The sequence below is a fragment of the Stenotrophomonas sp. 63632_Sma genome (assembly GCF_056482875.1).
The window spans coordinates 2,086,879-2,144,549 of the sequence record NZ_CM151220.1 but is presented as its reverse complement, the minus strand read 5'-3'; the positions used below and the strand labels follow the sequence as shown (position 1 = coordinate 2,144,549).

At 66.5% G+C, this 57,671-nt stretch carries 42 protein-coding genes (2 of these 42 only partly in view); 21 read left to right on the top strand and 21 right to left on the bottom strand.

Going from position 1 to position 57,671, the window contains the following annotated elements; genetic code table 11:
• From ACZK45_RS09910 to ACZK45_RS09870, 9 genes are all read left to right on the top strand, one after another.
• Nucleotides 1-551, top strand: partial view of a methyl-accepting chemotaxis protein gene (locus ACZK45_RS09910; RefSeq protein ID WP_125895426.1) — the 3' portion only. 1,699 nt of this gene lie to the left of the window's left edge; only the last 551 of its 2,250 coding nucleotides appear in the window; the start codon falls outside the window, past its left edge; its stop codon occupies nucleotides 549-551.
• Between the two features lie 158 nt (nucleotides 552-709).
• A complete protein-coding gene (locus ACZK45_RS09905) occupies nucleotides 710-1,483 on the top strand; it encodes a flagellar brake protein (protein ID WP_032129226.1) in 774 nt (257 codons plus the stop codon).
• A gap of 242 nt (nucleotides 1,484-1,725) precedes the next feature.
• Nucleotides 1,726-2,217, top strand: coding sequence for a chemotaxis protein CheW (locus tag ACZK45_RS09900; RefSeq protein ID WP_121503195.1), 492 nt, complete (start codon nucleotides 1,726-1,728; stop codon nucleotides 2,215-2,217).
• Nucleotides 2,218-2,353: 136 nt separating this feature from the next.
• The gene (locus ACZK45_RS09895; protein WP_010482470.1) at nucleotides 2,354-2,737 is read left to right on the top strand and encodes a hypothetical protein; all 384 of its coding nucleotides are present in this window, start codon (nucleotides 2,354-2,356) and stop codon (nucleotides 2,735-2,737) included.
• A gap of 101 nt (nucleotides 2,738-2,838) precedes the next feature.
• Nucleotides 2,839-5,217 (top strand): methyl-accepting chemotaxis protein, encoded by a 2,379-nt coding sequence (locus ACZK45_RS09890; protein ID WP_125895427.1) that lies wholly within the window; start codon nucleotides 2,839-2,841, stop codon nucleotides 5,215-5,217.
• Between the two features lie 737 nt (nucleotides 5,218-5,954).
• Nucleotides 5,955-8,228, top strand: coding sequence for a methyl-accepting chemotaxis protein (locus ACZK45_RS09885; protein ID WP_180837605.1), 2,274 nt, complete (start codon nucleotides 5,955-5,957; stop codon nucleotides 8,226-8,228).
• A gap of 37 nt (nucleotides 8,229-8,265) precedes the next feature.
• Entirely contained in the window at nucleotides 8,266-9,135 is an 870-nt protein-coding gene (locus tag ACZK45_RS09880; protein WP_050509861.1) for a CheR family methyltransferase, read from the top strand.
• Nucleotides 9,132-9,728 (top strand): chemoreceptor glutamine deamidase CheD, encoded by a 597-nt coding sequence (cheD, locus tag ACZK45_RS09875; RefSeq protein WP_008264676.1) that lies wholly within the window; start codon nucleotides 9,132-9,134, stop codon nucleotides 9,726-9,728. The genes ACZK45_RS09880 and cheD overlap by 4 nt, the downstream gene beginning before the upstream one ends.
• A complete protein-coding gene (locus ACZK45_RS09870) occupies nucleotides 9,725-10,798 on the top strand; it encodes a protein-glutamate methylesterase/protein-glutamine glutaminase (RefSeq protein ID WP_125895860.1) in 1,074 nt (357 codons plus the stop codon). Before cheD ends, ACZK45_RS09870 begins: the two co-directional genes overlap by 4 nt.
• 273 nt (nucleotides 10,799-11,071) lie before the next feature.
• On the opposite strand, the gene acnB is transcribed toward ACZK45_RS09870, so the two are convergent.
• Genes acnB through ACZK45_RS09855 form a run of 3 tightly spaced genes read right to left on the bottom strand, consistent with a single transcriptional unit; the run spans nucleotide 11,072 to nucleotide 14,336 of the window.
• Nucleotides 11,072-13,663 carry a bifunctional aconitate hydratase 2/2-methylisocitrate dehydratase gene (gene acnB / locus ACZK45_RS09865; RefSeq protein WP_032129839.1) on the bottom strand — a complete coding sequence of 864 codons (2,592 nt, stop codon included), beginning with the start codon at nucleotides 13,661-13,663 and terminating at the stop codon, nucleotides 11,072-11,074.
• 43 nt (nucleotides 13,664-13,706) lie between these two features.
• On the bottom strand, nucleotides 13,707-14,105 hold the full coding sequence (locus tag ACZK45_RS09860; protein ID WP_008267153.1) for a type II toxin-antitoxin system VapC family toxin: 399 nt from the start codon (nucleotides 14,103-14,105) through the stop codon (nucleotides 13,707-13,709).
• Between the two features lie 6 nt (nucleotides 14,106-14,111).
• Nucleotides 14,112-14,336 carry an AbrB/MazE/SpoVT family DNA-binding domain-containing protein gene (locus tag ACZK45_RS09855; RefSeq protein WP_005409505.1) on the bottom strand — a complete coding sequence of 75 codons (225 nt, stop codon included), beginning with the start codon at nucleotides 14,334-14,336 and terminating at the stop codon, nucleotides 14,112-14,114.
• A gap of 302 nt (nucleotides 14,337-14,638) precedes the next feature.
• On the opposite strand from ACZK45_RS09855, the gene acnA reads away from it, so the two are divergent.
• Nucleotides 14,639-17,392, top strand: a complete 2,754-nt coding sequence (acnA, locus tag ACZK45_RS09850) for an aconitate hydratase AcnA (protein WP_125895862.1) — start codon at nucleotides 14,639-14,641, stop codon at nucleotides 17,390-17,392.
• Nucleotides 17,393-17,580: 188 nt separating this feature from the next.
• Here the strand turns inward: acnA and ACZK45_RS09845 are convergent, their stop codons facing one another.
• Nucleotides 17,581-19,131, bottom strand: coding sequence for a BCCT family transporter (locus ACZK45_RS09845; protein ID WP_180837606.1), 1,551 nt, complete (start codon nucleotides 19,129-19,131; stop codon nucleotides 17,581-17,583).
• A 170-nt stretch (nucleotides 19,132-19,301) separates the two neighbouring features.
• Between ACZK45_RS09845 and betI the strand changes: the two genes are divergently transcribed.
• The 5 genes from betI to rpfF all read left to right on the top strand — a co-directional run bounded on the left by betI (nucleotide 19,302) and on the right by rpfF (nucleotide 26,155).
• Entirely contained in the window at nucleotides 19,302-19,892 is a 591-nt protein-coding gene (gene betI, locus ACZK45_RS09840; protein ID WP_005416394.1) for a transcriptional regulator BetI, read from the top strand.
• Nucleotides 19,893-19,930: 38 nt separating this feature from the next.
• Nucleotides 19,931-21,403, top strand: a complete 1,473-nt coding sequence (gene betB / locus ACZK45_RS09835; RefSeq protein ID WP_478445782.1) for a betaine-aldehyde dehydrogenase — start codon at nucleotides 19,931-19,933, stop codon at nucleotides 21,401-21,403.
• 101 nt (nucleotides 21,404-21,504) lie between these two features.
• Nucleotides 21,505-23,187, top strand: coding sequence for a choline dehydrogenase (betA, locus tag ACZK45_RS09830; protein ID WP_253144534.1), 1,683 nt, complete (start codon nucleotides 21,505-21,507; stop codon nucleotides 23,185-23,187).
• 222 nt (nucleotides 23,188-23,409) lie between these two features.
• The gene (locus tag ACZK45_RS09825; RefSeq protein WP_032129834.1) at nucleotides 23,410-25,086 is read left to right on the top strand and encodes a long-chain fatty acid--CoA ligase; all 1,677 of its coding nucleotides are present in this window, start codon (nucleotides 23,410-23,412) and stop codon (nucleotides 25,084-25,086) included.
• A gap of 199 nt (nucleotides 25,087-25,285) precedes the next feature.
• A complete protein-coding gene (gene rpfF, locus ACZK45_RS09820; protein ID WP_012480080.1) occupies nucleotides 25,286-26,155 on the top strand; it encodes a diffusible signal factor synthase RpfF in 870 nt (289 codons plus the stop codon).
• A gap of 12 nt (nucleotides 26,156-26,167) precedes the next feature.
• Here rpfF and ACZK45_RS09815 read toward each other — a convergent pair whose 3' ends face one another.
• From ACZK45_RS09815 to ACZK45_RS09780, 8 genes are all read right to left on the bottom strand, one after another.
• Nucleotides 26,168-28,891, bottom strand: a complete 2,724-nt coding sequence (locus ACZK45_RS09815) for a response regulator (RefSeq protein ID WP_478445781.1) — start codon at nucleotides 28,889-28,891, stop codon at nucleotides 26,168-26,170.
• Nucleotide 28,892: 1 nt separating this feature from the next.
• Entirely contained in the window at nucleotides 28,893-30,032 is a 1,140-nt protein-coding gene (rpfG, locus tag ACZK45_RS09810; RefSeq protein ID WP_006364528.1) for a cyclic di-GMP phosphodiesterase response regulator RpfG, read from the bottom strand.
• 205 nt (nucleotides 30,033-30,237) lie between these two features.
• Complete coding sequence (lysS, locus tag ACZK45_RS09805; RefSeq protein ID WP_049424637.1) at nucleotides 30,238-31,749, bottom strand: lysine--tRNA ligase; 1,512 nt, start codon at nucleotides 31,747-31,749, stop codon at nucleotides 30,238-30,240.
• Nucleotides 31,750-32,176: 427 nt separating this feature from the next.
• The gene (locus ACZK45_RS09800; RefSeq protein WP_197585335.1) at nucleotides 32,177-33,817 is read right to left on the bottom strand and encodes an acetolactate synthase large subunit; all 1,641 of its coding nucleotides are present in this window, start codon (nucleotides 33,815-33,817) and stop codon (nucleotides 32,177-32,179) included.
• A gap of 63 nt (nucleotides 33,818-33,880) precedes the next feature.
• Nucleotides 33,881-35,266, bottom strand: a complete 1,386-nt coding sequence (locus tag ACZK45_RS09795; RefSeq protein ID WP_478445780.1) for an NAD-dependent succinate-semialdehyde dehydrogenase — start codon at nucleotides 35,264-35,266, stop codon at nucleotides 33,881-33,883.
• A 589-nt stretch (nucleotides 35,267-35,855) separates the two neighbouring features.
• Entirely contained in the window at nucleotides 35,856-36,638 is a 783-nt protein-coding gene (locus ACZK45_RS09790) for a helix-turn-helix transcriptional regulator (RefSeq protein WP_125895372.1), read from the bottom strand.
• Nucleotides 36,639-36,790: 152 nt separating this feature from the next.
• Nucleotides 36,791-37,916, bottom strand: a protein-coding gene (gene prfB / locus ACZK45_RS09785; RefSeq protein WP_097048047.1) for a peptide chain release factor 2 whose coding sequence is annotated in 2 segments (ribosomal slippage) — nucleotides 36,791-37,840 and nucleotides 37,842-37,916 — 1,125 coding nt in all. Because the reading frame shifts where the segments join, the coding sequence is not laid out codon by codon here.
• Between the two features lie 70 nt (nucleotides 37,917-37,986).
• Nucleotides 37,987-38,847: a LytTR family DNA-binding domain-containing protein gene (locus ACZK45_RS09780; RefSeq protein ID WP_134950753.1), complete on the bottom strand. Its 861-nt coding sequence runs from the start codon at nucleotides 38,845-38,847 to the stop codon at nucleotides 37,987-37,989.
• A 175-nt stretch (nucleotides 38,848-39,022) separates the two neighbouring features.
• Between ACZK45_RS09780 and ACZK45_RS09775 the strand changes: the two genes are divergently transcribed.
• Complete coding sequence (locus ACZK45_RS09775) at nucleotides 39,023-40,225, top strand: acyltransferase family protein (RefSeq protein ID WP_478445779.1); 1,203 nt, start codon at nucleotides 39,023-39,025, stop codon at nucleotides 40,223-40,225.
• Nucleotides 40,226-40,344: 119 nt separating this feature from the next.
• Here ACZK45_RS09775 and ACZK45_RS09770 read toward each other — a convergent pair whose 3' ends face one another.
• Nucleotides 40,345-43,254 (bottom strand): DUF2135 domain-containing protein, encoded by a 2,910-nt coding sequence (locus ACZK45_RS09770; protein ID WP_478445778.1) that lies wholly within the window; start codon nucleotides 43,252-43,254, stop codon nucleotides 40,345-40,347.
• Between the two features lie 131 nt (nucleotides 43,255-43,385).
• Between ACZK45_RS09770 and ACZK45_RS09765 the strand changes: the two genes are divergently transcribed.
• Nucleotides 43,386-44,435, top strand: a complete 1,050-nt coding sequence (locus ACZK45_RS09765) for a DUF1176 domain-containing protein (RefSeq protein ID WP_478445777.1) — start codon at nucleotides 43,386-43,388, stop codon at nucleotides 44,433-44,435.
• A gap of 85 nt (nucleotides 44,436-44,520) precedes the next feature.
• Here ACZK45_RS09765 and recJ read toward each other — a convergent pair whose 3' ends face one another.
• The 6 genes from recJ to ACZK45_RS09735 form a co-directional block, all read right to left on the bottom strand.
• The gene (gene recJ / locus ACZK45_RS09760) at nucleotides 44,521-46,278 is read right to left on the bottom strand and encodes a single-stranded-DNA-specific exonuclease RecJ (RefSeq protein ID WP_125895377.1); all 1,758 of its coding nucleotides are present in this window, start codon (nucleotides 46,276-46,278) and stop codon (nucleotides 44,521-44,523) included.
• A gap of 160 nt (nucleotides 46,279-46,438) precedes the next feature.
• Complete coding sequence (locus tag ACZK45_RS09755) at nucleotides 46,439-47,356, bottom strand: phosphoglycerate mutase (RefSeq protein ID WP_125895378.1); 918 nt, start codon at nucleotides 47,354-47,356, stop codon at nucleotides 46,439-46,441.
• A gap of 4 nt (nucleotides 47,357-47,360) precedes the next feature.
• Complete coding sequence (greA, locus tag ACZK45_RS09750; RefSeq protein WP_026347191.1) at nucleotides 47,361-47,825, bottom strand: transcription elongation factor GreA; 465 nt, start codon at nucleotides 47,823-47,825, stop codon at nucleotides 47,361-47,363.
• 8 nt (nucleotides 47,826-47,833) lie between these two features.
• Nucleotides 47,834-51,076 carry a carbamoyl-phosphate synthase large subunit gene (gene carB, locus ACZK45_RS09745; RefSeq protein WP_071229307.1) on the bottom strand — a complete coding sequence of 1,081 codons (3,243 nt, stop codon included), beginning with the start codon at nucleotides 51,074-51,076 and terminating at the stop codon, nucleotides 47,834-47,836.
• A 148-nt stretch (nucleotides 51,077-51,224) separates the two neighbouring features.
• Entirely contained in the window at nucleotides 51,225-52,352 is a 1,128-nt protein-coding gene (carA, locus tag ACZK45_RS09740; protein ID WP_478445776.1) for a glutamine-hydrolyzing carbamoyl-phosphate synthase small subunit, read from the bottom strand.
• A 355-nt stretch (nucleotides 52,353-52,707) separates the two neighbouring features.
• Nucleotides 52,708-53,379, bottom strand: a complete 672-nt coding sequence (locus ACZK45_RS09735; RefSeq protein WP_478445879.1) for a 4-hydroxy-tetrahydrodipicolinate reductase — start codon at nucleotides 53,377-53,379, stop codon at nucleotides 52,708-52,710.
• A 138-nt stretch (nucleotides 53,380-53,517) separates the two neighbouring features.
• On the opposite strand from ACZK45_RS09735, the gene ACZK45_RS09730 reads away from it, so the two are divergent.
• From ACZK45_RS09730 to ACZK45_RS09715, 4 genes are all read left to right on the top strand, one after another.
• Entirely contained in the window at nucleotides 53,518-54,279 is a 762-nt protein-coding gene (locus tag ACZK45_RS09730; protein ID WP_478445775.1) for a 3-oxoacyl-ACP reductase, read from the top strand.
• 4 nt (nucleotides 54,280-54,283) lie between these two features.
• Entirely contained in the window at nucleotides 54,284-54,679 is a 396-nt protein-coding gene (locus ACZK45_RS09725; protein ID WP_032128795.1) for a MerR family transcriptional regulator, read from the top strand.
• Between the two features lie 55 nt (nucleotides 54,680-54,734).
• Entirely contained in the window at nucleotides 54,735-55,316 is a 582-nt protein-coding gene (locus ACZK45_RS09720) for an NAD(P)H-dependent oxidoreductase (protein WP_478445774.1), read from the top strand.
• Nucleotides 55,317-55,432: 116 nt separating this feature from the next.
• Nucleotides 55,433-55,894, top strand: a complete 462-nt coding sequence (locus ACZK45_RS09715; protein ID WP_180837622.1) for a DUF4304 domain-containing protein — start codon at nucleotides 55,433-55,435, stop codon at nucleotides 55,892-55,894.
• Between the two features lie 69 nt (nucleotides 55,895-55,963).
• Here the strand turns inward: ACZK45_RS09715 and ACZK45_RS09710 are convergent, their stop codons facing one another.
• Together ACZK45_RS09710 and feoB are read right to left on the bottom strand one after the other, a co-directional pair.
• Complete coding sequence (locus tag ACZK45_RS09710) at nucleotides 55,964-56,218, bottom strand: DUF6587 family protein (RefSeq protein ID WP_049400125.1); 255 nt, start codon at nucleotides 56,216-56,218, stop codon at nucleotides 55,964-55,966.
• Nucleotides 56,218-57,671 carry the 3' portion of a ferrous iron transporter B gene (gene feoB / locus ACZK45_RS09705; RefSeq protein WP_180837624.1) on the bottom strand. The gene runs 412 nt beyond the window's last position, so only the last 1,454 of its 1,866 coding nucleotides appear in the window; its start codon lies beyond the right edge, outside the window; the stop codon is at nucleotides 56,218-56,220. The genes ACZK45_RS09710 and feoB overlap by 1 nt, the downstream gene beginning before the upstream one ends.

Genomic DNA, 57,671 nt, shown 5'->3' with positions numbered 1-57,671 from the left:
CCGGCGAACAGGGCCGTGGCTTCGCCGTGGTCGCCAGCGAAGTGCGTACCCTCGCCCAGCGCTCGGCTGCGGCCGCCAAGGAGATCAAGGGCCTGATCGATGATTCGGTCGGCAAGGTCGCCGAAGGCTCCAGCCTGGTGCACCAGGCCGGCAGCACCATGGGCGAGATCGTCGCCTCGGTGCAGCGCGTGACCGACATCATGGCCGAGATCTCTGCGGCTTCGCAGGAACAATCGGCCGGCATCGAGCAGGTCAACCAGACCGTGGTGCAGATGGACGAGACCACCCAGCAGAACGCCGCGCTGGTGGAAGAAGCCACCGCTGCCGCACGTGCAATGGAAGACCAGGCCGTGCAGCTGGGTGAAGCCGTGGCCCGCTTCCGGCTGGCATCACAGGGCACGACGGCCATCCCGGCACGCCCGCTGGCGGCACCGGTGCCGCGCCAGGTCGCAGCCGCCGCACCGGCCGCAAAGCCGGTCCCGGCGCGTACGCTGCGCACGGCGACGGCCCAGCCGGCGCTGGCCGCAGACGGCGACTGGCAGGAGTTCTGATGTACCCGGGGTCGGATCCCTTTCCTTCGGGAAAGGGATCCGACCCCTGACGCATGGAAAGTGATGCAATTCTCACTTCATAATCGGGCACAGTGGCCGATATCCCCATCGAGCCTCGCGCCAACGCGTGCTGGCGCCCGCCCCTGACCGTAGATTCCATGTCCGACGGCAACGACACTGCAGTGCATGATGTCCACGCGGCTGATGCCGCTGACGAACGTTTCCTGGTCCGTAATCCGCGCCAGCTGCGGCAGCTGCTGCGATCGTTGATCGACCAGCGATCACTGATCAATGCGCATATCGACGGCCGCGACCGCTCGTTCCCGACCGCGCTGCTTGAGCTCGACGAGGACGACGACACCCTGCTGCTCGATGGCAGCCCGCAGGAGGCGTCCAACCGCGCCGCCGAACAGGCCGACCATCTGCTGTGCTTTGCCCAGCTCGAACGCGTGCTGGTGCGGTTCCGCCTGCAGGCACTGCAACGTGTGGACAACGACGGCCACGTCGCCTTCCGTGCCCCTCTGCCGGACGAACTGGTCCATCTGCAGCGACGTGAGATGTACCGGCTGGAGACGCCAGTCACCGATTCACCCCAGCTGCTGATCCCCGCCGGCGAGAGCCGTGCCGAAGCGCTGTCGATGCGGGTGGTGGACATCAGTGGCGGCGGCCTGGCGGTGGCCGTGCCTACCGACTGCGCGGTGTTCAGCCTGCAGAAGCGCTACCCGGCGATGCTGTCGCTGCCCGACGGCCCCGACCTGGAGATCGAGCTGGTCGTCTGCAACCTGCTGCCGCAGCGCCAACCCAATGGCATCGAGATCAAGCGCGTGGGCATGCGCTTCGACATCCTGCCGCGTGGCGCCGACAGTGCCATCCAGCGCTACATCTTCCGCATCGACCGCCAGCGCAAGGCGCGCCGCAACGGCGAGCTGTAAGGCCTCCCGACCGGTAGTGCCGGCCGCTGGCCGGCAATGGCCGCATCCACATTGTTGCCAGGTTGCCGGCCAGCGGCCGGCACTAGCGCTTCCCGTGTAGATCCACGCCATGCGTGGATGCCCCCATCTTCCCCGGTAGATCCACGCCATGCGTGGATGTCTTCCCCGGCACCTAAAGTCCCCCGACGAGGGGCCGATATCGAGCCTGACACCGGGACTTCCGGCAGAACCAGGACCCCTCGATGAACGACAAGACCAGCTCCGCCGCCAGCGCCGGTGGCGAATTCCTCAGCTTCACCCTCGGTGCCGAGCACTACGGCGTGGACATCCTCAAGGTCCAGGAAATCCGCGGCTATGACGCGGTCACCCGGGTCCCGGATGCACCGGACTACATCAAGGGCGTGATCAACCTGCGCGGCACCATCGTGCCGGTCATCGACCTGCGGCTGAAGCTGCGCCTGGACAACGCCCGCTACGACGCCTTCACCGTGATGATCGTGCTGAACGTGGACGACCGCGTGGTCGGCATCGTCGTCGACAGCGTCTCGGACGTGATCCCGCTGTCGGCCGAGCAGATCCGCCCGACCCCTGAATTCGGCGCCGCCGTCGATACCCGCTTCATCTCCGGCATCGGCACGCAGGACGACCGCATGCTGATCCTGCTCGACATCGAGACTCTGCTGGACAGCGCCGACATGGGCCAGGCCAGCGTCGTTGAAGACGCCGCTGCCTGATCGAACGGACCTGCTTCACGTTCTGGTCACAAACCCCTTCAGTTCCCTCCGGCAGTGCCGATAGGGGGACAGAAGCCGGTCGCGCAGGAGCGCGCAGAACCGGAACGACCATCACCATCCCCGGAGATACACCTCGATGAAGTCCCTGCTTGCGTTCGTTTCGGCCGCTGTCCTGGCCACCACTGCTTCCGCCGCGTTCGCCCAGTCGGCCGACATGATCCCGCCGGAACTGGCACCGCGCTCGGTCGGCAAGGACGGCATGGTCTGCGGCAAGGTCGAGAAGGCCCGCTACGCAGAAGGTTCCGAAGGCCAGCCGACCTTCCTGTACATGGGCGGCGCCTTCCCGCGCCACACCTTCTCGGCCCGCATCGCTGGCGAGAACCGCGGCAAGTTCTCCTTCCCGCTGGAAACCCTGGAAGGCAAGACCGTCTGCGTGATCGGCAAGATCCAACGCGACGCCTCGCGCGCCGAAATCGAAGTCAGCTCGCCCGCCGGCTTGAAGCTGGCCAACATCAAGTAATCCGCTGTCCGTCGAACCACGCCGGACCTGGTGCCGGCGTGGTTTCTGCTGCAACCGGGCCCGATGCCCGGGCGCGTCTGCCTTAGGAGCTCGCAACGCCCATGCCGTGGATCAACAACCTGAAACTGATGCCGAAGCTGCTGCTGACCTTCGGTGTCCTCCTGCTGGTGATGCTGCTGCAGGGTATCGTCGCCTATCGCGGCCTGCACTCGCTGAACAACGTCACCACCGAGCTGGCGGGTTCTCGCATGGAGAGCATCCGCATGGCCGGCGAGATGCGCGGCATGCTGGGTGAATACCGCAACGCCGCCTACCAGCAGCTGATCCGCGCCAGTGACGACGTCAAGGCTGATGCACGCAAGCAGACCGTCGAGCTGCGTACCAGCATGGACAAGTCGATCAAGGACTATCCGAAGCTGGTCGACAACGCACAGCAGAAGAAGCTGTTCGACACCTTCGCCAAGGAGTGGAAGGACGCCCTGGCCTCCTATGACAGCGTCACCGAGATGCTGGAACTGGACCTGCCGGACGACGCCATCGATACCTTCGTCGGCGAGACCCGCACCAAGCACCGCAAGGCCGCTTCGGCGCTGGAAGCGCTGATCGCCGAAGACAACCGCCTCGCCCGCGCCTCGCGCGAAGAGGCCGAATCCACCTACTCCGCCTCGGCCGTGCTGACCGTGATCGCCCTGCTGGGCGGCGCCGCACTCGGCCTGGTGCTGGTCTGGCTGTTTGCCCGTGCCCTGGTCGGCAGCGTGCGCGGCGCCGTCTCGGTTGCCAACGATGTGGCCGGCGGCAAGCTCGATGGCCACATCGACGTCAGCCGCCAGGACGAAGTGGGCGAACTGATGCAGGCGATGCAGCGCATGCAGCGCGACCTGCGCGAGCGCACCGAAACCGACCAGGCCATCGCCCGCGAGAACCTGCGCATCCGCACCGCGCTGGACTACAGCTCCACCGGCGTGTACCTGACCGACACCAGCAATACCATCGTCTACACCAATCGCGCCCTGCAACAGACCCTGAGCCAGTACCAGGACGACGTGCGCCGCGACCTGCCGGACTTCGACGCGCAGGCCTCGCTGATCGGCAAGCCGGTCACCGTGCTGGAGCATCGCGGCGAGATGGACCAGACCCTGCTGGGCAACCTGAAGGCACACGGCGTCGCCCGTCGCCCGATGCAGTACGGCGATGCCCAGTTCGCCCAGGTGGTTTCCACCATCCGCAATGAAGGCGGCGACACCGTCGGCTACGTGGTGGAATGGCGCGACCGCACCCAGGAAGCGCAGGTGGAAGCCGAAGTGGCCCGCGTGATCGCCCAGGCCGCCGCTGGCGACCTGTCCGGCCGCATCGATGCCACCGACAAGGAAGGCTTCTTCCTGCAGCTGGCCCAGCAGATCAACGGCCTGCTGGATGCCAACGCCGGCAGCATCGAACAGATCTCCGGCCTGCTCGCCGCGCTGTCGCAGGGTGACCTGACCGTGCGCATGCACGGCGACTACCAGGGCGTGTTCGCCCGTATGCGCGACGACGCCAACGCGACCGCCGCGCAGCTGAGCGAGATCGTCACCCGCATCAAGCAGTCCAGCCGCGCGATCAGCTCGGCCGCCGGCGAGATCGCCTCGGGCAACAGTGACCTGTCGCGCCGCACCGAGCAGCAGGCCGCCAACCTGGAAGAAACCGCCGCCTCGATGGAGGAGCTGACCTCCACCGTGCGCCAGAACGCCGAACACGCCCGCCAGGCCAATCAGCTCGCCATCGGCGCGCATGGCGTCGCCTCGCAGGGCGGTGAAGTGGTCGGCCAGGTGGTCACCACCATGTCGGCCATCCAGGCTTCGTCGAAGAAGATCTCGGAGATCATTTCGGTCATCGACGGGATCGCCTTCCAGACCAACATCCTGGCGCTGAACGCCGCGGTGGAAGCCGCACGCGCCGGCGAACAGGGCCGTGGCTTTGCCGTGGTCGCCAGCGAAGTGCGTACCCTCGCCCAGCGCTCGGCCGCCGCGGCCAAGGAGATCAAGGGCCTGATCGATGATTCGGTCGGCAAGGTCAACGACGGCTCGGCACTGGTGCACAAGGCCGGCGCCACCATGGGCGAGATCGTCGCCTCGGTGCAGCGCGTGACTGACATCATGGCCGAGATCTCTGCGGCTTCGCAGGAACAGAGTGCTGGCATCGAGCAGGTCAACCAGACCGTGGTGCAGATGGACGAAACCACCCAGCAGAACGCCGCGCTGGTGGAAGAAGCCACCGCCGCCGCACGCGCAATGGAAGAACAGGCCGGTCACCTCAGCGAGGCCGTGTCGATCTTCGTGGTGGATGAAGCCGAGACCGTGGTTGCCCCGCGCATCGCCGCTGCCCCGGTCCCGCGTGCTGCCGCACCGGCCGCACCGGCCCCGGTCGCCCCGCCGGCCCGCCGCACCGCCGGTGGTCGCCCCATGGCCACCGAACTGGCCGATGGAGACTGGCAGGAATTCTGATGCGTGCCTGACCTGATGTACGAGAACGCCCTGGCCCTGCGCTGGGGCGTTTTTGTTTACGGGGTATCTGGATATCCAGCCAACGGCGAAGCCCCTCGGGGGGGTCGCGGTAGGCGCGTGGCTACTGAGGGTTGGCCGGGAGGGTGGGCTGCGCAGGGGCCGCTGCAAGTACGTCCATGTAAGCTCGGTCGCCGCATCCATGCGGCTCACGCCCCTGCGCAGCCCACCCTCCCGGCCACGGACAGTTTCCGTGCGCGTCCACCCCGGATTGAAGAAAGAAGAGCAAGAGCAACAGCACCGCTTCCGGGTTCAGATTCGCTTTCCGCAGGAAAACGGATCTGCCCCCTCTTCCCACTTGGAAAGCCAACGCTCTTGCCGTCCGTCACAGGAATGCCGAGAGGGCTGGGTCGGGGTGGGCTGGCGGGACCGTTGGCGCCATGGATGGCGCCATCGAGCCCCCAAGGACGGGTTTACGGCGTGTCCCGCCAGCCTACCCCGATCCAGCCACCCACTGAAAATTCAGAGCCGACCAACCGCCGTTGCTGTTGCTGTTGCTGTTGCTGTTGCTTCAAAAGCCTGCCGCAGGCAGCGCCGCAGCCGCCGCTGCAAGGAAACCTGAATACGTTCGGACACCGCACCTCAATCCCCCGCCCGCGCGGCCGATAACGGGGTTGTCACCGCTTGTCCCGCTGTGACCGGCACGGCGCCGCCCGCCCGCTTCGACCTGGTCCTGCTCGATGAATCTCATGCATCGCTGGCAACACTACTTCAGCAACCTCTCCGTCCGGCGCAAGCTCAACCTGCTGACGCTGCTCATCGCGCTTGGCGTGATCGCGCTCTCGGTGATCGCCGCCCGCATGCAGTACCTCGACCTGACCGAGACCCGCAAGACCGCGCTGAAGACCCAGGTCGAACTCAGCTACGGCATCCTCCAGCACTACCATCGCCTGGCCGGTACCGGCGAGCTCAGCGAAGACGCTGCCAAGGCCGCCGCCCTGCAGGCGCTGGAAGTGATGCGCGCCGATAACGATGCCTACTACTTCAACATCTACGACACCGGCTACCGCCTGCTGATGCACCCGTTCCGCAAGGACCTGGTCGGCAAGGACATGAAGGATTTCCGCACCGACGACGGCGTGCGCATCTACTACGACCAGGTGGAAGCAGCCAAGGCCGGTGGCGGCTTCGTCAACTACCGCTGGGCCAAGCCCGGCAGCAAGGGCGAGGTCGAGAAGGTGGCTTACGCCGGCCTGTTCGCGCCCTGGAACTGGGTGGTCAGCAGTGGCGTCTACATGGACGACGTGCAGAAGCAGGCACTGGTGTTCACCGCCATCATGGCCGTCTCCGGTGGCGTGCTGGTACTGATCGTGCTGGCCCTGAGCTGGCTCATCGGCAACCGCATCGCCGTACCGCTGAAGCAGGCAACGGCCGTCGCCGAGGGTATCGCCCGCGGCAAGCTGGACAGCCACATCGGCCCGCAGCCGCATGACGAGACCGGCCGCCTGCTGGACGCCATGTCGGGCATGCAGCAGCAGCTGCACGCGGTGATCAGCGGCCAGCGCGAGATGGCGCGTCGCCACGACGGCGGCGAACTGAGCTACCGCATCGATGCCAGCGCCTTCCCCGGCGAGTACGGGCTGATGGTGCAGGAAACCAATGCCCTGGTCGGCGGCCACGTGCAGACCCTGCACGATGTGCTGGACGTGGTGCAGCAGTACGCGGTGGGCGATCTGAGCCGCGACGTCGCGCGCTACCCCGGCGAGAAGGCCGCGATGACCACCACCGTCGACACGGTCAAGGCCAACCTCGGCCGCATCAACGCCGAGATCAAGCAGCTGGCCAGTGCCGCCGCCGCAGGCGACTTCAGCCGCCGTGGCGACGCGCAGCGCTTCGATCACGATTTCCGCCTGATGCTGGAAAACCTCAACGCGATGATGGCGGTCAGCGATGACAACCTCGGCAAGCTCTCGCAGCTGCTGTCGGCCATCGCCGAAGGCGACCTGACCGCGCGCATGCACGGCGACTACCAGGGCGTGTTCGCACGCATGCGGGACGACGCCAACACCACCGTCACCCAGCTGACCCAGATCGTCGGCCAGATCCAGGCCAGCGCCGGCAGCATCACCCTGGCCGCCGGTGAGATCGCCTCGGGCAACAGTGACCTGTCGCGCCGTACCGAGCAGCAGGCCGCCAATCTGGAAGAAACCGCCGCGTCAATGGAGGAACTGACCTCCACCGTGCGCCAGAATGCCGAGCACGCCCGCCAGGCCAATCAGCTGGCGATCGGCGCGCAGGGTGTTGCTTCCCAAGGCGGCAGCGTGGTCGGCCAGGTGGTCAACACCATGTCGGCCATCGAAGCTTCGTCGAAGAAGATCGCCGAGATCATCTCGGTCATCGACGGCATCGCCTTCCAGACCAACATCCTGGCGCTGAACGCCGCAGTGGAAGCCGCACGTGCCGGCGAACAGGGCCGCGGCTTCGCCGTGGTCGCCAGCGAAGTGCGTACCCTCGCCCAGCGCTCGGCCGCCGCGGCCAAGGAGATCAAGGGCCTGATCGATGATTCGGTCGGCAAGGTCGCCGAAGGCTCCAGCCTTGTGCACCAGGCCGGTAGCACCATGGGCGAGATCGTCGCCTCGGTGCAGCGCGTGACCGACATCATGGCCGAGATCTCCGCGGCTTCGCAGGAGCAGTCGGCTGGCATCGAGCAGGTCAACCAGACCGTGGTGCAGATGGACGAAACCACCCAGCAGAATGCTGCGCTGGTGGAAGAAGCCACCGCCGCCGCACGTGCGATGGAAGAACAGGCTGGCCAGCTGGCCGACGCCGTGGCGATCTTCCGCCTGGACAACCAGGTCTCGGCCGCGATGAAGGCAGTGGCCGCGCGTGTCGAGCCGGCGCATGTTGCCGCCGCCGTGGCGCGTCCGCGGCCGGCTCCGACGCCAGCACCGGTCCGCCGCAGCAGCAACGCCAGCACCTTCGTCGCCAGCGACAGCGACTGGCAGGAATTCTGAGACCCACCCGCGGCGGCTTCGGCCGCCGCCTCTGCCGATGGACACGTCCCCCGTGCAAAGTCCTACTCCCATCGTCACCGGCCCGCGCGAATTCGAGTTCGCCGACCGTGATTTCCGCCGCGTCTGCGACCTGATCTACCAGCGCGTGGGCATCGCCCTCGCCCCGGCAAAACGCGACATGGTCTATGGCCGCCTGTCGCGCCGCCTGCGCACGCTGGGCATGCGCAGCTTCCAGCAGTATCTGGACCATCTGGAGCAGGAAGACGGTGACGAGTGGCAGGCGTTCACCAACGCACTGACCACCAACCTGACCTCGTTCTTCCGTGAGCCGCACCACTTCGACAAGCTGCGCGAGGAGCTGCAGCAGCGCTCCAGCCGCACGCCGCTGCTGCTGTGGTCGTGCGCCGCCTCCACCGGCGAAGAGCCCTACTCGATGGCGATCACCGCCTGCGAAGCCTTCGGCACCCTGAAGCCACCGGTACGCATCATCGCCACCGACGTCGATACCCAGGTGCTGGCCACGGCCGGCCGTGGCGTCTACAACATCGACCGCGTCACCAGCCTCGACCCGGACCTGCGCCGCCGCTACTTCCAGCGCGGCAGCGGCCCCAACGAGGGCCAGTGCCGCGTGCTGCCGGCACTGCGCGAGCTGATCGAGTTCCGTCCGCTGAACCTGCTCGCGCCGCGCTACGACGTCGGTGGCCCGTTCGATGCGCTGTTCTGCCGCAACGTGATGATCTACTTCGACAAGCCGACCCAGCGCGCGATCCTGGGCCGGCTGGTGCAGCACCTGTCCGACGATGGCCTGCTCTACACCGGCCACTCGGAGAACTACCTGCACGCCGCCGACCTGATCCAGCCCTGCGGACGCACCCTGTACCGCCGTGCGGCAAAGGCCGGCGCATGAACGCATCGCTGCGTACCGATGATGTGATGCGTTACCAGGACGCGCGCTTCAAGACCATTGCGGCCAAGCTGCTGCCGACCCAGTACCTGGTGGTCGACGACACCACCGCGCTGACCACTACACTCGGCTCCTGCGTGGCCGCCTGCCTGCGCGACCCGGTGCTGAAGATCGGCGGCATGAACCACTTCCTGCTGCCCGAAGGCAACGCCGGCGATGGCGCACCCGCGCGCTACGGCAGCTACGCGATGGAACTGCTGATCAACGACATGCTCAAGCGCGGCGCGCACCGCAAGCGCATCGAGGCCAAGGTGTTCGGCGGCGCCAACGTGCTCAAGGGGTTCACCAGCAATCCGGTCGGCACCCGCAACGCCGAGTTCGTGCGCCAGTACCTGCAGGCCGAGCACATTCCGATCATCGCCGAAGACCTGTGCGGCATCCATCCGCGCAAGATCTGGTTCTTCGCCGATACCGGCCGCGTGGTGGTGCAGCGTCTGCCGCATGCCCATGAAGCCGAAGTGGCTGCGACCGAATCGGCCGTGCGTGCACGCCTGTCCAAGGCTCCGGTCACCGGTGGCGTGGAGCTGTTCGAATGACCCTGACCGGCAACGCCCCCTGCCGGGTCCTGATCGTCGACGACTCCGCCGTCGTGCGCCAGATGCTCACCGAGATCCTGTCCAGCGATCCGTCCATCGACGTGGTCGGCACCGCCGCCGACCCGCTGCTGGCACGCGAGAAGATCAAGCGCCTGGCCCCGGACGTGATCACGCTGGACGTGGAAATGCCGCGCATGGACGGGCTGGCGTTCCTGGAAAACCTGATGCGCCTGCACCCGCTGCCGGTGGTGATGATCTCCTCGCTGACCGAACGCGGCGCCGACACTACCCTGCAGGCGTTGGCGCTGGGCGCGGTGGATTTCGTCTCCAAGCCGAAGCTGGACGTTGCGCGGGGCCTGCAGGGCTACGCCGACGAGATCATCGCCAAAGTGAAGATGGCGGCGCGTTCGCGCGTTCGCCCGCTGGTGCGCGCTGCCGCACCGAAGCTCCTGCTGGACGCCTCCCCAGCGACGCGTCCCGCCACGCCCCAGTTCCGCACCACCGACCGGCTGATCGCGATCGGCTCATCGGCCGGTGGCACCGAGGCCCTGCGTGTAGTGCTGGAAGGCATGCCCGCCGACGGCCCGGCCGTGGTGATGACCCAGCACCTGCCGGCCAGCTTCAGCACGGCTTTCGCCGAACGACTGGATCGCCATTCCGCCATGGCAGTGCGTGAGGCCAGCGACGGTGAAGCGGTGCTGCCCGGCCACGCCTACCTGCCACCGGGTGGCAAGCATCTGCGGATCATCCGCGACGGTGCGCGCTGGCGCTGCCGGGTCGACGACGGCCCGGCCGTGAACCGGCACAAGCCCGCGGTGGATGTGCTGTTCCGCTCGGTCGCGCAGAACGCCGGCGGCAACGCCATCGGTGCCATTCTCACCGGCATGGGCGATGACGGTGCACGCGGCCTGCTAGAGATGCGTCAGGCCGGCGCCCCGACGCTGGTGCAGGACGAGGCCAGCAGCGTGGTCTGGGGCATGCCCGGTGCCGCGTTCAAGCTCGGCGCCGCCGAGGAACAGGTGCCGCTGGAACGGATTGCGGAACGGTTGCTGGCGCTGGCGCGCGGCTGATTGCGCGCCCCGGCTCAAGGACTCCGCTTGCAGTAGATCCACGCCATGCGTGGATGCCGTTGTAGAGTCGAGCCACGCTCGACTCATCGCGCATGGCGCGAACAGCAGCCAAGCATGGACTCGGTGCTACAGGCCATCAGGCAACAAAAAAAACCCTGGCTTTCACCGGGGCTTCTTCGTTTCAACGGGTTGCCGGCCAGCGGCCGGCACTACCATGCGTCGTCGGCCCACAAAAAAACCCCCGGCGCGAGCCGGGGGCTTTTCGTTACCGCATCAGGCGGCGACCGTCTTGGCCACGTCCTGGTATTCCTCGATCTGGTCGAAGTTCATGTAGCGGTAGATCTCCGCACCATTGGCGTTGATCACGCCGATGTCCGCCATGTACTCCTCCTTGGTCGGGATGCGGCCCAGACGCGAGCAGATCGCCGCCAGTTCCGCCGAACCCAGGTACACGTTGGTGTTGCGGCCCAGGCGGTTCGGGAAGTTGCGGGTCGAGGTCGACATCGCGGTGGAACCTTCGCGGATCTGCGCCTGGTTGCCCATGCACAGCGAGCAGCCCGGCATTTCCATGCGTGCACCGGTGGCGCCGAAGGTGCCGTACACGCCTTCCTTGGTCAGCTCCGAGGCATCCATCTTGGTCGGCGGGGCCACCCACAGGCGGGTCGGCAGGTCACGCTTGCCTTCCAGCAGCTTGGCAGCCGCACGGAAGTGACCGATGTTGGTCATGCACGAACCGATGAACACTTCGTCGATCTTGGCGCCGGCCACTTCGGACAGGGTCTTCACGTCGTCCGGGTCGTTCGGGCAGGCCACGATCGGCTCATGGATGTCGGCCAGGTCGATCTCAATGACAGCGGCGTACTCGGCGTCGGCATCCGGCTCCAGCAGCTCCGGGTTGGCCAGCCACGCTTCCATCTTCTCGATACGGCGCTGCAGCGAACGCGGGTCCTGGTAACCCTCGGCGATCATCCACTTCAGCAGGGTGATGTTGCTGTTGAGGTACTCGATGATCGGCTCCTTGTTCAGGCGCACCGAGCAACCGGCCGCCGAACGCTCGGCCGAGGCGTCGGACAGTTCGAACGCCTGTTCGACCTTCAGCTCCGGCAGGCCTTCGATTTCCAGGATGCGACCGGAGAAGATGTTCTTCTTGCCAGCCTTGGCCACGGTCAGCAGGCCCGACTTGATCGCGTACAGCGGAATCGCGTTGACCAGGTCACGCAGGGTCACGCCCGGCTGCATCTTGCCCTTGAAGCGCACCAGCACCGACTCCGGCATGTCCAGCGGCATCACGCCGGTGGCAGCGGCGAAGGCAACCAGGCCCGAACCGGCCGGGAACGAAATGCCCACCGGGAAACGGGTGTGCGAGTCACCACCGGTGCCGACGGTGTCCGGCAGCAGCATGCGGTTGAGCCAGCTGTGGATCACGCCGTCGCCCGGACGCAGCGAGACGCCGCCACGGGTGGAGATGAACTCCGGCAGGGTGTGGTGGGTCTTCACGTCCACCGGCTTCGGGTAAGCGGCGGTGTGGCAGAACGACTGCATCACCAGGTCGGCCGAGAAGCCCAGGCAGGCCAGGTCCTTCAGCTCGTCACGGGTCATCGGGCCAGTGGTGTCCTGCGAGCCGACCGAGGTCATCTTCGGTTCGCAATAGGTGCCCGGGCGCATGCCCTGGCCTTCCGGCAGGCCACAGGCGCGGCCAACCATCTTCTGCGCCAGCGAGAAGCCCTTGCCGGTATCGACCGGCTGCACCGGCAGGCGGAACAGGTCGGTCGGGGCCAGGCCCAGCGCTTCGCGTGCCTTGCCGGTCAGGCCACGGCCGATGATCAGCGGAATGCGGCCACCGGCGCGCACTTCGTCGAACAGCACTTCGGACTTGACCTGGAACTCGGCGATCACTTCACCGTTCTTCAGCGCCTTGCCTTCGTACGGACGCAGCTCGACCACATCGCCGTGCTCCATCTTCGACACGTCCAGCTCGATCGGCAGTGCACCGGCATCTTCCATGGTGTTGTAGAAGATCGGGGCGATCTTCGAACCCAGGCAGACGCCACCGGCGCGCTTGTTCGGGATGAACGGAATGTCATCACCGGTCCACCACAGCACGCTGTTGGTGGCCGACTTGCGCGAGGAACCGGTGCCGACCACGTCGCCAACGTAGGCGACCAGGTGACCCTTGTCCTTCAGGTCGAGGATCTGCTGGATCGGGCCGCGCTTGCCGTCTTCTTCCGGGGTGAACGGCGCGTCGTCGCGCTTGTTCTTCAGCATCGCCAGGGCGTGCATCGGGATGTCCGGGCGGGTGGTCGCGTCCGGCGCCGGCGACAGGTCGTCGGTGTTGGTTTCGCCCGGCACCTTGAACACGGTGACGGTCAGGCTCTGCGGCACTTCCGGGTTGCTGGTGAACCACTCGGCGTCGGCCCAGCTCTGCAGCACGGACTGGGCGTTGGCATTGCCGGCCTTGGCCTTTTCCTGCACGTCATGGAAGGCATCGAACACCAGCAGGGTCTTCTTCAGACCGTTGGCGGCGATGGTGCCGACGCTGGCATCGTCCAGCAGCTGCACCAGCGGGGCGACGTTGTAACCGCCGAGCATGGTGCCCAGCAGTTCGGTGGCGCGCTCACGGCTGATCAGCGGGTTCTGCTCGCTGCCCAGGGCGATCGCCGCCAGGTACGAGGCCTTGACCTTGGCCGCGTCATCGACGCCGGCCGGCACGCGGTGGGTCAGCAGGTCGAGCAGGAACTCGGCCTCGCCCTGCGGCGGGTTCTTCAGCAGTTCGATGACATCGGCCGTCTGCTGCGCGCTCAGCGGCAGCGGCGGGATGCCAAGCGCAGCGCGCTCGGCGACGTGGTGGCGGTAGGCTTCCAACATGACAACTCCCGGGTAATGCGTAGGTTGAGAAAACAAAATGGGCTCAGGCTTGCGGCACGATCAGCTTCAGGCCCTTGAAGTAGTCGCGGTAAAACGTGTCGTTCCAGGTGATCAGGCCATCGCACTGCAGCAGTGCATGGGCGCCGACCATGAATTCGTCCAGGCTGCGGCGGCTGCCGCTGCGCTGGCGGTGGCGGCGGTGCATCTCGCCGGCGCGCAGCGCCGACTTGGCTTCCATCGGGTTGAAGTGCACGCCCATTTCTTCCAGCGCTTCGAGCACCTCGGCACCGCCACGCAGCGATGCGCAGACCTCGGCCAGGGTCGCGCCGCAGACCACCACGCGGCCACCGACCAGGCTCTGCCTGAGGATGGCTTCCACGGCATCGGCCTGCGGACCATTGCTGAGCAGCTCGACCAGCACCGGAGAGTCGACGGCGATCATCACGGCTTATTCCTCGTCACGCACCGCACGTACCGCTGCGTCGGACGACTCGAAACCGTCCAGCGCGAACTTGCCGCGCGCCCGTGAAATGGCATCGTCAACACTCTTGCGCAGGATGATGCGGCTGCCGTCCAGCTCGACCTTCAGCAGCGTGCCCTTGGTCAGGCCGAGGGCATCACGCACCGCCTTGGGCAGGGTGATCTGTCCGCGTTCTGCAACAGTGGCTTCCATCGGTAGGCCCTCCAGAGTATGCACAAATTATACATACTTCCCCGGGCATACTTCCACCCTGAACAGGACCGGCAACCCGCCAGCCCTTGCCTCGCAAAGGATCGGCCACAAACGTGACATACGCCATACACCTTCCCCTGTAGTCTGGAACCGATGCCGCAGGCCGGAACCCGGCCCGGATGAATCCATTCAGTCTGGGGTTCATACTGGGACCACCGGGGCCGTCAGGCCCGCGGCGACCGCAAGCAGGTCCGCCCATGCGCGGGCCACTGCAAGCCATCCGCAAGAAGGAGTTACCCCGCATGAGCGATTCGTTCTCCACCCGCAGCCAGCTGAACGTCGGCGGCAAGACCTACGACTACTTCAGCCTGCCCACGCTGGGCCAGCGCTTCGATATCTCCCACCTGCCCTACTCGATGAAGATCCTGCTGGAGAACCTGCTCCGGCACGAGGACGGCGGCATCACCGTCGGCAAGGACCACATCGAAGCCGTGGCCCGCTGGAACCCGGCGGCCGAGCCGGACACCGAAATCGCCTTCATGCCGGCGCGCGTGGTCCTGCAGGACTTCACCGGCGTGCCCTGCGTGGTCGACCTCGCCGCGATGCGCGACGCGGTGGTCAAGCTCGGCGGCTCGCCTGAGCAGATCAACCCGCAGATTCCCTCCGAACTGGTCATCGACCACTCGGTGCAGGTCGACGTGTTCGGCAAGCCGGACGCGCTGGACCTCAACGGCAAGATCGAGTTCCAGCGCAACCAGGAACGCTACGGCTTCCTGCGCTGGGGCCAGAAGGCCTTCGACAACTTCAAGGTAGTGCCGCCGAACACCGGCATCGTCCACCAGGTGAACCTGGAGAACCTGGCCCGCGTGGTGATGACGGCGGACAAGGACGGCAAGGCGGTCGCCTACCCCGATACCGTGTTCGGTACCGACAGCCACACCACGATGATCAACGGCATCGGCGTGCTGGGCTGGGGCGTGGGCGGCATCGAAGCGGAGGCGGCCATGCTCGGCCAGCCGTCGTCGATGCTGATCCCGCAGGTGGTCGGCTTCAAGCTGACCGGCAAGCTGCCCGAGGGCGCCACCGCCACCGACCTGGTGCTGACCGTCACCCAGATGCTGCGCAAGCTGGGCGTGGTCGGCAAGTTCGTCGAGTTCTACGGTGACGGCCTGCAGCACCTGCCGCTGGCCGACCGCGCCACCATTGGCAACATGGCGCCGGAATACGGCGCCACCTGCGGCATCTTCCCGATCGACGCCGAGTCGCTGAACTACCTGCGCCTGTCCGGCCGCAGCGAAGAGCAGATCGATCTGGTTGAAGCCTATGCCAAGGCGCAGGGCCTGTGGCACGAACCGGGCAGCCCGCACGCGCAGTACAGCACCACGCTGGAACTGGACATGGGCACGGTGAAGCCGTCGCTGGCCGGCCCGAAGCGTCCGCAGGACCGTGTGCTGCTGGAAGACGTGCAGAAGAACTACCGCGAAGCCCTGGTTGGCCTGACCACCAACCGTGACAAGCGCAGCGACGATGTCTCCTCGTTCGTCAACGAAGGCGGCGGTGCCGCGGTCGGCAACGAGCAGCTGGCCAAGGGCTACGCCGACATCGAAACCGAAGGCCGCAAGGTCCGCCTGAAGGACGGCGCGGTGGTCATCGCGGCCATCACCTCGTGCACCAACACCTCCAACCCGGCGGTGATGATCGGCGCGGGCCTGTTGGCCCGCAACGCGGCCGCCAAGGGCCTGAACCGCCAGCCGTGGGTGAAGACCTCGCTCGGCCCAGGTTCGCGCGTGGTCACCGATTACCTGGAAAAGGCCGGCGTACTGAAGGAGCTGGAGAAGATCGGCTTCTACGTGGTCGGCTACGGCTGCACCACCTGCATCGGCAACTCCGGCCCGCTGCCGACCGAAGTCAGCGCCGGCATCGCCACCGGCGATCTGGTGGTCACCTCGGTGCTGTCCGGCAACCGCAACTTCGAGGGCCGCGTGCACCCCGAAGTGAAGATGAACTACCTGGCCAGCCCGCCGCTGGTGGTGGCCTATGCCATCGCCGGCACCACCGACATCGACCTGACCACCCAGCCGCTGGGTACCGGCAGCGATGGCCAGCCGGTGTTCCTGCGCGACATCTGGCCGAGCAACAAGGAAATCGGCGACGTCATCGCCGCCACCATCGGCCCGGAGATGTTCAAGCAGAACTACGCCGATGTGTTCAAGGGCGATACCCGCTGGAACACCATCGCTTCGCCGGACGGCAACCTGTACGAGTGGAGCGATGCCTCCACCTACATCAAGAACCCGCCGTACTTCGATGGCATGACCATGCAGACCGGCAGCATCGACGATGTGCACGGTGCACGCGTGATGGGCCTGTTCGGTGATTCGATCACCACCGACCACATCTCCCCGGCCGGCAACATCAAGAAGGACTCGCCTGCAGGCCGCTTCCTGCAGGAGCGCGGCGTGCAGCCGGCCGACTTCAACAGCTACGGCAGCCGCCGCGGCAACGATGACGTGATGGTCCGCGGCACCTTCGCCAACATCCGCATCAAGAACCTGATGTTCGGTGGCGAGGAAGGCGGCAACACCCTGTACTACCCGGCCGGCGGCGGCCAGCCGGAAAAGCTGGCGATCTACGATGCAGCCATGAAGTACAAAGCCGACAAGGTGCCGCTGGTAGTGCTGGCCGGCAAGGAATACGGCACCGGTTCGTCGCGTGACTGGGCGGCCAAGGGCACCCTGCTGCTGGGGGTGAAGGCGGTCGTGGCCGAGAGCTTTGAGCGCATCCACCGCTCCAACCTGGTCGGCATGGGCGTGCTGCCGCTGCAGTTCCGCAACGGCGAGAACGCACAGAGCCTGGGCCTGGACGGTTCGGAAGTGATCGACATCACCGGCCTGCAGGACGGTGCCAGCAAGCGCGCCACGGTCACCGCGACCAAGGCTGACGGCACCAAGAAGACCTTCGAAGTCTCGGTGATGCTGCTGACCCCGAAGGAAGTCGAGTACTTCCGCCATGGCGGCCTGCTGCAGTACGTGCTGCGCCAGCTGGCCAGCAAGTAACGCGTCACCTGTAGAGCCGAGCCTGCGCTCGGCTACATTGCCACAGCATCAGCCGAGCATGGCTCGGCTCTACAACAAGAAGAAGGGCCGGATCCTCGCGGATCCGGCCCTTCCTGTTTCTCCGCAGCCAGGCATGGCCTGGCTCTACTGCGTCACCGACGGCATCGGGATAGATGCCAGGTGCCCGATCACCGGCGCGGTGCGTCCGGGTCGGTGCGCAGTGCCTTCAGCAGGCCCCACATGTAGAACGCCAGGGTGAACGAGAACGGCAGGCCGCACAGCACCACCGCGGTCTGCATCGCACTGAAGTTGCCGGCCAGCAGCAGGCCGACGCTGGCCACGGTGATGCCGGCTGCCCAGAACACGCGCAGCCAGATCGGCGCGTCATGGCCGTCCTCCACGCCATCGTCGACGCGACGCGTGCACAGGTTGGCGATCATCAGCGTGCCCGAATCGACCGGAGTCAGGAACAGCACGAAGCCGATCACCACTGCGGCGCCGGCCACGTACGGCGCGGCGGGCAGGTACTCCAGCAGCTTGAACAGCGTCATCGCCGCATCATGCTGGGCCACGTCACCCAGGATCGCCTGGCCGTGGTTGAGCACCAGGTCGATGGCGGTGTTGCCGAAGATCGACAGCCAGGCCAGGGTGAAGCCGAGCGGGATCAGCAGCACGCCCATGATCACTTCGCGGATGGTGCGACCACGCGAGATGCGCGCCACGAAAAGACCGACGAACGGCGCCCAGGCGATCCACCACGCCCAGTAGAACAGCGTCCACGAGCCCATCCACTCACGGCCCTTCGGGTCGTTGAGGTACATGTCGAAGCTCTTGCGCACGAATGCGCCGAGATAATCGCCGGTGTTCTGGATCAGGCCATCGAACAGGTGCAGGGTCGGGCCGGTGATCAGCACGAACAGCAGCAGGCCACACAGCAGGCGCACATTGAGGTTGGAGAGCCAGGCAATGCCCTTTTCCACACCGGCGACCACGCCGATGGTGGCCACCACCATCATCACCAGCACAATTGCCACCAGCACCTGCGGCGTATCCGGAATGTGGAACAGGTAGACCAGGCCGGACTGCACCACCAGCGCGCCGATGCCGAGGTTGGTCACCATCGAGATCAGCGTGGCAAGGATGCCGAAGCCATCGACCATGTCGCCGATGCGGCCATGGATGCGCTCACCGAAGATCGGGTACAGCGCCGAGCGCAGCGCCAGCGGCAGGTCGCGGCGGTAGGCGAAGTAGCCCAGCGCCACGCCGACCAGCGCGTACAGCGCCCAGCCGTGCAGGCCCCAGTGCAGGAAGGTCAGCACCATCGCCTCGCGGCCGGCGGCCACGGTTCCGCCGGGCTGCCCGGGCGGATTGAGGAAATGGTCCAGCGGCTCGTAGGCGCCGTAGTACAACAGCGCGATGCCGATGCCGGCCGAGAACAGCATCGACACCCAGGCCACGTAGCCGAACGCCGGTGATTCCTCGTTGTGGCCCAGGCGGATGCGGCCGTACGGTGAGAACGCCAGCCACAGCACGAAGCCCAGGCACAGCACGATCAGCAGCATGTACCACCAGCCGAACGCCGCCGAGACTTCGGCCTGCGCCCACTGCAGCCAGTGCTCGCTGCTTTCGGGATAGAGAACGGTAAGCAGCCCGAGGATGCCGATCGACACCGAGGAGCTGAAGAAGACAAAACGGTTCAAGCGCAGGGGCGAACGCTTGGGATGAGCCAGGGAAGACATGGGGTCGTCTCATCAAGTCCGAGGGGGCACATGGGCGGGGCCGGACCGGTAAACCGGGCCCATGGCGTGGGGCGCGAGCGCATCCTAGGGTTTATTGATTGAACGTTCAATCAATAAAAAGCATAATGGCGGGCAGCCCGATCCTTCGGGTCGCAATCCGTGGAGAGACAATGCCGAAGAAAGGCGTGGAACCGGTACGGCGCGAGCAGCTGATCCGGGCCACTTTCCAGACCATCGACGAGATCGGCATGGCCGATGCGACCGTCGCCACCATCGCGAAGAAAGCAGGGCTGTCCAGCGGCATCGTCGCCCACTACTTCGGCGACAAGGACGGCCTGCTCAATGCTGCAATGCGGCAGATCCTGCGTGAACTTAAGGACGCGGTCGCCCGCTACCGTGCCGACGCTGGTGACGACCCGCGCGAGCAGCTGCGCGCCATCGTCGATGGCAACTTCGACGACAGCCAGATCAACGGCACCGCGATGCGCGTCTGGCTGACCTTCTGGGCCGCGAGCATGCACCAGCCGGAACTGGCCCGGCTGCAGCGCGCCAACGACCAGCGCCTGTTCTCCAACCTGTGCCACCAGTTCAACCGCCTGCTGCCCCACCCGCAGGCCCGCCTGGCCGCCCGTGGCCTGGCCGCGATGATCGACGGCCTCTGGCTGCGCGGCAGCCTGGTCGGCGGCCAGTTCAACGCCGAGAAGTCCCGGCGCATTGCATACGGCTACATCGACTTCCAGTTGCAGGCTGTCGCGCTATAAGCGCTTCAGCACCCGCCCCCTTCCAAGGAGTACGCCCCATGACCACCCTGCCCGTCCAACAGCTCTACATCCACGGCCAGCGCGTCGATGCCACCAGCGGCAAGACCTTCAGGACCGTGAACCCGGCCACCGGCGAGGTGATCGCTGAAGTGCAGGTCGCCAGCCAGGCCGACGTCGAACGCGCCGTGCAGAGCGCGGCCGAAGGCCAGAAGGTGTGGGCGGCGATGACTGCCATGGAGCGTTCGCGCATCCTGCGCCGCGCCGTCGAGATCCTGCGCGAGCGCAACGACGAACTGGCCCACCTGGAAACCCTGGACACCGGCAAGGCGCTGGCCGAAACCACCACCGTGGACATCGTCACCGGCGCCGACGTGGTCGAGTACTACGCCGGCCTGGCCACCGCCATCGAAGGCATCCAGCTGCCGCTGCGCGAATCGAGCTTCTTCTACACCCGCCGCGAGCCGCTGGGCGTGGTCGCCGGCATCGGCGCCTGGAACTACCCGATCCAGATCGCCATGTGGAAGTCGGCCCCGGCCCTGGCCGCCGGCAACGCGATGGTGTTCAAGCCGTCCGAAGTGACCCCGCTGACAGCGATCCGGCTGGCCGAGATCTACACCGAAGCCGGTGTGCCGGCCGGCGTGTTCAACGTCGTGCAGGGCCCGGGCCGCGAGATCGGCCAGTGGCTGACCGAGCACCCGGTGATCGAGAAGATCTCCTTCACCGGCGGCGTCGCCACCGGCAAGAAGGTGATGGCCAGCGCCGCCTCCTCGTCGCTGAAGGAAGTGACCATGGAGCTGGGCGGCAAGTCGCCGCTGGTGATCTGCGATGACGCCGATCTGGACCGCGCAGCCGACATCGCGGTGATGGCCAACTTCTTCAGCTCTGGCCAGGTCTGCACCAACGGCACCCGCGTGTTCGTGCCGCGCAGCATGCTGGCCGCGTTCGAAGCCGCCGTGGTCGAGCGCGTCAAGCGCATCCGCATCGGCGACCCGATGGCCGCCGAGACCAACTTCGGCCCGCTGACCAGCTTCCCGCACATGGAAAACGTGCTGCGCTACATCGAAAGCGGCAAGGCCGAAGGCGCTCGCCTGCTGACCGGCGGCGGCCGTGCCACCGAAGGCGCGCTGGCCAATGGCGCCTACGTGCTGCCGACCGTGTTCTCCGACTGCCGCGATGACATGACCATCGTCAAGGAAGAGATCTTCGGGCCGGTGATGAGCATCCTCGCCTACGACGACGAAGACGAAGTGGTGCGTCGAGCCAACGACACCACCTTCGGCCTCGCCGCCGGTGTGGTCAGCAAGGACGTCAGCCGCGCCCATCGCATCATCCACCGCCTGGAAGCCGGCATCTGCTGGATCAACACCTGGGGCGAATCGCCGGCCGAAATGCCGGTCGGCGGTTACAAGGAATCCGGCGTCGGCCGTGAGAACGGCCTCTCCACCCTCGGCCACTACACCCGCATCAAGTCGGTGCAGGTGGAACTGGGCGACTACGCCAGCGTGTTCTGATCGGCGCGCCCCGAGCGCGCACCTTCGTCCGGCCACTGCGCCGATCCGACATTCCGCCGGGACGCCTGCATGCAGCGCGCCCCGGCCTGCAGGAGACACCCATGAGCACCCATAACGAGTACGACTACATCATCATCGGCGCCGGTTCGGCCGGCAACGTGCTGGCCACCCGCCTCACCGAAGATGCCGATGTCAGCGTGCTGCTGCTGGAAGCCGGTGGCCCGGACTACCGGCTCGACTTCCGTACCCAGATGCCGGCGGCACTGGCCTTCCCGCTGCAGGGCAAGCGCTACAACTGGGCGTACAAGACCGATCCCGAGCCCTTCATGAACAACCGCCGCATGGACTGCGGCCGTGGCAAGGGGCTGGGTGGCTCGTCGCTGATCAACGGCATGTGCTACATCCGCGGCAACGCGATGGACTACGACAACTGGGCCAGCATGCCCGGCCTGGAAGACTGGACCTACCTGGACTGCCTGCCGTACTTCCGCAAGGCCGAAACCCGTGACATCGGCCCCAACGACTACCACGGTGGCGAAGGCCCGCTGCGCGTGACCACGCCGAAGGCCGGCAACAACGAGCTGTTCGCCGCGATGGTTGAAGCCGGCGTGCAGGCCGGCTACCCGCGCACCGACGACCTCAACGGCTACCAGCAGGAAGGCTTCGGCCCGATGGACCGCACGGTGACCCCGAAGGGCCGTCGTTCCAGCACCGCCCGCGGCTATCTGGACCTGGCCAAGCCGCGCCCGAACCTGACCATCGTCACCCACGCGCTGACCGACCGCATCCTGTTCTCGGGCAAGCGTGCGGTGGGCGTGCAGTGGCTGCACAACGACCAGCCGCAGCGTGCCACCGCCCGCCGCGAAGTGCTGCTGTGTGGCGGCGCCATCGCCTCGCCGCAGATCCTGCAGCGCTCGGGCGTCGGCCCGGCCGATCTGCTGCGCAGCCTGGACATCGACCTGGTGCACCACCTGCCGGGCGTCGGCGCCAACCTGCAGGATCACCTGGAGATGTACCTGCAGTACGAGTGCAAGAAGCCGGTCTCGCTGGCGCCGGCACTGAAGCTGTACAACCAGCCGGCCATCGGTGCCGAGTGGCTGTTCCTGGGCACCGGCATCGGCGCCAGCAACCAGTTCGAGGCCGGTGGCTTCATCCGCAGCGACGCCGAATTCGACTGGCCGAACCTGCAGTATCACTTCCTGCCGGTGGCGATCAATTACAACGGCTCCAACCCGATCAAGGCACACAGCTTCCAGATGCACGTCGGTTCGATGCGCTCGCCCAGCCGCGGCCGCATCCACGTGCGTTCGAAGGATCCGCGCGAACATCCGAGCATCCTGTTCAACTACATGTCGCACGACCAGGACTGGCGCGAGTTCCGCGCGGCGATCCGGATCACCCGCGAGATCTTCGCGCAGCCGGCACTGGCTCCGTACAGCGGCCGCGAGATCTCGCCGGGCAGCGCACTGCAGACCGATGCACAGATCGATGCGTTCGTCCGCGAGCATGCCGAGACCGCCTACCACCCGTCGTGCTCGAACAAGATGGGCCATGCCGATGACCCGATGGCGGTGGTCGACGGCCAGGGCCGCGTGCACGGGCTGGAAGGCCTGCGCATCGTCGATGCCTCGATCATGCCGCAGGTGGTTACCGGCAACCTCAACGCACCAACCATCATGATCGCCGAGAAGCTGGCCGACGTGATCCGCGGCCGCACCCCGCTGGCCCGCAGCACCGCGCCGTACTACAAGGCCAACGGCGCACCGGTACGCAAGCAGGGCTGACGCAAGCGCCCCGCTTGTGGCCACGGTAGTGCCGGCCGCTGGCCGGCATCCACCGGAATCCCGATCGAGCGCAGATGCCGGCCAGCGGCCGGCATTACCAAGCAAAGAGGCCCTTCGGGGCCTCTTCGCGTTTTCCCTACGGCGGGGTATGCTGCAATGAACGGCCATTGTCGATACGCTCAGGGCCGTAACCTAAAACATCACGATTCCTGGAGGGGGAATATGAGTCTGGATCGTCCCTGGCTGCAGAGCTATCCGAAAGGCGTTCCCGCCGAAATCGACGTCAACGAATTCCATTCGGTCGCCTCGGTCTTCGACGCTTCCGTCGCGAAATTCCGCGACCGTCCCGCCTACTCCAGCTTCGGCAAGGTCCTCACCTATGGTGAGACGGACGCGCTGGTCACCCAGTTCGCCGCCTACCTGCTGGGTGAGCTCAAGCTCAAGAAGGGTGACCGCGTCGCCCTGATGATGCCCAACTGCCTGCAGTACCCGGTGGCCACCTTCGGCGTGCTGCGCGCCGGCCTGACCGTGGTCAACGTCAACCCGCTGTACACCGCGCGCGAACTCAAGCACCAGCTGGTTGATGCCGGCGTCAGTGCCCTGGTGGTGGTCGACAACTTCGGCGACACCGTCGAACAGGTCATCGCCGATACACCGGTCAAGCACGTGGTCACCACCGGCCTGGGCGACCTGCTCGGCGCCAAGGGCGCGATCGTCAACTTCGTGCTGAAGTACATCAAGAAGATGGTGCCCAACTACCACATCAAGGGCGCCGTCCGCTTCAAGCAGGCGCTCAAGCTGGGCAGCCGCCACGCGCTTCCGCCGGTCGAGATCGACCACGACGACATTGCCTTCCTGCAGTACACCGGCGGGACCACCGGCGTGGCCAAGGGCGCGATGCTGACCAACCGCAACCTGATCGCCAACATGCAGCAGGCGTCGGCGTGGCTGTCCACCTCGGGCATCGAGCCGGGCAAGGAAGTGATCATCACTGCCCTGCCGCTGTACCACATCTTCGCGTTGACCGCGAACGGCCTGGTCTTCATGAAGTTCGGTGGCTGCAACCACCTGATCACCAACCCACGCGACATGAAGGGCTTCGTCAAGGAGCTCAAGGGCACCCGCTTCACCGCCATCACCGGCGTCAACACGCTGTTCAACGGCCTGCTCAACACCCCGGGCTTCGACGAGATCGACTTCTCTTCGGTCAAATTCACCCTGGGCGGCGGCATGGCGGTGCAACGTGCCGTGGCCGAACGCTGGAAGAAGGTCACCGGCGTGACCCTGGTCGAAGCCTATGGCCTGACCGAGACCTCGCCCGCGGCCTGCATCAATCCGCTCACCCTGCCCGAGTACAACGGTGCCATCGGCCTGCCGATCCCGTCCACCGATGCCTGCATCAAGGACGACAACGGCAACATCCTGGCGCTGGGCGAAGTGGGCGAGCTGTGCATCAAGGGCCCGCAGGTGATGAAGGGCTACTGGCAGCGTCCGGAAGAAACCGCCACCGCCATCGATGCGGACGGCTGGCTGCACACCGGCGACATGGCGAAGATGGACGAACAGGGCTTCTTCTACATCGTCGACCGCAAGAAGGACATGATCCTGGTGTCCGGCTTCAACGTGTACCCGAATGAGGTCGAAGACGTCATCGCGATGATGCCGGGCGTGCTGGAAGTCGCCGCCGTCGGTGTCCCGGACGAAAAGTCCGGCGAAGTGGTCAAGGTCGTGATCGTGAAGAAGGACCCGAACCTGACCGCGGAAATGGTCAAGGAACATGCGCGGGCAAACCTGACCGGTTACAAGCACCCCAGAATCGTAGAATTCCGAAAGGAGCTGCCGAAGACCAACGTCGGCAAGATCCTCCGTCGCGAGCTGCGTGATACGCCCGCCCAGTAAGGGTTTCCGGGCAACGGGAGAGTACAGGGACCCCGCCGGAGACGGCGGGGTCTTTTTATTGCCGGAACATGGCCGGTACAGCGCTTGCGGGCGGTTCACGACGGGTGCATAGAATCAGTCGCCGCCGCACGTTCAGCCCGCCCCCTCACTCCTCTCCGTCCGCTCTGCGGTTGGCCGGACGGTCACACGGAGAACTCCCATGTCCGCAGTACGCCCCATCATCACCCGTCCCTCGCAGCACCCTACCCTGCGTATCACCGAAGAACCCGAGCGGGATGTCTACTGGATCCACATGCACGCCAACCTGGTCAACCAGCCGGGCCGGCCGTGCTTCGCCTCGCGTCTGGTCGATGACATCGTCGACTACCAGCGCGAACTGGGCGATCGCCTCAGCGCCTCGCACGCTCTGTCACCCCATGTCGTTCTTGCCTCGGACAGCGACGTGTTCAACCTGGGTGGCGATCTCGAACTGTTCTGCCGCCTGATCCGCGAGGGCGACCGCGCCCGCCTGCTCGACTATGCCCAACGCTGCGTGCGCGGCGTGCATGCCTTCCATGCCGGCCTGGGCACCCGTGCCCACAGCATCGCCCTGGTCCAGGGCAATGCACTGGGTGGCGGCTTCGAGGCCGCACTGAGCTGCCACACCATCGTCGCCGAGGAAGGCGTGTTGATGGGCCTGCCCGAGGTGCTGTTCGACCTGTTCCCGGGCATGGGCGCCTACTCCTTCCTGTGCCAGCGGATCAGCCCGCGCCTGGCCGAGAAGATCATGCTGGAAGGCAACCTCTACACCGCCAGCCAGCTGAAGGAGATGGGCCTGGTCGACATCGTGGTGCCGGTGGGCGAAGGCGTTGCCGCGGTCGAACAGGTGATCAAGGAAAGCCGGCGCATTCCGCACGCGTGGGCGGCGATGCGTGAGGTCAACGAGATCGCCACCATGGTGCCGCTGCATGAAATGATGCGGATCACCGAGATCTGGGTGGACACCGCCATGCAGCTCGGCGAGAAGTCCCTGCGCACCATGGATCGGCTGGTACGGGCGCAGGCCCGGCGCAATGGCGACCCGGCCTGACCGTCTGGCGGGTCAGGACGGGCTGCGCTCGCTGTCGTCGCGGTGCGATGCTCCCGCACTACGGGCAGCCAACGCATTCCTACCGTTGCGCAGGGCGGTCGCCAGGCTGCCGAGGCGGGCGTTCCATTCCCCCTTCAGCTGCCAGTCCGCCATGCGCATGATTTCGCCACTGGAGGCGGCAACCTGGACAAGCCCCAGGTTGCTCGCCACACCGCGCAGCGCGTGTGCGTGCTCGCGGAAATCCTCCCAGGCCTGGCGCTCGCCGCAGCCCTGCAGCTGGCCCATGCTCGCGTCGACGTCCGCCAGGCACTGGTCGATGAACTTGCGTTCGAAGCCATCGCCCATACCCAGCGACGCCAGCTCGTCCAGCACCGCGGTATCGAGCACGCCATCGCCAACCGGCAATGCCGGCACCGACTGGATGCCGGACTCGGCGCGGGTGTTGGCGGCGACATCGGCCAGCACTTCCAGCAGACGGGTGGCCACCACGGGCTTGGCAAGGAAGGCGCGGGCACCGGCCTGCTCGCAACGCAGGATGGACTCGGGGGTGACGTCCGCGCTCAGCACCATAACCGGAACGTAAGGCATGCCACTGGCCTGCATCACCCGCAACTGCTTGAGCAGGTCCAGTCCGCTCATGCCGGGCATGTGCAGATCGACGATCGCTGCGTCGTAACTGGCCTGCTCCAACGCATCGAGCACTTCGGCGCCGCCATTGACGCAGGTGACCTTGTGGCCGGCCTTCTCCAGCAACCGCTGCAGCACCATGCGGTTGGCTTCGTGGTCGTCGGCCACCAGCACCCGCAGGCTGCGCACGCGCGCACGATGGCGCAGGAAGGGATTGGAGAACGCGATGACATTGCCGGCTTCAGCCACCTCGGACGGAACCGCCGGGGCTGATGAAGTGTCTGCGACGTCCAGCGTGATCTCGACCCAGAACACGCTGCCACGCGGGCTGTTCGGCGCATAACCGACCTGCCCGCCCATCGACTCGACCAGGCCCTTGGCAATGGCGGTGCCCAGACCGGTGCCTTCATGCCGGCGGGCCAGGCCGACATCGCCCTGCTCGAAGGCATTGAACAGCCGGCCGCGCAGCGCCACCGGCACGCCGATGCCGCTGTCGACGATCTCGAATCGCAGGCGCATCCGCTCGCTGCCCAGCACATCGGGGCTGGACACGCGCAGATGCACGTAGCCGCTGTCGGTGAACTTGACCGCGTTACCCATCAGATTGAGCAGGATCTGCTGCAGATGACCGGCATCACCCAGCAGGCGCGGCGGCACGTTGTCATCCACCTGCACGCGATAGTCCAGCGATTTGGAGCGGGTCTGCGGGGTCAGGATCAGGTTGATCGCCTGCAGCACGTCGGCCAGCGCGAACTCGTGCCACTCCACGCGCACCTTGCCGGCTTCGATCGCGGAGATGTCCAGCACCTCTTCCACCAGCGCCAACAGACTGCGGGTCGAGGCCTGGATGGTGTTCAGGCACTCGCGCTGTTCGTCGTCCAGGCGGGTGGTGGCCAGCACTTCGGTCATGCCGGCCAGCCCGTTCAACGGCGTGCGGAACTCATGGCTCATGTTGGCCAGGAAACGGCTCTTGGCTTCGTTGGCCTGGCGCGCCTCTGCCACCGCCCGGGTCAAGGCATGCAGCAGCGAATCGAAGTACAGCGGAATCGCGCCCAGGCCCAGCAGCAGGCCCCAGCCCAGATAGTCGTGGCCGCGCCAGTACGGCGACAGCATCACCGTGCACAGGAAGGCCAGGCAGCCCATGGCCGTGGCCACGCGCAGGTAGGTGCTGCCGTAGCGCATGCCGTTGCCGATCGTGACCCACAGCATCACCGCATACAGCGGTGCCGCCGGCTCACCCTGGATGGTCATGATCCAGGCCATGCAGGTGTAGTCGGTCAGCATGCCGATCACCCGGCGCACATGCGACACACCCGGATTGACCAGGATCGCGGTCAGCAGGCCGGCGGAAATGGTCAGCTCGAAGGCGAGGATCAGCCACGTCGCAGTCAATGCCTCACCGCCGCCGCTCAGCGAGCGCCAGCCGAGATAGCTGATGAACAGCGCAGTGATGATGATGCGGATCAGGTTCTGCGCGTGCTCGCTGTCCTCGCGCCCGGACAGGCGTTGCTTGAAGCGTGCCAGCAGCGAGCGCTTGTCGGAGCCAGCGGCGGGAGTCGTATCCATGGTCGGATGTCGCATCCTTCGGCGCAGCAGGGAGGAGCAGCACAACGGTACTGCCAGCAACCCCAACCACAGGGAAATGGCCAGCCCCAGGTTGGCCTGCCAGTAAGGGGTCAACAGCACGGTGGTGCCGAAACTGACCATCGCCAGCACGATGGCAGCGGCCAGGTAACGCGGCCCGAAGCGCAGGCCGTTGCCCACCGTGACCCACATCACCACCGCATACACCCACGCCAGCGGCTCACCCATCTGGATCATGCCGACCGCGATCAGGCCGTAGTCGGCCAGCATCCCGGCCACCCGCCGCGGATCGGAGCGCTCCGGCTTCCACAGCAACCAGCCAATCAGCAGCAGTGACAGGGCCAGCCCGGTCAGCACCGTTGCCAGCACGCCCTGGTATTGATCCAGCCGATACAGACGGGCACCGGACAACAGCACATAGACCAGGATCAGCGAGATCAGCACCACCCGCACGATCGCCTGGCCATGCTCCGAATCCGGACGCTGCGCCAACCGGCGCTTCACGCGTGCGAACAGGTCCTGCATGTCACCCACCCGGTCGCGTCGATGCCGTCGAGTGCTGGGCGCAGATATCCATCAACTGCTGGTGGCCGCGCATCAGCGCATCCACGCAGCGTGGATCGAACAGGCGGCCACGCTGGGCATACAGATAGGCCAGTGTGGCTTCCATGGTCCATGCTTCCTTGTACGGACGGGGTGAGATGAGTGCGTCGAAGACGTCGGCCACGGCGACGATGCGCGCTTCCAGCGGAATCGCCTCACCGACCAGCCCATCCGGGTAGCCGCTGCCGTCGTAACGTTCGTGGTGGCGCAGTGCGATCAATGCGCCGACCTGGATGAAGCGGTTCTGGCTGCCACTGAGCAGCTCATGGCCGATGCGCGGGTGCCGCCGCATGATCGCCAGTTCTTCGTCGTTGAGCTTGCCCTGCTTGAGCAGCACTGCATCGGGAATGGCGATCTTGCCCATGTCATGCAGCGGCGCGGCCATCTCGATCAGGCGCACGTCGTCTTCGGGCAGGCCGAGCTGCTCGGCGATCAGCCCTGCCACGCGCGCCATGCGTTCGAGGTAGGCACTGGTGCCGGCATCACGGAACTCGATCGCCCGTGCCAACCGCGACAGGGTCTCGCGTTCGCGCTCCTCGACCTCGTGCATGCTGGCCAGCAAGCGCTGCTCCAGGGACAAGGCGCGTTGCTTCACGTTCTCGGTCTGCTGGCGCAGCTGCAACAGGTTGTAGCAGCGCGCGCGCAGTTCGCGCGGACGGATGGGCTTGACCAGGAAGTCGATGACCCCCGCTTCCAGCGCCGCCTGACGGATCGGCTCGTCGCCGACCACGGTGATCAGGATCACCGGAATGTCGCGATGCTTGGGCAGGCGACGGAAACGGCGGGCGAACTCCAGCCCGTCCATTTCCGGCATGCGGTAATCGAGCAGCAGCAGGTCGACCGGATGCGCCTCACACCAGGCCAATGCGGTCAGCGGATCACCGAAGTCATACACGCTCAGTTCCGGCGCGATATCTTCGATGACGTGACGCAGCATCGTCCGGGCGGACGTCTGGTCGTCAACAATGACGATGTTCAACGCGTACTCTGCCTGGTTTCTCGACCATGCTGGATCATCAGCAGGCGAGGATACCCTGCCGCTGCGAACGCTCGCACCCTGCATCGGCCTGACTCCCGTGTCATGCGTCCCGGTTCATGATCGTCATCACATTGTGAAGCGGACTCTCCACAATGCGCACTCCCCCTGGCGCCGATCAAGCCACAACAGACGTCAAGGTAGTGCATTAACGATACGCCGAGTGCGGGAGGCGTCAATCGCGCCGTCTCATTTCGCGACGGCGCGCACAAACAGGAGTCAAAAAGACGACTTACTGCTCCGGACGCATGTACGGGAACAGCAGCACGTCACGGATCGAGCTGCTGCCAGTCAGCAGCATCACCAGGCGATCGACGCCGATGCCGAGGCCGCCGGTCGGTGCCATGCCGTACTCCAGCGCACGGATGTAGTCGGCGTCGTAGTGCATGGCCTCGTCATCGCCGCCTTCCTTCGCCGCCACCTGGGCCTGGAAACGCTGGGCCTGGTCTTCCGGGTCGTTCAGCTCGGAGAAGCCATTGGCCAGCTCCTTGCCGTTGACGAACAGCTCGAAGCGGTCGGTGTAGCCCGGATCGTTGTCGTTGGCACGGGCCAGCGGCGAGACCTCCACCGGATGGTCGGTGATGAAGGTCGGCTGGATCAGGGTGTGCTCGACCGTGGCCTCGAAGATCTCCAGCAGCAGCTTGCCCCAGCCGTAGGACGGCTTGACGCGGATCTTCAAGCGCTCGCAATGGCGCAGCAGTGCATCGCGGTCGGTGCAGTCGGCAGCAGAGATTTCCGGGTTGTGGTGGCGGACCGCCTCGTCCATGCGCCAGCGGCGGAACGCCGGGCCAAGGTCGATCTTCGCGCCATCCCACTCCACCTCGGTGCCGCCATTGACCGTCCTGGCCACGTCACGGATCACGCCTTCGGTCAGGTCCATGATCTCGTTGTACGTGGCATAGGCCTCGTACAGCTCCATCATGGTGAATTCCGGGTTGTGGCGGGTGCTGACGCCTTCATTGCGGAAGTTGCGGTTGATCTCGTAGACGCGCTCCAGGCCACCCACGGTCAGGCGCTTGAGGTACAGCTCCGGCGCCACGCGCAGGTACAGGTCCAGGTCCAGCGCATTGTGGTGGGTGGTGAACGGCTTGGCCGCCGCGCCGCCGGGGATGTAATGCATCATCGGCGTTTCGACTTCCAGGAAGTCGCGGTTGTCCAGCCACGCGCGCATCGCGCGGATGATCTTCGAGCGCTTGATGAACACCGCGCGCGACTCCGGGGTCACGATCAGGTCGACATAGCGCTGGCGGTAGCGCTGCTCGACGTCGGCCAGGCCATGCCACTTGTCCGGCAGCGGGCGCAGCGACTTGGTCAGCAGGCGGATCGATTCGGCCTTGACCGACAGCTCGCCGGTCTTGGTACGGGTCAGGCCGCCTTCGACGGCGATGATGTCGCCCACGTCCCAGCCCTTGAAGGCGGTGTAGGCATCGCCCAGCACCGTGCCCTGCAGGAACAGCTGGATGCGGCCGGACTCGTCCTGGATCTGCGCGAAACTGGCCTTGCCCATGATGCGCTTGGCCATCAGGCGGCCCGCCATCTTCACCTGGCGGCCGTTGCCTTCCAGGGCCTCAGCGGTCCATTGCTCGGCGTCGGCGAATTCTTCCTGCAGGCGGCCGGCGAAGTCCTCGCGACGGAAATCGTTCGGGTACGCGATGCCCTGCCCACGCAGCGTTTTGAGTTTCTCGCGGCGCTCGGCGATCAACTTGTTTTCGTCAACGGGGGGGGTATCGGTAGCTTCGCTCATGGATCTGCGGGAATCGTGTAGTGAGGGGGGATGTTGCGCCCGGCACAGCCGGTTGCCCAGCATACCAAAACCGCCCCGCCCCAGCCCTGGGCCGGGCCCACTGCCCGCCGCCTGGTAGCCGCCAACCTTGGTTGGCGCTCCATCGTGTCGACCAAGGTCGACACCTACCAGGCCCACTGCCCGCCGCCTGGTAGCCGCCAACCTTGGTTGGCGCTCCATCGTGTCGACCAAGGTCGACACCTACCAGGTCCGCTGCCCGCCGCTCTGGTAGCCGCCAACCTTGGTTGGCGGTCCGCGTGTCGACCAAGGTCGACACCTACCAGGCCCACTGCCCGCCGCCTGGTAGCCGCCAACCTTGGTTGGCGGTCCGCGTGTCGACCAAGGTCGACACCTACCGGATTCCGGGGAACCGATGCCCCGGTAGGCGTCAACCGTTCCCGGGAAACGCCTGCCGCAGCTCGTCCACCAGCACCCGCTGGTTCTCCGAGTAGTCGATCGGCACCGATACCAGGTGCACCCCACCCTCGTTGAACGCCGCCTCCAGCGTCGGGATGAACTGCTCGATGGCCGTCACCTCATGTCCCTTGCAGCCATAGGCTTCCGCATACTTCACGAAATCCGGGTTACTGAAGGTCATGCCGTAGTCGGTGAAGCCATCCACCGCCTGCTTCCAGCGGATCATGCCGTAGGCGCCGTCGTTGAGGATCAGCACCACCAGGTTCAGGCCCAGCCGGCGCGCGGTCTCCAGCTCCTGGCTGTTCATCATGAAACCGCCATCGCCGCACACCGCCAGCACCCGCCGCTGCGGGTACAGGATCGAGGCCATGATCGCCGACGGCAGGCCCGCGCCCATCGTCGCCAGCGCGTTGTCCAGCAGCAGCGTATTGGCCACCTGGGTGCGGTAATTGCGCGCAAACCAGATCTTGTACATGCCGTTGTCCAGCGCCACGATGCCGTCCGGCGGCATCACCTGGCGCACGTCGTGCACCAGCCGCTGCGGGGTGAATCCAGCTTCCTCGGCACGGTCAGCCAGGTGTTCCAGAATGGTAGTGCGCAGCGGCAGCAGCGCGTCGGCATTCGGCACCGCGCCTTCGATGCGGTCGGCCAGCTGGGTCAGCGAACGGCCGATATCGCCGATCACCTCCACCTGCGGGAAATAGACCTGCTCCACCGCCGCCTGCGAATAGCCGATGTGGATGACCGTCGGCCCACCCGGGCGCATCACGAACGGCGGTTTCTCGGTGACCTCATGGCCGATCGTCACGATCACGTCGGCCTGGTCGATCGCCATGTGCACGTAGTCGCGCTCGGTCAGCGCCGCGGTGCCCATGTACAGGCCCGAACCACCGGCCACCGCGCCCTTGCCCATCTGCGTGGTGAAGAACGGAATGCCGGCACGCAGCACGAAGGCCGACAACGCTTCGCTGGACTGCGGCCGCGACGCCGCCGAGGCGATCATCAGCAGCGGGCGCTTGGCATTGCGGATGATCTCCGCCGCGCGGTCCAGTGCTTCCGGACTGGCAATCGGACGATCCACCGCATGCGGCGGAATCAGCGCTACGTCCCCGACCTCATCGGCCGCGATGTCTTCGGGCAGCTCCAGCAACACCGGGCCCGGGCGCTCTTCCAGCGCGGTACGGAATGCCTCGCGGACGATGGTCGGAATGGTGCGCGCCGAGACGATCTGCCGCGCCTGCTTGGTCAGCGGCTTCATGGTGCTGACGATGTCGACGATCTGGAAGCGTGCCTGCTTGCTGGCGACGATGCCCTTCTGGCCAGTGATCATGATCACCGGCCACGCGCCAAGCAGCGCGTAGGCGGCACCGGTGGTGAAGTTGAGCGCGCCCGGGCCAAGCGTGGCCAGGCACACGCCCGGCTTGCCGGTCAGCCGGCCATAGGTGGCTGCCATGAACACCGCTGCCTGCTCGTGGCGGGTGATGACCAGCTCGATGCTGGAATGGCGCAGCGACTCGACCACGTCGAGATTCTCTTCGCCGGGAATACCGAAAATACGCTCGACGCCTTCGTTCTCAAGCGCGGCGACGAGCAGATCTGAACCCTTGGACATTGGAATGCCGTCCTTTTCGCTGGACTGATGATGGATCGTTGCAGGAAGGATGGAAGCTGCGCGTCAACGCTTGTCGAACCACACCGTCTGCGCGTTGACGAATTCGCGGATGCCGAAGTGCGAGAGCTCACGGCCGAAGCCGCTCTTCTTCACGCCACCGATCGGCACGCGCGGGTCAGAGGCGGAGAAACCGTTGACGAACACGCCGCCGGTCTGCAGCCGGCGCGCCAGCTGCATGGCCCGTGCGCGGTCGCCGCTCCACAGGTTGCCGCTGAGGCCGAACTCGCTCTGGTTGGCCAGTTCCACCGCATGGTCGGCATCGCGGGCACGGCTGATCGAGGCAACCGGACCAAAGGTTTCGGTATCGAAAGCCTGCATGCCCGGCTCCACGTCGGCCAGCACGGTGGGCGCGTAGAACGCACCCGGGCGATCCAGCTGATGGCCGCCGACCAGCAGCTTCGCGCCCGCGTCCACCGAGGCCCGTACCTGCGCGTCCAGCTGTTCCAGCAGGTCCTGGCGTGCCATCGGGCCGATACGGTTGCCGGCTTCACGGCCGTCGCCGATGGTCAGCGCCTGCACCTTCTGGCAGAACTGCGCCACGAAGCGGTCGTACACCGCGTCTTCAACGATGATGCGCTTGCCGGCGATGCAGACCTGCCCGGTGTTCTGGAAGCGTGAGGCCACCGCCGCTTCGACGGCAGCGTCCAGATCGGCGTCGGCCAGCACGATGAACGGGTCCGAGCCGCCCAGTTCCAGCACCACCTTCTTCAGCGCCTGCCCGGCCTGGGCGGCAATGCTGCGGCCGGCGGCCACGCTGCCGGTCAGGGTGACGGCGGCGATGCGGTCATCGGCGATCGCACGGCTGGTGCCCTCGCGGCTGATGTTGGCGGCGATGAAGGTGCCTTCCGGCAGGCCTGCGTCGCGCCAGGCGGCGTCAAGCAGCTGCGCGGTACCGACGATGTTCTCGGCCGGCTTCAGCAGGAAGCCGTTGCCGCCCATCAGGATCGGTACCGCCGCGCGCATCACCTGCCAGTACGGGAAGTTCCACGGCATGATGCCCAGCACCACGCCCAGCGGCAGGTAGGACACGTAAGCCTTGTCGTCGGGCACCTGGGTCGGTTCGTCGCGCAGGAACTGCGCACCGTGGTCGGCGTACCAGTCGCACAGCACGGCGCACTTCTCGATCTCGGCCAGCGACTCGGCCTGGACCTTGCCCATTTCGGCGGTGGCCAGCACGGCCAGCTTTTCACGGTCACGGCGCAGTACCGCGGCCATCGCACGCAGTACGTCTGCGCGCTGTTCGAGGCTCCTGGCGCTCCAGGCCGCAAAGCCAACCTGGCCGCGATCCAGGATTGTTTCCAGTTCGGCGTCGGTGGCGAAGGGATGGCTGGCGATCTGCTGGCCGGTGGCCGGATCGCGGGAAATGGCGGTGCTGGGGGCAGCGGACATGCAGGTCTCCTGGTGTCTCGACAACGGGCGGCGGCCCGTCTCCTGCACAGGAATGTGGACCCGATTGGCGGAGGCAACAAGGCGTCTGCTTATCCTGTGACCTGCAGTTACCTGCCTGAATTGGGTTATCGGCAGGGCTGCGCCCTGGGTACGCGCCATCGCATGCGCGCTGCCGCTCCCACGCTTCGCTACGCGAACCGCGGGCCCCACTTACCAGCTCCCAGACCCCCGCCGCTTCGCGGCCGCCCCCTGACTCAGGGGGCTCTGCCCCAGACGCGAGTCGGTCGCCACAGTAGATCCACGTCGTTCGTGGCTGAATCTCTTTCGGAATCAAATATCTCCAATTGAGATCGAAAACCATCCACGCATGGCGTGGATCTACCAGATCACGAGAAACTGTCAAAGGCGGGGCGGTGTCGGGGTGCGGGGTGTCAGCCGCATGGATGCGGCTGCCAAGCCTACACGGACGTACTTGCGGCGTCCCCGCACTCCGACACCGCCCCGCCAACCCACGGATAGCTCGCTGTTGCTGTTGCCGTTGCTTCGGCTTGAAGCAGGTGCAGGGCTGCAAGCCCTGCCGAACAACCCCCTACCTACGCGGCAGGTAGGTCACCAGTGACAGGTCGTGCCGGCTCTCCGGCACCAACGCCACGTACTGCAGGTCCAGCAACCCGCGCGTTGGGTGGTTCAGCTTCTTCGCACCTTCGTCGAATCGGCGCACGTCGTGCTCCGGCCACCACTGGCGGAACTCCTCGCTGTGCGCGGCGATGTCCTCGGCCAGCGCAAGGAACGGGGCCTTGTCCGGCGCCTGCGCCATCGCCGCGCGGAAGCCTGCCAGCAGGCCGCGGGTCATTTCTTCCCAGTTGAGGATCAGCGTGCGGTACGGCGGGTACAGGAACATCAGCCGCAGCGTGTTGCGCTCATGTGGCGCCAGCTGGCTGTAGTCCACGAACAGGTCGGCGATGGCCGGGTTCCAGGCCAGGATGTCGTAACGGGTATTGCGCACGTAGGCCGGGATCGGCTGCATGGCCTCGACCAGCTGGCGCAGGCCGTCGGTCACGCTCTCGTCCGGTGATTCCAGCGGCACGCCGTAGCCGGACAGCGCGAACGCGTAGGCGCGTTCGTCGTCGCTCATGCGCAGCACCTGCGCCAGCCGCTCCAGCACCTCGGGCGAGGCGCGCACTTCGCGACCCTGCTCGATCCAGGTGTACCAGCTGACACTGACCCCGATCGCCAGTGCCACTTCCTCGCGCTTCAGGCCCGGGGTACGCCGGCGCCCGGCCGGCAGGCCGAGCGTGGCGGGATCGACACGGGCGCGGCAGGCCTTGAGGAAGCCGCCGAGTTCCTTGCGTTCACTTTCGCTGCGCATCATCGGCCCGTCCTACACTTTGTAGCGTCGAGCCATGCTCGACGCATCCACCAGCTCGCGAAAAGCAGCCGAGCATGGCTCGGCTCTACACAAAAACGGTTCAACCACCCTCGGCGTTGCGCACGAGGGTGACGATCTCCGCGCAGGCACGTCGATCAGGCATCGACGCGCTTGGAGCCCACGGCCAGGCCGGCCTTCAGGCTGGCTTCGACGAATTCGTCGAGGTCGCCGTCCAGCACCTTCTGCGTATCCGAACGCTCGATGCCAGTACGCAGGTCCTTGATACGGCTCTGGTCGAGCACGTAATTGCGGATCTGGCTGCCCCAGCCGATGTCGGACTTGGTGGCTTCCACCGCGTCCTTTTCGGCGTTGCGCTTCTGGATCTCCAGCTCGTACAGCTTGGCGGCCAGCATCTTCATCGCGTTGTCGCGGTTCTGGTGCTGGCTGCGGCCGGTCTGGCAGGCCACGACGATGTTGGTCGGGATGTGGGTGATACGCACCGCCGACTCGGTCTTGTTCACGTGCTGGCCACCGGCACCGGACGAACGGTACACGTCGGTACGCAGGTCGGCCGGATTGATGGTGATGTCGATGTTGTCATCGATCTCCGGCGACACGAACACCGAGGTGAAGCTGGTGTGGCGTCGGTTGTCCGAGTCGAACGGCGACTTGCGCACCAGGCGGTGCACGCCGGTCTCGGTCTTCAGCCAGCCGTAGGCATAGTCGCCTTCCACGCGCAGCGTAGCCGACTTGATGCCGGCGACGTCGCCACCGGAGACTTCCATCAGCTCGGTCTTCCAGCCGCGCGATTCACACCAGCGCAGGTACATGCGCAGCAGGATCTCGGCCCAGTCCTGGGCTTCGGTGCCACCGGCACCGGCCTGGATGTCGACGAACGCAGCGGCATTGTCCATCTCGCCGGAGAACATGCGCTGGAACTCCAGCTTCTCGACGTGCGACTGGTGCTTGTCCAGGTCGGCGACCACGGCCAGCGCGGTGTCCTCGTCCTGCTCGGACTCGGCCAGCTCAAGCAGTTCGGTGGCATCAGCCAGGCCGTCCAACACCGAGGCGATGCCGCCCACGGTCTTTTCCAGGCTGGAACGCTCGCGGCCCAGGTTCTGGGCGTATTCGGCGTTGTTCCAGACGTCGGGGCTTTCCAGCTCCCGCGTTACTTCTTCAAGACGCTCTTTCTTGGCGTCGTAGTCAAAGATACCCCCGAAGCGACAGCACGCGATCGGTCAGATCGGTGATGCGCTGGCGGACAGGATTCAGTTCGATCATGTCGGCGGTTATGCATTCAAAAGATGACTGGTAATGATACCGCAGGCCGGGGATGCCCGGAATGAGGGCCTCACCCTGCCCCCAGCGCCTGCCGCAGCAGCGGTAGCTGGCGCCGGCTGCAGGGCACCTTCGCCCCGTCGGCCATGTGCAGCAGGGCCTCGCCGCCGTCCAGCGGCTCGATCGAGCGCAGCTGGCCCCGATGGATCAGCCAGCTGCGGTGCGGACGCAGGAACTCGCCCGGGTCCAGCCGCTGTTCCAGTACCGCCATGGTGATCCGCAGCGGGTAGTCGTGGCCGCGTACCCGCAGGTTCACGTAGTTCCCCGCCGCCTGGGCGTACTCCACGTCGGCGGTGGCGACCAGGAACTCCTTGCCCAGCTTGCGCACCAGGAAGTGCTGGGGGCGCTCGACCGGCTCCACCGGTGGGCCGACATCGGGCTCGGCCAGCAGGCTCGCCTCACCCTGCCGGCGCCGGCCAAACCAGCTCGCAAAGTGCTCCAGTGCCACGAACATCGCAAACGTGCGTACATCCTTCAGGTATTCGTACGCAAAACGCTCCAGCCAGCCGGCATCGTCCTGGTACCGATAGCCCAGTGCTCCATAGGCCAGGTGCCGCAGCAGCATCATCCCCACCACGTGCAGCAGCGACCAGCCGACGCTGGCCAGCAGATACAGCGGCAATCGCTGCTTCCAGGTATCGGCATGCAGCGGCCAACGCTCGCAGGCCCGCCACAGCAGCGGCAGGGTCAGCAGGATCGGGACGAGGCTGCTGAACTCCCAGATCATCGGCTCCCACAAACCCAGATCGGCACCACGGCGACCGGCATCCATCACTTCCACCAGCGCATTGGTCACTGCTGAAGCGGACAGGATGGCCGCCCATACCAGCAGGCGGGTTGACGTGCGCCAGCGCGGTGGTCGGCCCTGGGTCATTGCTGCATCCATGTCGTTGCGGTGCTCCAGCCTGCCTCAAGGGACCGAGGGTAGCGGCTCCATTGGTCCCACCACCCCCGCCATTGGTCACTGCGCGGCTTCCGGCGGCCCCTTGGAAGTCGCTGCTCGGACCGGGCGGCGTCACCTTGGCTCGACTCTCCGGCACACCACCCCCATGACCCGACGCCACGACATCGACGCCCTGCGCGTGTTCGCCTTCGCCCTGCTGATCCTCTATCACACCGCCATGGCCTATGTGGACGACTGGGGCTTCCACCTCAAGAGCGTGCACACGGCCGAATGGCTGCAGTGGCCGATGGTGTTCGTCAATCGCTGGCGGATGTCACTGCTGTTCCTGATCTCGGGCATCGCCATCGCGCTGATGCGACCCGAAGGCAGGTTGCTGCGCTTCGCCTGCCTGCGCACCTGGAAGCTGCTGTTGCCCCTGCTGTTCGGCATGTTCGTGATCGTACCGATCCAGCCGTACTGCGAAGGCGTGTCCAACGGCCATGTGGCACCGGGCTTCGGCCACTTCCTGCTGCGCTACTGGCAGGTGCGGCCCTGGCCGGAAGGCAGCTTCGCCGGCTGGCAGTACGGCATCACCTGGAACCACCTGTGGTACCTGGCCTACCTGTGGAACTACACCCTGGCGCTGGCCCTGTTGATGCCATTGCTGGGAACGACAGTAGTGCGCGGCGCGATGGCACGCGTTGCAGCCTCGCCCGCGCTGCTGATTGGCATTCCGTTCGCCCTGTTGCTGGCCTGGGTGATCTGGCTGGAGCCGATCTATCCGTCCACCAATGCCCTGCTCGGCGACTGGTACCAGCACGCGAAGTACGCCACGGTGTTCCTGGCCGGCTACCTGCTGAGTCGCGAGCCACTGTTCTGGGAACGGGTGGTGGCCCTGCGCCGCACCACGCTGTGGCTGGCACTGGCGGCGATCGGCTGGTACATGGGCCTGCGCATCCTTGGCCAGGTGCTGGCGGCCGATTCCCCCCTGCGGCAATGGCCCGAACCGTTCTGGGACCTGCAGGTCCGGACCAGCCAGTCGCTGTACGTCTGGACCGTGCTGCTGGCCATCCTGGGCTGGGGAAAGGTGTTCCTTGATCGCCCGTTCCGCTGGCTGCGGTACTGCACCGAGGCCATCTATCCCTGGTACATGCTGCACCAGAGCCTGATCATCGTGCTGTTGTTCTGGCTCAAGCCACTGCAACTGGGCCCGTGGATGGAACCGGCCCTGCTGCTGGCCGGTACCATCGGCGGCTGCCTGCTGATCCACGAGCTGCTGATCCGCCGCTCGCGCTGGCTGCGGCCGCTGTTCGGCCTCCGTGCCGATCCGCCAGCGTCGCCGATTGCACGCGCCGCAACGGCGCGCTGAGTTCGGTGCCGTTGTAGAGCCGAGCCCGCGCTCGGCTGCTTCTGCCGTGAGCCGAGCATGGGCTCGGCTCCACCTTGAGGCAGTCGAGCAAGCTCGACTCTACAAAAGCCCGGGATCGATCATTTCACCTCGAACTCGCCCACAAGCACGGTCTCGGCGCGGTCCTTCAGCCGCATCGTGACCATCTGGTCTTTCTGCTTCGGCGTGCCCCAGTGCGTGGTCAGCCGCAGCATCAGGGTCGTCGCACCGGTCACCAGCTGCTGGCGGCTGCCGAAGTAATTGGCCTCCACCTTGTACTTGCCGGGCTTGGCATTGCGCAGCGAGAACTGCTCGGGGCCATAGCCGCCGGTGAAGTCCTGCGACATCTGCCCGCCTTGGTAGGTCAGGCGGTTGCCGTAGTACGCGCGCTCGCCGTTCGGGTCGGTCACCCACAGGTCCATGTCGCTGTTGTCGGCATCCCACGACAGCACCACGCGCAGGTCCAGCGGCATCGCCTGCAGCAGGCGCGGGTCGATGCTGCGGGTATCCAGCCGTGGCGTGCTGCGTGCCACCAGGTTGTTCAGCTCATCCAGCGCGATCAGGGCGATGCCGTCGAAGCGGTTGTCCCACGGCCGCACCACCACCTGATACAGCGGCGCCAACGCCTGCTGCGGCTTGCCCGCAGCCGCCAGTGCCAGGCCAAGATCGCGGAAGCTCTGCGGTTCTTCCTGGCCCATCGCCAGCACCTGCTCGAACACCGGCACCGCCAGCGCGGGGGCATCCGCCTGCATCAACCGGTAGCCGAGCACACGCAGCAGGTGGCGGTTGTCCAGGTCCATCTCGGCCAGGTTCGACAGCACGCGCAGTGCAAGTTCGCGCTGGCCCTGCTCCAGCAACAGATCGGCCACATCGAGGAAGAACGCGCTGCTGTCGGCATGTGCATCGCGCTCGGCCAGGTAGCGGTCATACAGTTGCGACGCCGGGCCCTGGCGCAGCCGCCGGGCGATGGCCGAATCCGGCTGCCAGGCCGCCAGCTGGATGCCGAGCTCGCCCTCGTTGGCGGCAGCGGGCGCAGCGACACGACCACCAGTGACCGTGATTGAATCCAGGGCCTTGTTCGATGCGGACGCTGAGCGACGTGCGCGCGCGCTGCTGGCTTCCATACGCTGCTCGGCAGCTGCGGCCATCGGTGCCGGCGCGGGCGGTGCCGCGGGGGCCGGCCCAGCGAGCATCGCCACCGGCGCCGAGTCCATCGCGTAGTCCGCGGATGCAACTTCCAGCGCCCCGCCTTTCAACTGTGGAGGCGCTCCCTTCGGCCAGCTGCGGTTCCACCACTGCTGGCGCTCCTTCCAGCGTGCGGCAACCTGGTCCAGGCGCTGGTGATCGGCAGCGCCGCGATCGCTCACCTGCCGTGCGAAGCGGACATCGTACTCGGCGCGCAGTTTGCCGGACGGGCGGATCGCGTAGCGCAGGTAGTCCTCCAGGGTTTCCAGCACGATCAGCGAGGTGTCCGGTCCGACCAGGCCGAACTGCTGCGACAGCAGTTGCATTGCCTCGCGGTTGCCTCGGCGGTCGGCGCCGAGTTGCTGCAGACGGGCCTGCGCCCACAAGCCGCCCAGCAATTCACCGTCGTCACTCTTCTGCGTTGCCGGCAGTGCCTGCCATTCACCGCCGCCCACGCGCACCCGCATCGGCACGCCGTCCGCCGCAAGGCGGGCATGCAGCCATAGCCAGCCTTCGGCCTCGCTGCGACGATCGATCACAACATCCTGTACGCCACGGCCCGCATCGACCTGCACGTCCAACGGCGACGACAGCAGTTCGCGAGCGGCCGCATCAACATCCTTGCCCAGCGCGACAAAGCGACCGCCATGCGCTTCGCTCCAGCCGCGCAGGCGCACTACATCGGTTCGCGCACCAGCACTGCTGACCGCGAACAGGCGCTGCTGCGGTGCGAGTGCTGGCAGTGCTTCCAGTCCATAGGTCAGCAGGCCATCGCTGACCAGCAGGTATTCCTTCACGCTCGGTTGCGGCTGCCACTGCGCCAGCGCGCTGGCACCGTCAGGGCGTACGGCCTGCAGTGCTGCACGCAGCTCGCTCCAGTTGCCTGCACGGACACGGAAGCGACGCATCGGTTCGGCACGGTCACGCAGCACGGTCAATGCCACAGTGCCGTCACCCAGCGCTGCGAAATAGCGATCCAGCAAGGCGAACTCACGTGTGCGATCGCGCTGGCCCGCCGAACCGGAACCGTCCCACAGCAGGCCGATTTCGCTGGGAAGCGTGCGCGGCGTGCGGCTGACCGTCACCGGCAGCTGCGCCAGCAGGAAGTGACCATCCTGCCAGGGTGCCACCTGCACCTGTGCCTGACGTGCCGCCGGCAGGCTCCACTGCAGCTGCGCCGGCAACTGCGCGCCCCTGCCCTGCCACTGCAGCCGGCCTGCGTTGATACGGAACGGAGCCGTACCTGCGGTGGCCGCTTCCGGCGCCTGCAGCTTCAGCTCAACCGATGCAGCGCCAGCGGCGAACTGCAGCGGCAGCGTCCACTGCCAGCCCTGGCCGGCGAAGGCCAGCGGTTCGCGAATCACCAGCTGCACGCGTCGGCTGCCACCGGCCGGCAGCGGATAGATGCGCAGGCGAGGGTTGTGGGCGGTCTGTTCCAGCAGGCCCGGGTCGACACCGCGGCGGGCGATTTCCTCGAATACCTGGCGGCCACGGTCCTTGGGCACCGGCACGGCGTCACGCAGTTCACCGTTGATGTCCAGCGCGAAGCCCGTGATCTGCTGGCCATCGGCCAGCGGGAACTGCAGCTCGCCCTCCAGCACGCGCCGGTTCGGGTTATGGAATTCGAGGGTGATCCGGGTCTGGGCGACGCCGGCCTGGACCTCGCCTTCGATGCGGGCGCGCTGCAGTTGCACCGGCTGTTCGGCGGCGGGCGCAATCAACAGCGGGGTGGTGGCTTGCGGCCTGGCAATGCGTGGCGACTGAGCGCCGACAGGCCCGGCCGCGAGGGCCAGCAACAACACAGCGCAGCAACGGACGAAGACCATGACAGGGCTCCAGAGGGATCGTGGACGTTTGAACGCACGGACAGCCGGAATGGGGTTGGACCGTGCGCGGCTTTTCTTTGCCCCCATCCACAGGCACCATGCCCCACGCTCCCACACGCGCAAGGATGCCGATGCGATTGCCCCTGCTGGCCACTCTGTTGGCACTGGCCTGCCCCCTGACGGCCCTTGCTGCGGCTCCGGCCAAAAGCCTGTATTTCCAGCACCACGACTGGGTCGTGGCCTGTGACAACACCTTGACCTGCCGCGCCGCCGGCTACGCCACCGACGATGACAGCACCCTGAGTGTGCTGCTCACCCGCAAGGGCGGCCCGGATCAGGCCATCCAGGGCCGCCTGACGCTGCAGCCGGAAGAAGGCCAGACCCAGCCCAAGGGCGCGCTGCATCTGCGCATCCAGCAACAGGACCTGGGTGTCCTTGCTCCCTTGAAGAGCGCAGGCAGGCACAGCGTGACTGCTGCGCAGACCAGCGCACTGCTTTACGCATTGGTGCGCGGCGGTGGAATCAGCGTGACCGATGGCGCTGGCCATCGCTGGCCGCTGTCGGACAAGGGTGCCGCGGCGGTACTGCTGAAGATCGATGAGTACCAGGGCCGCCTCGGCACGCCCGGCGCCGTGATGCGCAAGGGCAGCACGCCTGAATCCAGCGTCCCCGCCGCACTGCCGGTGCCGGTTGTGCGCAAGGCCGCTACCCTGGACTCAACTCCGGATGATCCCGCGTTTGCTAGGCTGGCCGCCTCACCCGCCCTGCGCGCAGCACTGCGCGCCACGCTGGAGGACGACAGCTGCGAAGGCCTGCAGGAAACTGATGCCGACGTTCCGCTCAGCAACTCCCCGCTGCAGGTCCGGCGCCTGGACGCGCAGCATGTGCTGGTCACGGTCCCGTGTTGGCGCGGGGCCTACAACATCGGCGATGGCTATTGGGTCGCCAGCCCGCAGGCGCCGTTCCAGGCGCAATGGGTGACCAGCGATGCGATCGACTACACCGACGGCCAGATCATTGCCGCGCAGAAGGGCCGCGGCCTCGCTGACTGCATTTCGCACGCAACCTGGACGTGGGACGGGACGAACTTCATCGCGACGTCCGAGGTGGCACCGGGTCTATGCCGGGGCGTGCCCGGTGGCACCTGGGAACTGCCGATGCTGGTCAGCGAGGTCCGCTGACGCCACAGAAAAAGGGGACGGAGGGGATTAAGTCGCAAGTGGCAAACAAGGCACAAGCGACTTAATCCCCTCCGTCCCCTTTTTCTCACGCAGGCAGGCTGTGCTCGACGATCAGCTGGATGGCGCTGCCGCCACGATAGTCATCGCAGGCCAGTCGATAGGCCAGATGCACATGACGGCCGGGCGCGTTACCGTGCCAGCCGCCGAAATGGATCGCGTTGATCGTGCCGGGTACACCGGGCAGGCGCAGTTCCAGCTTCAGGTGGCGCTCTTTCAACACGCGCCAGTTGGCCACTTCGAAGTGGCCATCGAACAGCGGCTCGGGGAAGCCCTGGCCCCACGGTCCAGCCAGGCGCAACGCATCGGCGTGGCGATGGTCGAGCTCGTCTGCGGCCAGTTCGCCGTCGCTGAGAACCTGCTGCTGCAATGCTGCGGGGTCGAGCATTTCCAGCACGACAGCCACGAAGGCCGCCTTGAAGTCATCGACGTGATCCAGCCGCAGGCTGAGGCCGGCCGCCATGGCGTGACCACCGAAACGTTCGATCAGACCCGGATGCCGCGCATCGACCAGCGCCAGTGCGTCACGGATGTGCAGGCCGGGAATCGAGCGCGCCGAGCCACGCAGCGTGTCGGCACCGGGTTCTGCAGGCGCGAAGGCGATCACCGGGCGATGCAGGCGATCCTTCATCTTCGACGCGACCAGGCCGACCACGCCCGGGTGCCAATCGGCGTCGAACAGGCAGGCCGCCACCGGTCGCTGGCCGGCCATGTCCAGCACCACGCGGGTCAACGCCTGCTCGGCGTCGTCAGTCATCGACTGCTGCACGGCGCGCCGTTCCGAATTGATCTGCTCCAGCGTCTGCGCGATGTCGCGCGCCTGGCGCGGGTCTTCGGTCAGCAGCAGCGCGATGCCCAGCGCCATGTCTTCCAGCCGGCCCGCCGCGTTCAGGCGCGGGCCGAGTGCGAAGCCGATATCGGTGGCGGTCAGTCGCGCGGCATCACGGCCACTGGCTTCGATCAGCGCACGCAGGCCGACACAGCCCTGCCCTGCGCGTAGACGGCGTAGGCCCGCACTGACCAGCGCACGGTTGTTCGGATCCAGTGCCACCAGGTCGGCAACGGTGCCCACCGCCACCAGGTCCAGCAGCGTGGTCAGGTCCGGCCCCTTGCCATCGGCAAAGACGCCGGCCTCGCGCATCTGCCGGCGCAGCGCCATCAGCACGTAGAAGATCACGCCGACACCGGCCAACGACTTGCTGGGGAAGGCATCGCCGTCCAGATTCGGATCGACGATGACATCGGCAGGCGGCAGCTGCGGACCGGGAAGATGATGATCGGTGACCAGCACCTGCCAGCCACGCGCCTTGGCCGCGATGACACCCGCGTGGCAGGCAATGCCGTGGTCGACCGTGACCAGCAGATCCGGCTGCAGCTCGGCCAACTCCTCCACCAGTGAAGGTGACAGGCCATAGCCGTGCACCATGCGGTTCGGCACCGCGTGGAAGACATGCTGCGCGCCGAGCATGCGCAGGCCACGCACACCGACCGCACAGGCGGTAGCACCATCGCAGTCGAAATCGCCGACCACCAGGATGCGCTTGTCGTTGGCGATGGCCTCGACCAGCAGGCCTACTGCATCGTCGATGCCGGTCAGCAGCTCGGGCGCATGCAGGCTGCCCAGCTTCGGCAGCGCCAGCTCCGGGGTACCGGCACCGCGACTGGCGTAGAGCCGCGCCAGCAACGGCAGAGTGCCCTCCGGCCAGTTGGCGGGCGCAACCGCATCGCGGCGGCGGATCGTCGGCGTATCAGAGGAGGGCTGCACGGCATCGGCGGCAAGGGACATCGGCATCGCCGGTTACGAAAGACAGAGGGATGATACCGCGCGTGGGAGAGGCTGGCGGGATTGCGCCCGGCTCCTGCGGTAGTGCCGGCCGCTGGCCGGCAACCCCGGCAAACATCGGGGGTCAGATCCGTTTTCCCATGGAAAACGGATCTGACCCCGCTCAATCGTGAAGCTGCCGCGGCTTCTTCCAGAACTGCCAGCGCTGGCCGCGATCCAGCTGGAACTGCAGGCCATCCTCGAAATCCAGCACCAGCCGCTGCAGCTCGCCACGTTTCAGCGCGGCCAGCAGCGGACGGATCGCATCATTGCCGAGCTGCTGCAAAGAGCGCAGCTGGCGCAGGTCGACCAGTGCATCCACCGCCTGCTCGCCATCCACGGCCACGCCTGCCGCCAGAGCCAGGCCCTGCAGCAGGGCATCACGACTGCGCACCTGCGCATGCGCCGTGCTGACCGACACCGGCATCACGCCGCCACCCCAGAACCACAGCGAATTGATCGGCTGTTGTCCCTGCGCGGCGCGCTGCTGGTTCCAGGAATGGTTGTGCAGCAGCACCTGCGCTTCGGTCATGAGCGCCCGCCAGCGGCGGCCACCCTCGCCTTCCGGCAGGTGCGAGAACAGGTCATCGCCCAGCACCTCGTCCGGACTGTCGAAGTCCGGCAGGGCCAGGTCGATCGGAAGCCGCAGGTACCAGCGCGAGGGATCGGGCGCGTCGAGCACGAACCCGGCATCGGCGAACAACGGCTGCAGCACCGGCAGCAGGGCCAGGCAGTCGGCCAGCGTCGGCCGCAGCGTTTCGCCGTAGGCCATCATCCGCGCGCCATGCATGTCCGGCACCATGCAGGCCGGATCGGCGCGCAGCCAGCTGGCGCCGGCGGCATCGCCGACGTCGCGCTGGCGGCTCAGTGCGGCTACCGGCCAGTGCGGCGCGGCGACCGTGAAATGGCGCTGCAGCTGCGCCCGCTCGCCGGCTTCGAACTGCGAGGCGTTGGCGCGGCCCAGGGCACGCGCGACGTCATCAGGCAGCGCAGCCGCGGCAAAGCGGCTGCGCGCCGGCAACAGCAGGGTCGCCGTTGCCACCGGGTCAGTCCACGTAGCTGACGCTGACGATCTCGTACTCGCGCTGGCCTGCCGGGGCGTCGATCACGATCGAATCGCCTTCCAGCTTGCCGATCATCGCGCGCGCCACCGGCGAAGAGATGGCGATCAGGCCCAGCTTGATGTCCGCTTCCAGGTCACCGACGATCTGGTACTTCTTCTCTTCGTCGGTTTCCACGTCGGCCAGGGTCACGCTGGCGCCGAACACCACCTTCGAGCCGGCATTGAGCTTGCTCACGTCGATGATCTCGGCGTGCGACAGCTCGCCTTCCAGCTGCTTGATGCGGCCTTCGATGAAGCCCTGCTCCTCGCGCGCGGCGTGGTACTCGGCATTTTCCTTCAGGTCGCCATGCTCACGCGCTTCGGCGATGGCCGCAATGACCTTCGGGCGCTTGACCGACTTCAGGTGATCCAGTTCGTCGCGCAGCTTCTGCGCGCCCTTCATCGTGATGGGGGCTCTCATGCATTCAACTCCTTGTGCAGCTCCTGCAGCGACCAGACGGGGCCGGTGCCGCGGAATTCCAGTGAATCCACCAGCGCCTTGGCGCCGGCAATGGTGGTCGAGTAGGTGACGCGATGCTGCAGCGCCTCGCGACGGATCGAGAACGAGTCGTTGATCGCCGAACGACCTTCGGTCGTGTTGACGATGTAGACGATCTCGCCGTTCTTGATCGAGTCGACGATGTGCGGACGGCCTTCGACCACCTTGTTGATGATCTCGCAGTCCATGCCGTGCTGCTGCAGCCACGCGGCGGTGCCACGGGTGGCGACCAGGCTGTAGCCACGCGCCAGCAGCGCCTTGGCCACCGGCAGAACGCGCTTCTTGTCCGGATCGCGGACCGAGACGAAGGCCTTGCCGACCGGCGGTGCCTTGATGCCACCGGCCTCCTGCGCACGCGCGAAGGCAGCGTTGAAGGTGCGGCCGACGCCCATCACCTCACCGGTGGAGCGCATCTCCGGCCCGAGGATCGGGTCGACGCCCTGGAACTTGGCGAACGGGAAGATCGCCTCCTTCACCGAGTAGTAGTCCGGCACGATTTCCTTGGTCGCGCCCTGCTCGGCCAGGGTCTTGCCGGCCATGCAGCGGGCGGCGATCTTGGCCAGCGGCATGCCGGTGGCCTTGGACACGAACGGCACGGTGCGCGAAGCACGCGGGTTCACTTCCAGCAGGTAGATGGTGTCGGCACCTTCATCGCTGGTCTGGATCGCGAACTGGGTGTTCATCAGGCCGACCACGTTCAGGGCCTTGGCCAGTTCCACCACCTGGCGACGCAGCTCGGCCTGGGTTTCAGCCGACAGCGAGTACGGCGGCAGCGAGCACGAGGAATCGCCCGAGTGCACGCCGGCTTCTTCGATGTGCTCCATCACGCCGCCGATCAGGACGTTGCCCTGGGCATCGGCAATGATGTCGACGTCGCACTCCACGGCATTGTCGAGGAAGCGGTCCAGCAGCACCGGCGAATCGTTGGACACCTTCACCGCGTCGCGCACGTAGCGGGCCAGGTCGGCTTCGCCGTAGACGATTTCCATCGCACGGCCGCCCAGCACGTAGCTCGGGCGCACCACCAGCGGGTAGCCGATCTCGCGGGCCAGCAGCAGGGCTTCCTGGTCGTTGCGGGCGATGCGGTTCGGCGGCTGCTTCAGGCCCAGCTTGTCGACCAGCTGCTGGAAGCGCTCACGGTCTTCGGCCAGGTCGATGGAGTCCGGGCTGGTGCCGATCACCGGCACGCCGTTGGCTTCCAGCGCGCGCGCCAGCTTCAGCGGGGTCTGGCCGCCGTACTGCACGATCACGCCCTTCGGCTGTTCCAGTTCGACGATTTCCAGCACGTCTTCCAGGGTCAGCGGTTCGAAGTACAGGCGGTCGGAGGTGTCGTAGTCGGTCGACACGGTTTCCGGGTTGCAGTTGACCATGATGGTTTCATAGCCATCCTCGCGCAGCGCCAGTGCCGCGTGCACGCAGCAGTAGTCGAACTCGATGCCCTGGCCGATGCGGTTCGGGCCACCACCCAGGATCATGATCTTGTCGCGGTTGCTCGGCGCGGCCTCGCACTCGTCCTCGTAGGTCGAGTACAGGTAGGCGGTGCCGGTGGAGAACTCACCGGCGCAGGAATCCACGCGCTTGTAGACCGGGCGCACCTTGTGCGCACGACGCAGCGCGCGGATGGCGGCTTCGTTGGTGCCGGTCAGCTGCGCCAGGCGCGCGTCGGAGAAGCCAGCGCGCTTCAGCTTGCGCAGGCGGGCGGCGTCCAGCGCGTCGATGCCACCGGCAGCGACGTCGGCTTCGGCCGCGATGATTTCCTCGATCTGGTCCAGGAACCAGTGATCGATGAACGACAGTGCGTAGATCTCTTCCACGCTCATGCCGGCACGGAACGCATCGGCGACGAAGAACAGGCGCTCCGGGCCCGGGGCCTTCAGCTCGCGGCGCAGGGTCTGCAGGTCTTCTTCATTGCTCAGGTCCAGGCCGGTCGGGTCGAAGCCGACCTTGCCGGTTTCCAGGCCACGCAGCGCCTTCTGCACCGACTCCTGGAAGGTACGGCCCATCGCCATCACCTCGCCCACCGACTTCATCTGGGTGGTCAGGCGGGCGTCGGCAGCCGGGAACTTCTCGAAAGCGAAACGCGGGATCTTGGTGACGACGTAGTCGATCGACGGCTCGAACGAGGCCGGGGTCAGGCCACCGGTGATTTCGTTCTTCAGTTCGTCCAGGGTGTATCCCACGGCCAGCTTGGCGGCGACCTTGGCGATCGGGAAGCCGGTGGCCTTGGAGGCCAGCGCCGAGGAACGCGACACGCGCGGGTTCATCTCGATGACGACCACGCGGCCGGTCTTCGGGTTGATGCCGAACTGCACGTTCGAGCCACCGGTATCGACGCCGATCTTGCGCAGCACGGCGATGGAGGCATCGCGCAGGCGCTGGTACTCCTTGTCGGTCAGGGTCTGCGCCGGCGCCACGGTAATCGAGTCACCGGTGTGCACGCCCATCGGGTCCAGGTTCTCGATCGAGCAGACGATGATGCAGTTGTCCGCGGTATCGCGGACCACTTCCATCTCGAACTCCTTCCAGCCCAGCACCGACTCTTCCACCAGCACTTCGGTGGTCGGCGACAGTTCCAGGCCGCGGCTGACGATCTCGACCAGCTCTTCGCGGTTGTAGGCGATGCCGCCACCGCTGCCGCCCAGGGTGAAGCTGGGGCGGATGATGGTCGGGTAACCGACGCGGGTCTGGATCTCCAGCGCTTCGTCCAGGGTGTGGGCGACGGCGGCGGTCGGGCATTCCAGGCCGATCTCACCCATGGCGACGCGGAACAGCTCGCGGTCTTCGGCCATGCGGATCGCTTCGCGTTTGGCGCCGATCAGCTCGACGTTGTACTTCTCCAGCACGCCGTTGTCGGCCAGGTCCAGCGCGCAGTTCAACGCGGTCTGGCCACCCATGGTCGGCAGCAGCGCATCGGGCTTTTCCTTGGCGATGATCTTCTCGACCGTCTGCCAGTTGATCGGCTCGATGTAGACGGCGTCGGCCATCTCCGGGTCGGTCATGATCGTGGCCGGGTTGCTGTTGACCAGCACCACGCGGTAACCCTCGTCACGCAGGGCCTTGCAGGCCTGGGCGCCGGAGTAGTCGAACTCGCAGGCCTGGCCGATGACGATCGGGCCAGCACCGATGATGAGGATGGTCTTGAGGTCAGTGCGCTTGGGCATTTTCTTCTCTAAGTCAGTACAGCGTGACAAGGGGGGTGATCGCACGCTGTCGATCAGGAATCTTGATCCGCAGCGCCGCGCCAGCGGCAGCAGCGTTGCGGGGTTTACGGTCCATCGCGACGCCACCGGGGGGCCTGCGGCGTACTGATCACGACTTGGCCTGCTCCATCAGCACCACGAAGCGGTCGAACAGCGGACCGACATCGGTCGGGCCCGGCGACGCTTCCGGGTGGCCCTGGAACGAGAACGCCGGCACGTCGGTGCGGGCGACACCCTGGTTGGTGCCATCGAACAGAGAGCGGTGGGTCACGCGCAGGGTCGCCGGCAGGGTCGCTTCATCGATCGCGAAGCCGTGGTTCTGCGAGGTGATCATCACCCGGCCGCTGTCCAGGTCCTGCACCGGGTGGTTGGCACCGTGGTGGCCGTGGCCCATCTTCATGGTCTGCGCGCCCGAGGCCAGGCCCAGCAGCTGGTGGCCAAGGCAGATGCCAAAGGTCGGGATCTTCACGTCGATGAAGGTCTTGATCGCTTCGATGGCGTAGTCGCACGGTTCCGGGTCACCCGGGCCGTTGGACAGGAACACGCCGTCCGGCTTCAGTGCCAGCACTTCGGCGGCCGGGGTCTGCGCCGGCACCACGGTCACTTCGCAGCCACGCTCGGCCAGCATGCGCAGGATGTTGGTCTTCACGCCGAAATCGTAGGCCACGACCTTGTATTTGGCCGGCACGCTGACGAAGGCGTTGGCATCCAGGTCCAGCTGGCCCTCGGTCCAGGTGTAGGTCTTCTCGGTAGTGACGACCTTGGCCAGATCCATGCCCTTCAGCCCCGGGAACTTGCGGGCGGCTTCCAGTGCCTTTTCCACGTCGATGTCACCGGCCATCAGCGCACCGTTCTGCGCGCCCTTCTCGCGCAGGATGCGGGTCAGCTTGCGGGTGTCGATGCCGGCGATGGCGACCACGCCACGCTGGATCAGCCAGTCCTGCAGCGACACCTGGCTGCGCCAGTTGCTGGGACGGCGGGGAACATCGCGCACGATCAGGCCGGCCGACCACACCTTGGACGCTTCATTGTCCTGGTCGGTCATGCCGGTGTTACCGATATGCGGATAGGTCAGCGTGACCATCTGCCGGGCGTAGGACGGGTCGGTCAGCACTTCCTGGTAGCCGGTCATGGCGGTGTTGAACACCACCTCACCGACGGACAGGCCGGGCGCGCCTACGGATTCGCCCTCGAATACGGTGCCGTCTTCGAGGACGAGGATTGCGGCTTGGGTCACGGGAATCTCACTTTGGCTACCGAGGGGGCTGCCGAAGTCACGCCTGCGCTTCACGGAAATCCGGTTGCAAAAAAGCGCGGACGTGCGGTCTGGGACCGGTCCGGCTTTCGTGATTCGGCGAGTGCGAATTGTAGCGCTGCCGGGGCGCTCGCGCCAGCGGTTATCGCACTTCATGAACAGGCGATTGCGCATTCATTTCAATCCGGCGGCGTATGCAGGGTCCGCCACCAGATCGTGCCGGCCGCTGGCCGGCAATCTGCATGCCATCAGGCGCCTGGTAGTGCCGGCCGCTGGCCGGCAATCTCCACACCATCGGGCGCCCGCAAGCTGCCGGCCAGCGGCCGGCACTACCGCCCTACTGCAGCAGGTCCCGCACCCGGTAGCTGCCCGGGGCGCGGCCCTGCAGCTGGCGGGCGGCAAACAGGGCGCCGCGGGCGAAGATGTCGCGGTTGGTGGCCCGGTGCACCAGCTCGATGCGCTCACCCAGGCCGGTGAACTGCACCAGATGCTCGCCGACGATGTCACCGGCACGCAGGCTGGCGTAATGCGGCTCCGCCCCGCCCCGCTGCGCGGCCGCGCCCAGGGTCAGCGCGGTGCCCGACGGCGCGTCCTTCTTCTGCGTGTGGTGCGATTCGACGATGTCACAGTCCCAGCCGGCCAGCGCCTGCGCCGCGCGCTCGACCAGCTCGTCCAGTACCGCCACGCCCAGGCTGAAATTCGACGCCCAGACCAGCGGGATGGACGACGCCGCGGCCTCCAACGCCTGGCGCTGCGCGCTGGAGATGCCGGTGGTGCCCGACACCAGGCCCGCACCCCGCTCCACGCACAGCGCCAGCATCGGATCGAAGCCCTCTGGCAGGCTGAAGTCGATCGCTACGTCGAACACCGGCGCACCGGGCAGTTCGCTGGCCGCGAAGAACGGCACGCCGTCGACCACGCGCTGGGCCGGCGCACGGCCGGTCACTGCAGCCACGATCTGCAGGGTATCGGGATGTTCGGCGGCCAGCCGCAGCAGGGCCTGGCCCATGCGCCCGGAAGCGCCATGAATGAGCAATCGCAGGGGAGTCTGGTTCATGCCCGCAGGCTAGCGGCAGCACACCCGCTCCGGCAAGCGCCATCGCTGCTACGCTGCATGCCCTTTCATGCAATGGATGGCAGTTCCACCATGCAGATCAGCGAACAGCTGGTGCTGGTCACCGGCGCCGGCCGCGGCCTTGGCAAGCACATCGCCCGCGCCTTCGCCGCCCAGGGCGCCCGCGTCATCATCAACTACCACCGCAGCGAAGCCGCCGCACGTACGCTGGCCACTGAGCTGGGCGGACAGGCGATCGCGCTGCCGGCCGACGTCACCGACCGCGCCCAGGTGGATGCAATGCTGCAGCACGCGCTGGCGCACTTCGGTCAGGGCGTCACCACCGTGGTCAACAACGCGCTGGCCGCCTTCTCGTTCAATGGCGACGCCCGCGACAGCGCTGCCGACATCGGCTGGCCGGCCTTCCAGGCCCAGTTCGAGGGCAGTGTGCGCGGTGCGTTGAACACCGTGCAGGCCGCCCTGCCCGGGATGCAGGCGCGCCGTTTCGGTCGCGTCATCAACATCGGCACCAACCTGTTCCAGAACCCGGTGGTGCCCTACCACGACTACACCGCTGCCAAGGCCGCGCTGCTGTCGCTGACCCGCACCCTGGCCGGCGACCTCGGCCCGCACGGCATCACCGTCAACATGCTGTCCGGCGGCCTGCTGCGCACCACCGATGCCAGCGCCGCCACACCCGAAGCAGTATTCGACTACATCGCCGCCAACACCCCACTGCGCAGCGTCACCACCCCGACCGAATTCGCCGATGCCGCGCTGTTCTTCGCCAGCCCGTGGTCACGCGCGGTGACCGGCCAGAACCTGGTGGTGGATGGCGGACTGGTGCGGGACTGAGCCGATGCGCATCTCCGAGGTCAGCCGCCTGACCGGTGCCAGCGCCAAGGCCATCCGACTGTACGAGGCGCGCGGCCTGCTGCCGCCGGTGCCACGACTGAACCGCTACCGCGACTACAGCGAACAGGACGTGGCCTGGGTGCAGCTGATCCGCCAGGCGCTGGGGCTGGGTATCACGCTGGCGGCAATCTCGCGCCTGCAGGGCCGCGACGGGCGGCTCGACTGGCAGGCAGTGCTGACCCTGCTTGAGCAGCAGCGCAGCCGCATTGCCAGCGAGCGGGCACGGCTGGCGCAGGTCGAGCTCGACCTGCAGCAGGTCAGCGACGAACTGCAGCAGTGGCTGCTCTCCGGCAGCAATGACTGCGTGCTGGAACCCAGCGGCTGCACGACCCAGGCTTGACTCTGCCCTTGGGGCAGACCGCAGCCTCGCGCACTTTCCATCGCCCGAGGTTGCCGTGTCCCGTTCCATCCTGATCCTGCTCGGCCATCCCGACCGCGACAGCCTGTGCGGCGCGCTCGCCCAGCGCTATGCCACGGCCGCCGAGAACGCCGGCCACCGGGTGCGCCTGATCGCACTGGGCGACCTTGAATTCGACCCGGTGCTGCAACACGGCTACCGCCAGATCCAGCCACTGGAAGCCGATCTGCAGGATGCCGCCGATGCGATTGAAGCCTGCGATCATCTGGTCCTGGTCTACCCCACCTGGTGGGGCGCGATGCCGGCCCTGCTGAAGGGCTTCTTCGACCGCGTGCTGTTGCCGGGGTACGCCTTCCGCTACCGGCGCGATTCGGTGTGGTGGGACCGGCTGCTGGCCGGGCGCAGCGCGCGGGTGATCACCACGCTGGATACGCCGCCCTGGTACTACCGCTGGATCTACCGCGACCCGGGCATCACCCAGATCCGCGCCCCCCTCCTGGAATTCTGCGGCATCCGCCCTGTGCGGGTCAGCCGTCTCGGTGCGGTGCGCAGCAGTACCCCAGCACAACGCAGCAAGTGGCTGGCGCTGGCAGCAGAGCTGGGTTCACGCGCCAGGTAGATCCACGCCATGCGTGGATGAAATGCCGGCCACGTTCCATGTGTCGCGTTTGCCAATTGACCGCCAGGCACCGCGCCTCAAGGCTGTAGGCACTTCTTACGGCCCAGGCAAAGCCCATGAAATCCTCGACTGTCTTCAGCAAGTGCGCCAGGAAGACCGGCTTTTCCGGCACGTCGACGACCCGCTACCGCTTGCTGGATGCCGCCCTGCTTGTCGTCAATCACCAACGCGCCAGCGAAAGCCGGGGCTTCTATGTGAATGCCGGGCTCTACTTTCCAGAACTGCTCGCGTATCCCCTCGCGCCTGACGACCTTGAAACCGCCTTCAGATACCGCTCCAGTATTCCCACGCCCCATGTCGACTGGCGGATCGAAGAGACGCCGGGCCTGCGCCGGGCCTTCATCCAGCAGGATCTGGATGATCTGCTGGAGGCCGGCAATCGCGATGGGATGAAATGCCTCCTGCTCGATGCCCTTGCCGACGTGGCGGGCTTCGCGGCAACCCATGGAAACCGCGAGTCGGTGCGGCGATTGAATCAGGACGGGAACTTCCGCGCGCTCATCCGCAGAGAGGTCTAGTAGATCCACGCCATGCGTGGATGGACTCCAGGAGTGTGCGAACCAAGGTTCGCACCTACCAGGACACATTCAGTGCTGTTTGGGCGGCGTCGGCCCGCAGCTGTCGCAACCGCCACAGGCGCCACCGCCTCCGCTCACCGGCGGTGCGATCTTCCGCCCCAGCGCCTGCAGCCAGGCGGCGCGGCCCGGCTTCAGCAGGGCCAGCGCAAGCGCGCCACGCAGCTTGCGCACGGTGCCGGGAAACTGCTTCTTCAGCACCACCCAGGCACTGACCAGCACGGCCACCGCGATGATCAGGTACTGCAGCAGCAGTCCACGGTCCATCAGCCGCCTCCCAGCGCCTTGGTCACCTGGTAGGTGATCAGCGCCGCCACGTAGGCCGCAGCAAACAGGTAGAACGCCGAGAAGGCCATCGTCTTCCACGAATTGGTCTCGCGTTTGATGGTGGCCAGCGTCGAGATGCACATCGGGGCGTAGATGTACCAGACCAGCAGCGACAGCGCGGTGGCCAGAGACCAGCCGTCGCTGATCAGCGGGGTCAGCGCCTGGCTGGCGGCATCGTCATCGGCTGCGGACAGAGCGTACACGGTCGCCAGCGAGGACACCGCCACTTCGCGCGCGGCCAGGCCCGGAATCAGCGCAATGCAGATCTGCCAGTTGAAGCCCAGCGGCGCGAAGAACACCGCCATCGCATGGCCGATCTGGCCCGCATAGCTGTAATCGATGGCCGGCATGGTGGCGCCGACCGGCGCCGCCGGGAACGACAGCAGCACCCACAGCAGGATGGTCAGCGCCAGGATGATGCCGCCGACGCGCTTGAGGAAGATCATGCCGCGCTCGTACAGGCCCACCGCCAGATCGCGCACATGCGGCAGCCGGTACGACGGCAGCTCCAGCATCAGCGGGTGCTCGCTCTTGTCGCGGCGCCACTTCTTCATGATCCACGACATCGCCAGTGCACTGAGAATGCCGGCCGCATACAGGCCGAACAGCACCAGGCCCTGCTGGTTGAACGCGCCCCACACCGTCTTCTGCGGGATGAACGCACCGATCAGCAGCGCGTACACGGGCAGCCGCGCCGAGCAGGTCATCAACGGCGCCACCAGGATCGTGGCCAGGCGGTCACGCGGGTCCTGGATGCTGCGCGTGGACATGATGCCCGGCACCGCGCAGGCGAAGCTGGACAGCAGCGGGATGAACGAGCGGCCGGACAGGCCGGCGGCGGCCATCATGCGGTCGAGCAGGAACGCCGCACGCGGCAGGTAGCCGGATTCCTCCAGCACCAGGATGAAGAAGAACAGGATCAGGATCTGCGGCAGGAACACCACCACGCCACCCACACCGGCGATGATGCCGTCAGTCAGCAGGCTGGCCAGCGGGCCTTCCGGCAGCACGCTGCCGACGAAGGCACCAAGCCAGGCGAAACCGGCCTCGATGCCGTCCATCAACGGTGTCGCCCAGGCATACACCGCCTGGAAGATCAGGAACATCACCACCGCCAGGCTGATCAGGCCGAACACCGGGTGCAGCAGCCAGCGGTCCAGCGCGTCGTCGACTTTGGCGGTCCGTGCCGGCATGCGCACGGCCACTGACAGGATCTCGCGCACCTTGGCGTGGTAGTCGATGCCACCTTCCGGGCCCGGCACCGGCGCATCCAGGTGCGGCACCATCGCATCGAGGCGCTCGACCAGGGCCTTGGCGCCCTGCTTGCGCACCGCCACGGTTTCCACCACCGGCACGCCCAGCTCGCGCTCCAGCGCGGCCACGTCCACCTGGA

Coding starts and splice junctions, on each gene's coding strand:
- ACZK45_RS09765 (WP_478445777.1), top strand. CDS start 43,386: ATGCGATTGCCCCTGCTGGCCACTCTGTTGGCACTGGCCTGCCCCCTG.
- lysS (WP_049424637.1), bottom strand. CDS start 31,749: ATGAGCGAAGCTACCGATACCCCCCCCGTTGACGAAAACAAGTTGATC.
- ACZK45_RS09725 (WP_032128795.1), top strand. CDS start 54,284: ATGCGCATCTCCGAGGTCAGCCGCCTGACCGGTGCCAGCGCCAAGGCC.
- ACZK45_RS09815 (WP_478445781.1), bottom strand. CDS start 28,891: ATGCAGGACCTGTTCGCACGCGTGAAGCGCCGGTTGGCGCAGCGTCCG.
- ACZK45_RS09845 (WP_180837606.1), bottom strand. CDS start 19,131: ATGTCTTCCCTGGCTCATCCCAAGCGTTCGCCCCTGCGCTTGAACCGT.
- ACZK45_RS09735 (WP_478445879.1), bottom strand. CDS start 53,379: ATGGGCCAGGCCCTGCTGCGGCTGGCCGCCGAACATCCCGATACCCTG.
- ACZK45_RS09860 (WP_008267153.1), bottom strand. CDS start 14,105: ATGATCGCCGTCGACTCTCCGGTGCTGGTCGAGCTGCTCAGCAATGGT.
- ACZK45_RS09890 (WP_125895427.1), top strand. CDS start 2,839: ATGCCGTGGATCAACAACCTGAAACTGATGCCGAAGCTGCTGCTGACC.
- ACZK45_RS09855 (WP_005409505.1), bottom strand. CDS start 14,336: ATGGAAGCCACTGTTGCAGAACGCGGACAGATCACCCTGCCCAAGGCG.
- ACZK45_RS09880 (WP_050509861.1), top strand. CDS start 8,266: ATGGACACGTCCCCCGTGCAAAGTCCTACTCCCATCGTCACCGGCCCG.
- ACZK45_RS09825 (WP_032129834.1), top strand. CDS start 23,410: ATGAGTCTGGATCGTCCCTGGCTGCAGAGCTATCCGAAAGGCGTTCCC.
- ACZK45_RS09715 (WP_180837622.1), top strand. CDS start 55,433: ATGAAATCCTCGACTGTCTTCAGCAAGTGCGCCAGGAAGACCGGCTTT.
- rpfG (WP_006364528.1), bottom strand. CDS start 30,032: ATGCAGGGTGCGAGCGTTCGCAGCGGCAGGGTATCCTCGCCTGCTGAT.
- ACZK45_RS09885 (WP_180837605.1), top strand. CDS start 5,955: ATGAATCTCATGCATCGCTGGCAACACTACTTCAGCAACCTCTCCGTC.
- carB (WP_071229307.1), bottom strand. CDS start 51,076: ATGCCCAAGCGCACTGACCTCAAGACCATCCTCATCATCGGTGCTGGC.
- ACZK45_RS09730 (WP_478445775.1), top strand. CDS start 53,518: ATGCAGATCAGCGAACAGCTGGTGCTGGTCACCGGCGCCGGCCGCGGC.
- cheD (WP_008264676.1), top strand. CDS start 9,132: ATGAACGCATCGCTGCGTACCGATGATGTGATGCGTTACCAGGACGCG.
- betB (WP_478445782.1), top strand. CDS start 19,931: ATGACCACCCTGCCCGTCCAACAGCTCTACATCCACGGCCAGCGCGTC.
- ACZK45_RS09900 (WP_121503195.1), top strand. CDS start 1,726: ATGAACGACAAGACCAGCTCCGCCGCCAGCGCCGGTGGCGAATTCCTC.
- ACZK45_RS09775 (WP_478445779.1), top strand. CDS start 39,023: ATGACCCGACGCCACGACATCGACGCCCTGCGCGTGTTCGCCTTCGCC.
- ACZK45_RS09905 (WP_032129226.1), top strand. CDS start 710: ATGTCCGACGGCAACGACACTGCAGTGCATGATGTCCACGCGGCTGAT.
- acnA (WP_125895862.1), top strand. CDS start 14,639: ATGAGCGATTCGTTCTCCACCCGCAGCCAGCTGAACGTCGGCGGCAAG.
- acnB (WP_032129839.1), bottom strand. CDS start 13,663: ATGTTGGAAGCCTACCGCCACCACGTCGCCGAGCGCGCTGCGCTTGGC.
- ACZK45_RS09870 (WP_125895860.1), top strand. CDS start 9,725: ATGACCCTGACCGGCAACGCCCCCTGCCGGGTCCTGATCGTCGACGAC.
- rpfF (WP_012480080.1), top strand. CDS start 25,286: ATGTCCGCAGTACGCCCCATCATCACCCGTCCCTCGCAGCACCCTACC.
- betI (WP_005416394.1), top strand. CDS start 19,302: ATGCCGAAGAAAGGCGTGGAACCGGTACGGCGCGAGCAGCTGATCCGG.
- ACZK45_RS09770 (WP_478445778.1), bottom strand. CDS start 43,254: ATGGTCTTCGTCCGTTGCTGCGCTGTGTTGTTGCTGGCCCTCGCGGCC.
- ACZK45_RS09780 (WP_134950753.1), bottom strand. CDS start 38,847: ATGACCCAGGGCCGACCACCGCGCTGGCGCACGTCAACCCGCCTGCTG.
- ACZK45_RS09895 (WP_010482470.1), top strand. CDS start 2,354: ATGAAGTCCCTGCTTGCGTTCGTTTCGGCCGCTGTCCTGGCCACCACT.
- ACZK45_RS09710 (WP_049400125.1), bottom strand. CDS start 56,218: ATGGACCGTGGACTGCTGCTGCAGTACCTGATCATCGCGGTGGCCGTG.
- ACZK45_RS09800 (WP_197585335.1), bottom strand. CDS start 33,817: ATGTCCAAGGGTTCAGATCTGCTCGTCGCCGCGCTTGAGAACGAAGGC.
- betA (WP_253144534.1), top strand. CDS start 21,505: ATGAGCACCCATAACGAGTACGACTACATCATCATCGGCGCCGGTTCG.
- ACZK45_RS09795 (WP_478445780.1), bottom strand. CDS start 35,266: ATGTCCGCTGCCCCCAGCACCGCCATTTCCCGCGATCCGGCCACCGGC.
- ACZK45_RS09790 (WP_125895372.1), bottom strand. CDS start 36,638: ATGATGCGCAGCGAAAGTGAACGCAAGGAACTCGGCGGCTTCCTCAAG.
- recJ (WP_125895377.1), bottom strand. CDS start 46,278: ATGTCCCTTGCCGCCGATGCCGTGCAGCCCTCCTCTGATACGCCGACG.